Source organism: Isachenkonia alkalipeptolytica (assembly GCF_009910325.1).
Lineage (GTDB): Bacteria > Bacillota > Clostridia > Peptostreptococcales > T1SED10-28 > Isachenkonia > Isachenkonia alkalipeptolytica.
Genome location: NZ_SUMG01000011.1, coordinates 1 through 57,671, shown reverse-complemented (window position 1 = coordinate 57,671; position 57,671 = coordinate 1). Strand labels below are relative to the sequence as shown.

Sequence of the window (57,671 nt, the reverse complement as noted above, 5' to 3'; positions counted from 1 at the left end):
TCCAAAAGTAATCTACAGGGAATCGATAAAACGATCGAAGCCATTAAAGAAAATACGCAAGGAATCATTTTTACAAATCTTGTGGATTTTGATTCGAAATTTGGTCATCGGAGAGATACCAAGGGTTATAAAGAAGCTCTTGAAGAGGTAAACAAACACTTGCCGGATTTGTTAAACACTTTAAAAGAAACGGACGTACTTATAATTACGGCTGATCATGGGAATGATCCAACTTATCAAGGAACCGATCATACAAGAGAATACGTTCCACTACTGATTTACGGGCAGACTATAAAACAAGGAACAGATCTAGGGACTAGAAAATCATTTTCCGATATTGCGGCGACTATTTCTGACTTGCTTAAAATAGAAAAACCCAAGAATGGTAAAAGCTTTGCAGATAATATACTGAAGTAGATTGTATAAGAGGTGATAATGAAATGGAAATGATCGATATACTTTACAAAAAGAGAAACGGTGAAGAGTTAAGCAAGGAAGAAATTAAATACTTTGTAGAGGGTTATAACAACGAACGGATCCCCGACTATCAAATGAGTGCTCTATTAATGGCTATCTATTTTAAAGGAATGAACAAAGCGGAAACCGTAAACTTAACCAATGCAATCATTAACTCCGGAGAGACCATTGATCTGTCTATGATCAAAGGGCTTAAAGTGGATAAGCATAGCACCGGCGGGGTAGGGGATAAAACCACGATTGCTCTAGGGGCCTTAGTTGCCGCAAACAATGTTCCTGTGGCCAAACTTTCAGGCCGAGGGCTAGGACATACCGGGGGGACAATTGATAAACTTGAAGCGATACAAGGGTTTTCGGCGGATTTAACAATAAAAAAATTTGCTGACCAAGTAAATAGTATTAAGTTCTCCTTAGGAGGGCAGACGAAAGATTTGGCCCCGGCAGACAAAAAACTTTACGCCCTTCGAGATGTAACTGCCACCATTGATAACATCTCGCTGATCGCCAGCAGCGTAATGAGTAAAAAACTGGCTTCTGGAGCTGATCGCATCGTATTAGATGTAAAAACCGGAAGTGGCGCTTTCATGAAAGATATTGACCAGGCCTTTGAACTTGGTAGAGCTATGGTGGACATTGGTAATGGTGTAGGTAAAAACACGGTGGCTGTTGTAACGGACATGGAACAACCCTTAGGCAATACCATTGGTAACGGTATCGAAGTCCGTGAAGCCATTGAGTTGCTTCAGGGAGAAGGTTCAAAGGATCTATTAGAGCTTTGTCACTATCTAGGAAGTTATATGTTATTGCTTGCAGAAAAAGTTGGAAGTTTAGATGAGGGAATGGAAAAAATACAAGAAGTTATCGATAATGGGAAAGCCTTAGATGTTTTTAAGTCCTTTGTACAAAGTCAAGGAGGCGACATAAAGTTCATAGAACAACCGGAATTACTCCATCAAACTCAAGATATATACGAGTATAAAGCTTTGTCAGAAGGTTATATCCACCGATTGGATGCAGAGTTATTAGGAAAATCCGCCTTAACCCTTGGAGCCGGTCGTTTAGATAAATCTACAAAAATCGACCACAAAGTTGGATTACAACTTGAAAAGAAAATTGGGGACTATGTAAACAAAGGTGAAACAGTAATAACTGTTTTTTACAATGATAAAGATAAACTTGATGGAGCCCTTGAACTATTACAAGAATCCGTGTATATATCCGATGCAGAAAAAAAACCTCGAAAAATCATACACGGTGTTGTAACAGAAAATGAGGAAAAGAGGCTATAATAGCCTCTTTTTTTAATAGTTTTTCACAGGCAATTGTTGTGGAAAATAGGAAATGTGTTATAATTTTTAGTAGATAGAATTGAAGGATGTGGTGACAATTAAGCTAATAACCAGTCATGAGAATTTAGATTTTGACGGCCTTTCCAGTATGATTGCCAGTAAAATTCTGCATCCGGAAGGTTTCTTGGTGTATTCCGGGAAACTAGATAAAGAAATTAAGAGCTTTATAAACCTTTACAAATATTCCCTGCAAATTTATAGCTACAGCGAAATCAACCTTGAAGCCGTTGATTCATTAATTATCGTCGATACAAACTCTAAAAATCGGGTAGGACCGTTTAAAAAACTATTAAATAAAGATTTAGATATCACGATATATGACCACCATAAGCCGACGCAAGAGAGTATCGCTGCATCGAAAATGGTCATCAAATACTATGGCTCATGTACCACGATTTTATTAAAAAAGATTATTAAGCAAAATATTGAAATCACTCCTTTTCAGGCAACGCTTTTTTTATTGGGTATCTACGCAGACACTAATTGTTTGACTTTTAAAAACACAACTCACCATGATGCAGAAGTGGTTGCTTACCTATTTCGAAAGCAGGCAGATTTAGATATTGTTAACGAGTACTTATATGAGTTTACCAATGAAACCCAGGATAAACTGCTCATGACCCTCTTGACAAACTTAGAACGGGTGGAAGTGAAAAAATATCACGTGTATTTTGCTTTTTCAGAACACGATGAATATATAAATGGCTTAAGTAATATCGCCAGCAAGATCACTCATATTAAAAATACCGATGCACTGTTTATCATATCAAAAATGGAAGAGAAAACCTATGTTATTGGACGAAGTCTAGAGGATGATATTAATGTAGCTGAGATTTTAGAAGCCTTTGATGGCGGTGGTCATCGTAGGGCAGGTTCTGCTTCGGTGAAAAATATGCCTGCTAGGGAAATAAGGGAAAAAATCCTCAAATTATTAAGGGAAAAAATCACTCCTCAAGTCAAAGCAAAAGATATTATGAGTTATCCGGTAAAAACTTTACTCGAAGATATGACAGTGGAAAAAGCTAATCGCATAATGCTTAGATATGGTCATACAGGTATGCCGGTTGTAAAGAATGATCGACTGATTGGAATTATCTCCAGGACTGATTTAGATAAAGCGATGATCCATGACCTTTCCCATGCACCGATTAAAGGTTTTATGAAACAAAAAGTGGTGACCATTACTCCTAGTACCAGCATCAACGAGATTAATGAGCTTCTCTCTAAACATAACATCGGTCGTCTACCGGTAATGGAAGGAGAAAAAATCGTAGGCATTGTCACAAGGACCAATCTTTTGCAACAAATCCACGGAGATTCCATCCCCCGATGGTATAAGTCCAATTATGACCAATCCTATGATTTCTTAGATGTTCGAGAAAAAATCCATCACCTGCCCCAAGATATGGTCTCCCTTATAGAAGTGGTTAAAAAGGTTGCAAAAGAAGAAAACACAAAGGTATTTATCGTCGGTGGATTTGTAAGGGATCTTTTATTAAATCGGAAAAATTTTGATTTGGATTTTGTTGTAGAAGGGGATGCGATTAAACTTGCTGAAAAAGTCAACAAACGTCTGCAAGGGCGTCTGGTCACGCATAAGAAGTTTCAAACCGCTGTTGTAAAGCTGCCACAACAACCCCATATTGATTTTGTTTCTGCAAGAAGGGAATACTATGAATACCCTGCAGCCCTACCGAAAGTTGAAAAATCAACTATATGGAATGATTTATTCCGAAGAGACTTTACCATCAACTGTATGGCTATAGAACTTAATGGGGAAAAGGAGTACCAGTTAATCGATTATTTTAGTGGCTTAGATGACCTCTCTGATGGTTTGATACGCGCTCTTTATAACTTAAGCTTTATTGAAGATCCCACAAGAATTTTCAGAGCGATCCGATTTGCTTCAAGACTAGGCTTTTCCATTGAAGAGGAGACGAAAAAATTCATTTTACAAGCTGTAAATGATCATATGATCAACAAGCTTAGCCAGGATCGAATTAGAGAGGAGATTCATGGGATTTTCAAGGATGAAAATCTCATCAACAGCCTAGCGTTGATGAAGGAACTAAATATTTTTAAAAGTTTGAATCAGGGACAGGACATTTCCATGAAGGAAATTCAAAAGATCGAAAATATTCCTAATACCTTAGAAGTCTTTAATACAATTAAACGGGAGGATATCCGTTATGCTGATATTATTGTACAGCAACTGCTAAGCGGTATTCCTATGGAGTTGATACCCAAAATTATTAATAACTATGTCAGCTATCGCCAGTCTTACCATGGAATTATCGAGGGTTTACGTAAAAAAAACAGAGTATACTCCATCTTGTGGTCTGAGAATGTGGACCTTTATGAGGTGTATGCTTTGTTAGAGTTTGCCACAGATGAAATGCTTATTTTTTATTATAATGATTGTGAAAACAATGATATAAGACACTATTTGCTATACTATAAATTAAAACTGCAATCCATTAACACTATAATCACCGGTCAGGATCTTTTAACCCTGGGTATAACACCCGGACCTTTATTCAAACGAATTTTAAAAGAAGTATTAAAAGCAAAGGTTCAAGGCTATATTTACACAAAAGAAGATGAAATGGCTTATGCAAAAAAACTGTACAAAAATTATTTGGAAATGAGTTGAGGCAAATGGAAAGCAATAAAACAATGACCTCCTATGAAGTCAACTTAGAAACTTTTCAGGGTCCTATGGATGTTTTAATGCATTTAATTGAAAATCAGAAGGTGGAAATCTACGACATTCCTATTGTGAAAATCACTGATCAATACCTCTTGTATTTGTCACAAATGAAAGAATGCGATTTAGATGTCACCGGAGACTTTTTGGTGATGGCGGCTACACTGATTGATATTAAATCAAAGATGCTACTTCCAACAACTCATACATCAGAAGAAGAGGAGGAAGACCCAAGAACCGATCTTGTGGAACGTTTGATTGAGTATAAAAAATTCAAAGGAGCTGCTAAAACTTTAAAAGAACGTGAAAATACATTAGAAATCCGTTTTTTTAAAACCCGTGATGATTTAAGTTTTCTCGAAGTTCCTGTCGAGAAGGACGAAGACTTTAGTCATATTACGGCTACGGACTTAATGAATGCTTGGGAAAAATTGATGGTCAAAAAGAATACAGAAAAAAGCAAGACCAACCCCTTTGACTCGGTTCAAAAAGATCCTGTGACCGTGGAGGAAAAAGTACAAGAATTAGTAAAGCGTTTAGAAAAGGAATCTCAAATTCTCTTTGAAAAAGCATTTGAATACTCTATGGATAAAATTCACCTGATCACTACTTTTCTAGCAATACTGGAATTAGCAAAAAACCGTATCATCTTTATAAATCAAAACCAAAAGACCTGTAGTATTGTTTTACGCCTTCGAGAAAAAGCGATAACTCTATAAAGAGGTGAAAATGTGAAAATGCAGAATTATTGTGCCATCATCGAAGCGATTCTCTTCGCATGGGGTGATACCTTAGAAATAAAAGAGCTCGGAAAGATTTTAGAGTTAAATGAGAAAGATACGAAAGAGATTATCAATGAATTACAAGAGGAATATAAAATGGGAAACCGGGGCATTGAGCTTATTAAAATCGGGACTACACTTCAATTAACAACTAAAGAATCGGCTTATCCCTATATCAAAAAATTACTTCCCGGGGACCAAAGACGCTCTTTATCCAGAGCCACCATCGAGACATTAGCCATAATCGTCTATAAACAGCCCATCACGAAAAGTCAGATAGAGAAAATACGGGGCGTAAAATGTGATAAACCCCTTTCAAATCTAATTCAAGAAAATTTGATCTATGAAAAAGAAAGGTTAAACACTATTGGACGACCCATTATTTATGCTACTACGGAGTTTTTCTTAAAAAAATTCGGGTTTGAAAACCTTCAAGATTTACCGGATCTTTCAAGTTTTGAAGAAGGTTTATATTCTAGTAAAGAAATGAAGTAATCCTGGATAAGTTTAGGAATGTTAGGAGGAAGCTTGTGAGGTTACAAAAGTATTTAGCCCATTGCGGTGTTGCATCAAGAAGAAAGAGTGAAAAATTAATCGAAGAAGGCTTAGTGACTGTGAACGGAAAAGTTATTAAGGAAATGGGTTACATAGTTACCGTTGGTGTTGATCAAGTTGCCTGTAATGGGGAAGCTGTGACTCTAGAAGAACAATCTATATATATTATGCTTAATAAGCCGGAAGGGGTGATCACCTCCTCCGATGATCAGTTTAACCGGAAGACGGTTTTGGATTTTGTGTCTACAGATTATCGTGTTTACCCCGTAGGAAGATTGGATTATGATACATCGGGGTTGATTTTACTGACTAATGATGGGGAATTCGCCAATCTTATGACTCACCCAAAGTATAAAGTATCTAAAACCTATCACGCTTTAGTAAAGGGAGTTCCCAAGGAAGAAGGTATTAAAGCTTTTGAAAAGGGAATACTTATTGATGGATCCTACACACAGCCAGCTTCATTGAAAATTCTTAATTGCAATGACAATAGTTTGCTGGAAATTACCATCACCGAGGGAAGAAATCGTCAAGTTCGTAAAATGTGTGATGCCATCAGCCATCCGATAGTTAAACTAAAGCGAGTGGCCATTGGTAATATTGTATTAGGAACTTTACAAGAAGGAGACTGGCGTTACCTTAAAGAAGAAGAAAGTGAAGCACTGAAAAGTAAACCAACTTGCAAGTAATGGTTACAGAGTCTATTATTCTTCATTGTTCGCTAGACAGAAAGGAATAGGGGGGTTATAATGTTAATGATTAGAAAGATCGACAAGGAAGATCAGGTCACTTTTCTGGATTTTTGTAAAAAAGCAAATGTAATAGAGTCCCTTGATTCACCAGAGATTTTTTGGGGGATTTTTAATAGCCATCAACTTCAGGGTTACGTGAAAATTGACTTGCAATCTTTGTCTGTCCCTTTGATTCAAGACCTCCAAACAATGGATCATCTTGAATCCTCAATTATTGAAGGCCTCTTAAGAGGAGCGTTTCACTATTGCTATTCTAAGCAAAATGATATAATTGCCATTAATGATTTAAGTTGGCTAAAAGCCCACTTGACAGAAGCACTGGAGATTTTAGAAAAAGAGTCTAACAATAATTCCGGTTCATATTTGTTGGATTTGAATAAGTTTTTTAACAAACCATGTAAAGGAAGTTCCCCATGCCAATAAATTCCATTCTTCGCAGCACAGAAATTACGAAAATTTTATTAGATCAAAAACTTGAGAACGGCGGCACAGCCGTAGATGCTACCATGGGAAATGGTAAGGACACCCTGTACTTGTGCCAACGGGTTCTACCAAACGGAAAGGTTTTTGCCTTTGATATACAAGAAAACGCTTTGAATAATACATTGAAACTATTGAAAAAGGAAGCTTTGGGTACTTACATTGGTTCGCAAATACATTGCATTTGTGATTCCCACGAGTATTTCGATCACTATATTTCCGAGTCGGTAGATGTATTCATGTACAACCTTGGATACTTACCAGGCAGTGATAACTCTATTATAACGAATCCCACCACCACGATTAAGTCTTTAGACTTGGCATTAACCATGTTGAAAGTGGGAGGAATCATTTCCATTATTGTTTACTATGGCCATTCCGGAGGGATGGAAGAAAAAAAAGCCTTAGAAGAGTATTTAGGAGATATTTCAAGTGAAGAGTATAAAATTTTCCAAGGCACAATGCCCTATAACGACCATTGTCCACCAATAATTTATATGATAGAAAAATCAAGACAGAAGAAACAATAATCAATTTAAAGGAGGATTATGCATGTCAAAAAAAGTTAAGTTTACGGAAACTGTTTTACGGGATGCCCATCAATCTCTATTAGCTACAAGAATGAGAACCGAGGATATGATTCCAATTTTAGAGTCCTTGGATAAGGTAGGATATCATTCTCTAGAAATGTGGGGAGGAGCTACCTTTGATTCCAGTTTAAGATACCTTGATGAAGACCCCTGGGATCGTTTGAGAAAAATCAGGAAAAACGTGAAAAATACCAAGCTTCAGATGTTGCTCCGGGGGCAAAATATTTTAGGGTATAAACATTATTCCGATGATGTTGTGGAGGAATTTGTTAAAAGAGCGATTTACAACGGTATTGATATAATAAGAAATTTCGACGCTTTAAATGATACCAGAAACCTAATAACTGCCCTGGAAACCACAAAAAAAGAAGGGGGACATGCACAGAGCTGTATTTCCTATACCCTTAGTCCCGTCCATAATATCGAGTATTATGTGAAAAAAGCCAAGCAACTAGAAGATATGGGGTCCGACTCCATTTGCATAAAAGACATGTCGGGAATCTTAACTCCCTACGTAGCCTATGACTTAGTCAAAGCTATGAAGGAAACGATCAAGATCCCGGTTCAGATGCATACGCATTACAGTAGTGGGATTGCTTCTATGACTTATTTAAAGGCAATTGAAGCCGGCGCCGATGTTGTAGACACCGCGATCTCTCCCTTAGCCCTGGGTACTTCCCAGCCTCCTACAGAACCTATGGTTGCAGCTCTACAAGGGACAGATTATGATTCCGGGTTAAACTTAAAACAACTTAGCGATGTGGCGGATTATTTCAAACCCTTAAGAGATCGATATTTAAAAGAAGGGCTCATTGACCCCAAGGTTCTGGGAGTAGATGCAAATACCTTGATATATCAAATTCCCGGAGGAATGTTATCCAACTTAATTTCCCAATTGAAAGCCCAGAAAAAAGAGGATCAACTGGATGCTGTATTAAAAGAAGTTCCAAAAGTACGAGAGGACCTCGGCTATCCTCCATTGGTTACTCCCATGAGTCAAATCGTAGGCACCCAATCGGTATTTAACGTAATTACCGGTGAACGATACAAGATGGTACCGAAGGAAGTTCGGGATTATGTGAGTGGGCTCTATGGGCAACCACCTAAACCTATGAATCCTGAAGTTATTCAAAAGATCATTGGAGACAAAGAAGTGATCACTTGTCGCCCGGCAGATAATCTCAAACCACAACTCGAAATTATTCGAGAGGAAATGAAAGAATACATGGAACAGGATGAAGATGTTTTATCCTATGCCTTATTTCCCCAGGTAGCCCTTCCTTTTTTTAAAAAACGATGGACAGAGAAGTATAAAATTGAAGGAAGTCTTTATAACGAAGAAGATAAAACCCATCCAATTTAATATCTTTGAATAACAAAGAAGCAAGAATCCAAAAACATTTGGATTCTTGCTTCTTTTAAAATTGCAAGTTTAAATATAATCGTTGCATCGGATTGATAAATAAAATGCAAAGACCGGATAAAGTAAAAACAAGACAATGTTAATTGCAAATATTGAAACCATACTTGCATAAATTCAGATTTTTCACTTGCTTTTGAAATACTTCTTGCATGTGCGCGGAAACTTTGCTATTCTAGTACTTGAGAGTAAGGATTAAACTTCAGAAGGGAGCTGAGTTTCTTGTCGAATAAGAAAAATGTTATACTGAAAACAAATCAAGCCTGGTGTAAAGGTTGTGGAATTTGCGTCGCTTTTTGCCCGGTAAAAATACTTGAGCTAAAAAAAGAGAAGATCCACGTAACAGACAAAGAAAAATGTATAAAATGCGGACTCTGTGAGTTGCGCTGTCCTGATTTTGCAATCTATTTAGAGGAGGGAAAACATGGTGAATAAAAATTTAAAGTTAATGCAAGGAAATGAAGCCTGTGTTGAGGGTGCACTTGCTGCTGGAATGAAGTTTTTTGCAGGTTATCCCATTACCCCTTCAACAGAAATTGCAGAAATATCTGCTCAACGATTGCCTCGAGTGGGGGGGAAATTCATACAGATGGAGGACGAAATTGCAGGAATGGCTGCTACTATAGGCGGTTCATTAGCTGGTTTGAAGTCTATGACTGCCACTAGTGGACCAGGATTTTCCTTAAAACAAGAAAACATTGGTTACGCTATGTTGACGGAGATCCCTTGTGTTGTTGTGGATGTGCAAAGAGGCGGTCCAAGCACGGGACTTCCCACAGCCCCTTCACAAAGCGATGTCATGCAAGCGAAATGGGGAACCCATGGGGACCACCCCGTCATAGCTCTAAGTCCAAGTTCAATCAGAGAAACTTATGACCTGACGATTCAAGCCTTCAATCTAGCAGAAAAGTATCGAACACCGGTATTTTTGATGTTGGATGAAGTTATTGGACATATGCGTGAAAAAATTGAAATTCCAGACCCTTCAGATATAGAAATTTTTAATCGGATAACCCCGGATGAGAGTGAGAAAAGCGATTATAAAGCCTATGATAATAGTTTAGAAGTTCCGAAAATGGCCGCCTTCGGTGAGGGATTTAAGTTCCATGTAACAGGACTTATGCATGATGAATTTGGTTTCCCTAAAAATGATCCTACGGTAACGGAAATTCTTATGAGTCGAATTATGGGCAAAATTGAGAACAACCTTGAAGATATACTTCTTTATGATGAGTACTATACAGAGGATATGGACTTATTAATTCTATCCTATGGGGGAACCTTTAGAAGCGTTATGAGCGCAGTACGAGAAGCTCAAAGAAGCGGTAAAAAGGTAGGGGTATTCAAAGCAAAAACCCTGTGGCCATTCCCAGAAAAAAGAGTCAAAGAGTTAAGTAAAAAAGTTGACAACATCATCGTTGCGGAAATGAATTTAGGTCAGTATTATTATGAAGTCGATCGTATTGCAAGAAATAACTGTGAAGTTTCTTTACTTGGCAAAGCAAATGGTGAGCCGATCACTCCTACAGAAGTTTTAAAAAAAATTAAGGAGGTTCTGTAAATGGCAGTAGCAAGCAAATTACTTGAGAATAATTTTCGAATGAATCGATTACCCCATATTTGGTGTCCCGGATGTGGTCATGGAATTATTATGCGTGGCATTGCAGAGGCGATCGAAAACCTAGGTTATGATAAGCAAAAAGTATGTATTATTTCAGGAATTGGATGTTCTTCCAGAGCCCCCGGCTACATGGATTTTAACACATTACACACCACCCACGGTCGAGCATTAGCTTTTGCTACCGGTGTTAAATTAGCCAATCCGGATTTAAAAGTCATCGTAGTCAGCGGAGACGGAGATGCCACAGCTATTGGTGGAAATCACTTAATTCATGCGGCGAGACGAAACATAGATATTACTACCATCGTTTTTAATAACAATATTTATGGGATGACCGGAGGACAATATTCACCAACTACGCCTCACAATGATTTGGGGACCACAGCTCCCTATGGGAACGTAGATAATGTATTTGATATATGTCGCTTAGCAGAAGGTGCTGGGGCAACTTATGTGGCTCGTGGGACCGTGTATCATGCAAAGCAACTAGAAAAAAACATTGAGAGCGCACTTGAAAATAAGGGATTTTCTTTGGTTGAGGGCGTCAGTATCTGTCCTACTTATTACGGCCGAAAAAACCGCAAAGGAGACGCCGCGGAAATGATGATCAACCTTAAAGAAACAACGTTAGATAAAAAAGTTGCTGCTAAGTTGCCCGCAGAAAAAAAGGAAGGCAAGTTGATTATCGGTGAATTTGTAAATAAGGCACAACCAGAATTTTGTGAAGAATATCATAAAATAGTAGATAAATTTACTAAGGGGGATTAAAATGACGAAACGTACAGAAATCCGATTGACAGGATCCGGAGGTCAAGGATTGATCCTTGGTGGAATTATTTTAGCAGAAGCTGCTTTATTAGATGATTTAAATGCAATTCAGTCTCAGTCCTATGGTCCTGAAGCAAGGGGCGGCGCCAGTAAAGCTGAAGTCATCATCAGTGATGAAGAAATATATTATCCCAAAATTCAAAATGCCGATGTGTTATTGTGTTTGACCAGAGAGTCCTATTGTAAATATATCCCGGACCTTAAAGATGACGGCATCCTAATCATCGACTCCGATGTGAATTTTGATAATATTGAAACCAGCTATAAAATCATTCAAATCCCTGTTATTGAAACAGCTACCCATGAAGTAGGTAAAATCATGGTCGCCAATATCGTAGCCCTAGGGGTTATTCAAGAAGCAACCCAAGTGGTAAGCAAGAAAAGCCTTGAAGAGGCGGTGCTAAAGAGAGTACCACCGGGCACACAGGATTTAAACCGTCTAGCTTTGCAAGAAGGATATAAGTTAGTTTCCAGCCAATCTAAGTAATTTTATGATATAATTATTATGAAATAAAAATCTATAAATGGCGGGATGGAAAATAATATGGTAGATAAAAAAAAAGATTTGATCAATCAAATTAAAAGAGAATTTTCTCAACTAAGCAAAGGACAAAAATTGATCGCGGAATACATTATTAGCAATTATGACAAAGCAGCTTTTATGACAGCTTCTAAAATTGGCCAAACCGTAGGGGTTAGTGAATCAACTGTAGTGCGTTTTGCTAATACTTTAGGTTTTGAAGGCTACCCTCAACTACAAAGAGCCTTACAGGAGATCATAAAAACTAAACTCACAACGGTGCAAAGAGTTGAGATGGGTACGCAGTATACCAATGAAGGCGATATTATTCGAAAAGTTTTGCGTTCAGATATGGATAATATCAACTATACTTTAGAAAATATCGATTATGATGTCTTTCAAAAAGTGATTAATGAAATATTTTTGGCGGATAAAATTTATATTGTAGGTCTTCGAAGTTCCACTGCCCTAGCCGAGTACTTTGGATTTTACTTAAATATGATTTTAGACAACGTTCGAATTGTCGGCTACGGGGTCAGCGATATTTTTGAGCAGACCCTAAGGGTGACAGAAAATGACTTAGTCATTGGAATAAGCTTTCCTCGGTACTCGAATCGAACCATCGAAGCCTTAAGATACATCAAAGAACAAAATGTAAAAATTATTGGAATTACTGATACTGTCCAATCACCGTTAAATGAGATTTGTAATTACACTTTGACCGCAAAGAGTAATATGGCTTCATTTGTAGACTCCCTTGTAGCACCATTAAGTTTAATCAATGCTATTATTGTTGCTGTCGGTATGCGAGAAAAAGATGAGATCACAGAGTACTTTAATAAACTGGAAAACATCTGGGAAAGATACAACATTTATAACAACAAGCGGGGAGAATAAATTGATTTTACAAAGAACTTGGAAATGAGTAAATTTCTAGGTTCTTTTTTTTATAAAAATACTGAATAACTTGTTAGTATCAACAATTTAATGTATAATTTATATTGGATAGAAAAAATATTGATATAGCATCAGGATCAAGGAGGCATCTATGAACAGTATATCCGTAGCAATCGATGGTCCGGCAGGTGCGGGCAAAAGTACGGTAGCTAAAGAAGTAGCAAAAAGAATGGATCTGCTATACATTGATACAGGGGCAATGTATCGTGCGGTAACTTTTCTAGTCATGAACGAAGGGATAGATCCCAACCAGGAACAGGAGATTATTCGTATTGCTAATAACACATCTTTTAATTTTTCTAAAGATGGCAGTCAAATTTTTGTAAATGGAGAAAACCGAACAAAGGAAATACGTAGTCCAAAAGTCAGCGAGAACGTATCCTTAGTTTCAAAAATAGGAGCCCTAAGGGAAGTTCTTGTGAAAGCTCAACGGAAATTAGCTGAAAATCACAATGTAATAATGGATGGAAGAGATATCGGAACCCATGTCTTGCCAGAGGCAGATTTAAAAGTGTTCTTAACCGCTTCTGTAGACGAGCGTGCAAGAAGAAGGTTCGAAGAACTTTTGGAAACGGATGAAGAAACTTCAATCTCTTTCGAGGAAGTCAAAGAGAACATCCTTTTAAGAGACAACATCGACTCTACTCGAGAACAGGCACCCTTGATTAAAGCACAGGATGCCCATGAAATTGACACAACCAAATTATCTACAACAGAAGTTATTGAAGAAGTTATAAGTTTAATCAGAAAAGTCCAAGCCTAGGTTGGATGCTGATTGATGTATATAGGAGGTAGATATGCTGATTAAAGTTGCGAGGAACTCTGGTTTTTGCTTTGGTGTTGAAAAAGCCGTAAACAAGGCCTTCGATGCTACACAAAAGAATCAGGAAAATATATATTCCCTTGGTCCGATTATTCACAATAAGCAGGTCATCGGAAAACTTTCGGAAACTGGACTGGATGTTGTTAATACCATTGAAGAAATTCAAAGAGGTACTATAATCATACGATCTCATGGAGTGGGTAAGAATATTTACGAGCAGGCGAAAACAAAAGCTCTAGAGATCATTGATACCACCTGTCCCTTTGTTCGAAGGATACAGAATATCGTTAAGGATTACTATCATAAGGGGTATAAAATTGCGGTCATCGGAGATCCTAAACATCCTGAAGTCATTGGTATAAACGGATGGTGCGATAATCAAGCTTTAATTGTTCAAAATGAATCGGATCTTCCGAAGGACATGGATCACTTTCAAAAGCTATGCATTGTTGTCCAAACCACAATGCCAATTTCCCGCTTTGAAACCTTAAGTGAACAACTCAGCCAGCGGGCAGAACATGTGGAGAAATTTGACACTACTTGTTTTGCAACCAAGGAAAGGCAAGAATCTGCTAAAGAATTGGCTCTTGAGGTGGATGCGATGGTAGTAATCGGGGGGTATAATAGCTCGAATACACAAAAGCTTGTAGAAATTTGTAAAGGAATTCGTCCCAATAGCACTTTTCATATTGAAACCGCCGCAGCCCTAAGTCCTGAAGATTTTCATGGATTTAAATCTGTGGGCATCACCGCGGGAGCTTCGACACCGGAATGGATTATTCAAGATGTTATCAAATACTTAAACAATTTAAATAAATTTAATAATTAGGAGGTTTTTTACATTGAACAACTCAAATGAAAACAATGGAACTAATGAAAACATGGAAAACTTTATGGAAGAGATTGAAAAGTCAATGAACAAATTTTACCCCGGGGATATTGTTACCGGAACTGTTATGGATATTAATGAAACGGAAGTTGTATTAAACTTAGGTTATAAATCCGATGGCATTATTCCCAAGGAAGAGTTATCCAATGATGCATCCGTAAGTCCAAAAGACTTTCTGGAAATAGGTGAGACCGTTGAAGTTTACATTATTAAACTGGATGACGGCGAAGGTAACGTTTTAGTATCCAAAAAGCGAGTAGACGCTGAAAAAGGTTGGGAAGTCTTAGAAGAAGCTTACCAAAATGAAAAGACTGTAGAAGTAGAGGTTCAAAGTGAAGTTAAAGGTGGACTTATCGGTTATAGTAGCGGGATCCGTTGCTTCATACCTGCAAGTCATATTTCCGATCGATACACGAAGGACCTTTCTCAATTTGTAGGAAACACTTATGATGCTCAGATTATTGATTTTGATAAAAGAAGAAATAAAGCGGTGCTTTCAAGGAAAAACTTACTATTAGCCGAAAGAAACAAACAAAAAGAAGCCTTAATGGAGGAATTGGAAGTAGGTAAGACCTTCAAAGGAAAAGTCACCCAAATTAAAGATTTCGGAGTCTTTGTAGACTTAGGAGGAATGGACGGCTTGCTCCATATTTCAGAAATGTCTTGGGGAAAAATCGACAATCCTTCAGAGCTGTATTCTGTAGGGGATGAGGTAGAGGTCCAGGTTATAGCTGTTGACAAAGAAAGGGAACGAATCTCTTTAAGTAAAAAACATTTGACGGAGAATCCTTGGGCTGATATTGATACGAAATACAGCAAAGGGGATGTCGTAGAAGGAAAAGTTGTAAAACTGTTAGACTTTGGTGTTTTTGTTGAGCTTGAACCCGGAGTTGACGGTCTGGTTCATGTTTCGGAAATCAGTAATCAACATGTGAAAAAGCCTTCTGATGTACTTAGTGTTGGAGATAATATCACTGTGGAGGTTTTAAGTGTAGACAAGGAAAATAAACGGATCAGCCTAAGCATGAAAGCATTAATCGAAGATGAAAAAGAAACAGAAAAAGAAACAGAAGAAGAAAGCAAAAAAGAAAAATCTCAAGACCAAGAACCGAAAGAGTACAGTGTGAATGATGAACAGGTTACCTTAGGTGACATTTTCAAACACAGTAGTGAAAACAGTGAAGAAAACGAAGAGTCGTAACGACTCTTTGTTTTTTAACCGAACAAAATTCAGAAGTGGAGAGAGCGAATTGAGTACTTATGATAACTTTAAATCTAAAATATATCAGCTAACCGGTATAAATTTATCCAGCTATAAAGAACGCCAAATGAAGCGACGAATAGAATCTTTAATGAAAAGAAATGAGTTTACTTCTTTTGATGAGTATTATCGTGGTCTGGAAAGGAACAAAGAACGCTATGAAGAGTTTATAAATTATTTAACTATTAACGTTTCCGAGTTCTACCGAAATCCTTCTCAATGGGAGGTTTTAGAAAAAGAGGTTATTCCTTCCCTGCTAAAAAAAAGTACAAACTTAAAAATTTGGAGTGCAGCTTGTTCCACTGGGGAAGAGCCTTATTCCCTTGTAATGTTGTTGAGTAAATTTATGCCTTTAAATAAAATCAATATTATAGCTACCGACATCGACAAAATGGCTATTGAAAGAGCAAAAACCGGATTGTACTCAAAGAAAAGTTTGACCAACTTACCTCCAAAATTTGTACAGGATTTTTTCACACCTCGGGGAGAGGATTATCAAATTAAAGATGCCGTGAAATCGAGGGTATCCTTTAAATCAATGAACCTTTTGGAAGATACTTATCCCTCTGGTTGTGACCTTATTATATGCAGAAATGTGATGATCTATTTTACCGAGGAGACGAAAAGTGCAATGTACCATAAGTTTCATAATGCCTTAAAACCCCACGGCGTTTTATTTGTAGGAGGTACTGAACAGATTATTTTGCCGAATCGCTACAATTTAGCCCCAGTAAAAACATTTTTCTATAAGAAAGTTTCTATTTAGATGCTTGTTATTAAAACAAATCAACTAATATATAATAAAGGTGGTTGCTTATGGATGGAAAACAATTTCTTCAATATTTAAGTCAAACTTCCGGTGTCTCGGGACATGAGGAAGAACTAACGGCATTGGTGGACCGTTTTTTTAAACCTTATGCTGATTCGATTACAACCGATACCCTAGGAAATATTATTGTGTTGAAAAAAGGACGGAAGTCAACAGGGAAAATAATGTTTGCAGCCCACTTAGATGAGATTGGTTTGATGGTTAAAAAAATCGATGAGAAAGGGTATCTACATATGACCAGCATCGGCGGTTTTGATCAAAGAGTTCTTCCTTGCCAGGAAGTAACCGTACACGGAAAGGAAGAACTCTTCGGAGTCATCGGAATGCTCCCCCCCCATATCACCGGCGGCAAACAAGAGGACTCTGTTAAGATGGAAGACCTTTTAATCGATGTGGGTTATTCTAAACAAGAGCTTAAGGATTTAGTCTCCATTGGTGACATTGTTACCGTTAATCGATCTATTCAAAACCTAAAAAATAATCAAATCGCCGGAAAGGCTTTGGACGACCGTGCCGGAGTCGTGGCTTTGTATGAAGGGATCAAGCTTTTGCAGGATCAAATTCACGATATGGATGTATACTTTGTCCTGACGGTACAGGAAGAGGTTGGTACAAGAGGGGCTGTAACCTCTACCTATGGCATCAACCCCGATGTTGGACTTGCCGTAGATGTAGGTTTTGGACGAACCCCGGAATTGAATGCCCATGATACCCTGGAACTTTCAAAGGGACCTGGAATACTCATCGGTGCAAATGCTCATCCAAATGTTTTTAAAAGCCTGAAGGACACAGCGAAAAAAAATCATATTGACTATCAAATTGAAGTGGCTCCAGGACCTACCGGCACTGACGCCTGGCCCATGCAAATCAGTGGCTCCGGTGTGGCGACCGGTGTGCTTTCCATTCCTCTTAGGTATATGCATACTTCCGTAGAGACCATAAACTGGCAAGACGTCGAAACCACTGGACAGTTATTGTCTCATTTCGTAATGTACTTTAATTCTAAGGAAATGGAGGACTTCTTATGCTACTAAAGGATCTTTGTGAATTAAAAGGTGTCGCTGGCAACGAAAAAGTAGTTCGGGATTATATCAAAAAAAATATGGAAGATGCAGGTAAAAAGCCTACTATTGACCGTATGGGCAATCTGATAGTGAAAAACGGAGTCAAGTCCGATATTCATCTTGGAGTTACCGCCCACATGGATGAAGTAGGTTTAATGGTAAAAGGTATCGATGACAGCGGTTTAATCCGCTTCACCAATGTCGGTGGACTGGATCCTAGGATATTGGTCTCCAAGGTTGTTGAAATCGGGGATGAAAATATTCCCGGCGTGATTGGTGCAAAACCAATACATATGCAAAAACCAGCAGAGCGCAAGAAAGCTTTTTCTGTAGACCAGTTATATATTGATATCGGAGCAAACTCAAAAAAAGAAACGGAACAATCCGTATCCCTAGGGGATTATATTAACTTTACCAGCCCATACCAACCTTTTGGAAATCATAAAGTGAAGGCTAAGGCTCTGGATAACCGGGTAGGATGTTTTATGGTTATGGAACTGATAAAAATGGATTTACCCATAGAAATCACCGGTATCTTTACCGTACAAGAAGAACTAGGCCTTAGAGGATCACAAGTTGCCGCAAATAACCTGGACGCGGATTTAGTTTTAGTATTAGAAGGGACCACTTGCGGAGATTTAACGGATGTGGAAGAACATCTCCAAACCACGGAGCTTGGTAAAGGGCCGGCCATTTCTTTAATGGATCGCACTTCTATCTATCAGCGCAAACTGGTTGACAAGCTAACCGCCATAGCCGATGAAAATCAGATTCTATGGCAATATCGCAGAAATTCCTTCGGCGGAAATGATGCCGGGAGGTTCCAACATAGTAAAGAGGGGACCCCTTGTTTGTCAGTAGCTACTCCCTGTCGCTATATTCATTCTCCCGTTTCTGTAATGGATGAAAGGGATTTTGAGGGGATGAAAAAATTATTAACATTATTTATCAAAGAACTTTCTAAAGGAGGCTTATTATAATGGAAAAGTTAAATGTAACAACCCTTGACACCTTACTCTCCACTTACGGCCCATCCGGTAATGAAGAAGCGGTACGGGAGTTGATTAAATCAGAGATCAAAGATTATGTTGATGAACTACATGTAGATGCATTAGGAAATTTAATTGCTCGAAAAAAAGGACAAGGAAAAAAGATCATGTTGGCTGGACACATGGATCAAATAGGGCTGATGGTCACATATATTGACAAAGAAGGTTTCATGCGCTTTACAAATGTAGGGGGTATTTCTCCGACGATCTCCCTATCCCAAAGGGTCGTTTTTGAAAATGGTACCATTGGCGTTATTGGTAGTGAGCATCTGGAAAGCTTGAAGGATTTAAAGCTTGATAAAATGTATATTGATATCGGTGCGAACTCCAAGCAAGAAGCAGAAGAACTCGTGAACATCGGAGATGTTTGTGGATACTTTGAACCACCGGTTATCGATGACCAAAAGGTGATATCCCCCAGTCTGGATGATCGTATTGGATGCTACATCATGATGGAGACAATTAAAAACTTAAAGGACTCCGTAAATGATCTGTTCTTTGTATTTACAGTTCAGGAAGAACTTGGCTTGCGGGGAGCAAAGACCGCCGCTTATCGAGTAGAGCCAGACATCGGTATTGCTTATGATGTCACCATGACCGGAGATACTCCTAAAGCTCGGACCATGGCACTGAAGATGGGAGAGGGCTTTGCTATAAAAGCAAAGGACAACTCTATGATCAGTCATCCCGGCTTAAAAAACTATTTAATTGAGGAAGCCAAAAAGCAAGAAGTGGATTATCAAATAGAAGTCTTGGAATTTGGTGGGACGGATTCCGGTGCTATTCATTTATCTAAAGAAGGTGTGCCTTCCAGTGTGCTTTCTATTCCAACAAGATACATTCACAGTACCTGTGAAATGGTTTCTGTTAAGGATGTTCTTGGAGCCATTAACTACAGTACGAAACTCTTATCTACAGATTTTAATTTTTAATCCAGAGACCCTATGAAACTAAAGACAGAGAATAGAGGAAAAAACTAATAATTAAACAAATAATTATATGAAATATAAAAATAACGCTTTCACCCTATTCATACTGGGTAAAAGCGTTATTTTAAATTTATTTTCGTAATTGAAAAATATCCAAACTTGTATTAAACGGTTTTACCAGGGTAATGCTCTAATCCAGCTTTAAGAACTTCCATTGCTCTTTTTAAATCGTCTTCCTTAAGTACATAAGCAATTCTTGCCTCATCTTTACCAAGACCTGGAGTGGAGTAAAATCCTTCTGCCGGTGCCAACATTACCGTATCTCCATCTAGTTCAAACTCTTGTAGTAACCAAGTTACAAATTTTTCTGCATCATCCACAGGGAGCTTTGCATTAACATAAAAAGCACCGGTAGGGCTTTTGCAGAAAACCCCTGGCATATTATTTAGAGCCTCCATCATTATATTTCTTCTACGGTCATACTCTTTGTTAACATTTTTAAAATAAGATTGATCAGTTTTATATAGAGCTGTAGCTCCGACTTGTTCTAAAGTAGCCACGCAAAGTCGTCCTTGGGCAAGTTTTAAAATTTGTGCAATCAGTTCTTTGTTTTTTGATGCCACAGAACCGATCCGTGCACCACAAGCACTATATCGTTTAGAAACACTATCCACAATAATTACTCGATCTTGAATATCTTTCATGTTTCCAAAGCTGGTAAATTCTAGACCATCATAGACGAACTCTCTATATACCTCATCGGCAATAATGAACAGGTTATACTCTTTAGCTAAGCTCGATAACATTTCAACCTCTTCCTTAGTATAAACGACGCCAGTGGGATTTCCAGGATTGGAAAGCATAATAGCCTTGGTCTTTGGCTTAATAAGTTCTTCAATAGTTTCACGGTTCGGTAGATGAAAACCATCTTCCGCACTGGTTGTAATCGGTGAAACCTTTACATCTACCGCAGAGGTGAAACCGTTATAATTTGTATAAAAAGGTTCAGGTACCAATACCTCATCACCGTGGTCCATTGTAGCTATTACTGAAAATAAAAGAGCTTCAGAACCACCATTGGTAATGATAATCTCATCTTTTTCATAATGCATGTCATATTTTTTATAGTAATCAATCATTGCTTCAATCAGTTCAGGTAATCCTTCCGAAAAACTATAAGCAATTACCTTTTGATCAAAATTTCGTATGGATTCCATAAAGGATTTTGGTGTTTCAATGTCCGGTTGTCCGATGTTTAAGTGGAAAACTTTTTTCCCTTCCGCCTTTGCTTTTGTGGCATATGGTACCAACTTACGAATCGGTGACTCTTGCATAGATGTAATTCTTGATGATAATTGCATGTTCATCCCTCCCAGTAATTTGTTAATTCATAAACCTCACAACTCTATCATAACATGATTATAATAAAAATCCTAGTATAATTAAGGTGGGATTTTATACAAGAGAAGGGATAATCGGTGGATGTCTTTCTTTAGCAAAAGGAGTATATTAACACTCCATTCAGGGTCATTTTACTCTTGTACGTAATAAAACCATTTATGATTTTCCAAGGGATTTATGTTATAATTGTTAGATGAAATTAACAATAGTACTAGATTCTAAGGAGGATTTTAATTGAAAAGAAACACAACAAAAGAACCATCCATTTCAAATATAAATGAAATTATCAACAGCCTGAAGGAAAACAACCGATTTCATGAGATTGAAACCGGTGAGGAAAGAAATTATTTAATTGAAACCTACGGTTGTCAAATGAATGAGCACGACTCGGAGAAGTTAGAAGGCTTTTTAACTCAAATGGGTTATGAGAAAACGAATTCCCGAGAAAGTGCAGATTTAATCATTTTTAACACTTGCTGCGTTAGAGAAAATGCAGAACTGAAGGTATATGGTAAGCTCGGAGCTTTAAAGCACTTAAAAAAAAGACACAAGGACTTAATCATTGCAGTATGCGGTTGTATGATGCAGCAGGAACATGTGGTAAAATACATCCAAAAAACCTATCCCCATGTGGATCTGATTTTCGGAACCCATAATCTTCATAACTTTCCCTCCTTGCTGGAAAAAACACTGAATAATAAAGAGGCGATCGTAGACGTTTGGGATCAAGAGGGAGAAGTCATTGAAGGCCTCCCGGTTAATCGGCGATATGGAATCAAGTCCTACGTTAATATTATGTATGGCTGCAACAATTTTTGTTCCTATTGTATCGTCCCCTATACCCGGGGAAGAGAGAGGAGTCGAAAAGTAAGTGATATTCTTGTGGAAATCAAAGACCTGATTTCTAAAGGAAGTAAGGAAGTAATGCTCCTTGGACAAAATGTCAATTCCTATGGTAAAACCTTAGAGAGGGAAGTGGACTTTTCGGATTTACTGGAAGAAGTTGTGAAAATCCAAGGGATTGAACGCATACGATTTATGACCTCTCATCCTAAGGATTTATCAGATAAGTTGATTGATACCATGGCAAAGCATTCTAAAATATGTAATCACATACATCTACCCCTTCAGGCCGGTAGTAATAAAGTATTAAAAGAGATGAATCGTAAGTATACCCAGGAAGACTATTTAACTATTGTTCAAAAAGTTCGGAAGAAGATCCCTGGAATTGCCATAACCACTGATATTATCATCGGTTTTCCCAATGAATCCCCCGAAGACTTTCAAGAGACCTTAAAGGTTGCAAAATTTGCTGAGTTTGATTCCGCGTTTACTTTTCTCTACTCCATTCGTGAAGGTACCCCGGCGGCATCCAAGGAGTGGCAAGTACCGGAGGAAATAAAAAAAGAACGCTTCCAGGCCTTGAAAAATCTTATTGACAGCACGGCTTATCAAAATAACCAAAGATATTTAAACCGGAAAGTTTCGGTTCTTGTTGAGGGAACTAGTAAAAAGAACGATAAGGTTTTAACCGGACGTACAGAAACAAGTAAAACAGTAAATTTCCCAGGAGATCAAACCCTAATCGGAGAGATTTTAACCGTGAAAATCACCGCGGCGAAAACCTATTCTTTCGATGGAGTTATTATCTAATGACGATTTCAACAAAAATTTTCAACTGTACCGGTAAGGAGGTCTTTCTATTTTGAAAAAACTTACACCCATGATGAAACAATACCTCGACTTAAAAGAACAATACCCCGATTCTCTTCTGTTTTTTAGACTGGGGGATTTTTACGAATTGTTTTTTGAAGATGCAATAACCGCTGCAAGGGAATTAGAAATCACACTAACCGCAAGGGATTGTGGTCAAGAGGAAAAAGCCGCTATGTGCGGTGTTCCTTATCATTCTGTAAGTAACTACCTGGACCGCCTAGTGGAAAAAGGATACAAGATCGCCATTTGCGAACAAATGGAAGATCCTTCCGAGGCGAAAGGGATTGTGAAACGGGATGTTGTCAGAGTAATTACCCCGGGCACTTTAATCGATACGAACCTGCTGGAAGAAAAGGAAAACAATTATTTATTAGCTTTATATAGTAATCAGGAAGGTTTTGGGCTTTCCTATACAGATATCTCCACCGGAGAATTTTATACCACCCATTATCCCGGAAAGGATAATATTACTCTACAGTCCATTAAAGATGAACTCGGAAAAATTGCTCCTAAAGAGATTATCTACTCCTTTTATGGAAAAGAAAGCTATGGGAAAAATCTTCTAGAATATATGAGGACTTTAAACATCCACGCCGAAACCATTGATGAATGGAACCTTGATCTCAATGGCGTTGAAAAGAGATTAAAGACCCACTTTCAAGTTGAAAACATCGAAAGTCTGGGGCTGATTGACAATCCCCTCGAAACCATGGCTTCGGGAATTTTAATCGATTATCTGCAACGTACACAAAAGAGAAGCCTAAAGCATATCAACCATATTGACTTTTATGGACACCGGGATACCATGCTCTTAGATGCCAATACCAGAAGAAATCTAGAACTGACTCATTCGATGCAGCATAAAGGAAAGAAGGGTAGCCTTCTCTGGGTTCTAGATAAAACCGTTACGGCTATGGGCGGTCGAATGCTTCGTAAATGGATAGAAGAACCTCTGATAGATCACAAAACTATCACTAAGCGGCTAAATACCGTGGATTATTTTAAGGAAGCCTTACTTTCCCGAGAAGAACTGGTAGAAGCCTTAAAACATATTTATGATTTAGAACGTTTAACCTCTAAAATCGGATATGACAGCGCAAATCCCCGGGATTTAATTTCACTGAAAAACTCCATCACTTATCTTCCTGTAATTAAAGAAATTTTAATCCAAAGTCAAGACCAGCTTTTATTAGAACTTTTGGAAGATCTGGACCTATTGGAAAATATCAAAGAGTTGATAGAAAGCAGCATTTTGGAAGAGCCATCCGTCGGTCTTAAAGATGGAAAGATTATTAAAGCAAGTTATGATCCCCAGGTTAAAGAGCTTCGAGAACTGGCTAGTGATGGACATCACTGGATGACTCGGCTGGAAGAACAGGAGAAACAGCGAACAGGTATCAAATCCTTAAAAGTTAAATATAATAAAATATTTGGCTATTTTATAGATGTAACCCGCTCAAACTTGGATTTAGTGCCAGAGGATTACATCAGAAAACAAACCCTAGCCAACAGCGAACGCTACATTACTCCGGAGCTAAAGGAAATGGAGTCCAAAATTCTAGGAGCTGAGGAAAAGATTATTGCCCTGGAACATCAGTTGTTTTTACAAGTTCGAGAACAAATCAAGAAACATACCCATAGAATACAAAAAACAGCAAAAGTAGTTGCGGGTATCGACGTTCTAAACGCTTTCGCTCAGGTGGCCTACGAAAATGACTACCACAAACCTGAAATCTCAGTGGGGGATAAGATTCATATCGCAGAAGGACGCCATCCCGTTGTGGAAAAAATGCTGGTGGAGGAGAATTTCATCCCTAACGATACCTTTCTTAACAATAAGGATGAGGCGATCTCCATCATCACCGGGCCGAATATGGCAGGAAAATCCACTTACATGCGACAAGTTGCATTGATTTCTTTAATGACTCAAATCGGCAGTTTCGTTCCTGCAAAAAATGCATCCATCAGTATTGTCGATCGGATTTTCACCCGGGTGGGGGCAAGTGACGACCTTTCCCAGGGGAAAAGTACTTTTATGGTGGAAATGACGGAGATGGCCCACATTTTAAATAATGCCACAGAAAAGAGTCTGTTAATTCTTGATGAAATTGGCCGTGGCACCAGTACCTTCGATGGACTCAGTATCGCTTGGGCAATTGTAGAGGAAATCAGCAAAAATCTTAAAGCGAAAACCTTGTTTTCCACTCATTACCATGAGCTTACAGCCTTAGGAAGCAACTTAACTAATGTCCAAAACTATCAATTCACCGTAAAGGAAGAAGGCGATGATATTATCTTTCTTCGAAAGGTGCTAAAAGGGAATGCAGATAAAAGCTACGGTATACAAGTGGCAAAACTTGCCGGACTCCCGGTAAAGGTAATCAATAATGCCAACGGTATTTTGCATTCCTTAGAGAATAATAAAAAGAAACCTAAAGTCCTAGAAGACCAGGTTCAAATTTCAAAGGAAAAAGTACAGGATGGACTGAGCATAAGGGAACAAAGGGAAGAGACCCACCAGGTTGCTAAAGGTCGCAATCCGGAACAGAAACAACTGGATTTTCATGCCTATTATGAACGACAGTTAATTGATGAGGTAAAATCCGTAAATTTAGTGGAGACCACGCCCTTAGATGCTCTAAATTACTTATACAACTTGCAAAGTCAATTAAAAAATATGACTGAGGAGAATCAACATGGCAAGAAAAGTAAAAATGCTCGATGAAATAACCATCAACCAAATAGCGGCAGGAGAGGTTATTCAGGGGCCTTATTCGGTAATTAAGGAACTGGTAGAAAACGCCATAGATGCCCATGCAACAAAAATTTTTGTGGAAATTAAAAATGGCGGCAAATCCTATATTCGTATTACTGACAACGGTATGGGAATTGATCCGGAGGATATTGAAATGGTCTTTGAACGACACAGCACTTCGAAGATTAATGAAATTGAGGACCTTGATTCATTAAACACCCTGGGATTTCGAGGGGAAGCTTTAGCCAGTATTGCCTCAGTATCTCAAATCGAGGTGACTTCCAAAACAAAAGGGAAGGATACTGGTATCTCCCTAGAATTATCCGGCGGTGAAATCCTTTCGAAAAAAGAAGTCAGTGCTACCCAAGGAACAACAATCATTATCAGGAATTTGTTTTTCAACACTCCAGCCCGACGAAAATTCATGAAAAGTGTGAAGGCGGAAACCACAAAAATTAACGAAGTCATAACGCGGTTGGCCATCAGCAAATCTGATATTTCCTTTCGTTATGTTAACAATAACAATCTTATGTTTACCACTCCCGGGGATAATAATCTTTCCAAAGTATTATTATCCATTTTTCCAAAGGATTTATATCAAAATATGATTTATTTACCTCCTACTGAAGAAATACCCTATAAAATTTCAGGCTTTATCAGTCAACCCATGTATGGCCGAGGAAACCGTAACCTTGAAATCTTTTTTGTAAACAATCGCCTGGTAAAAAGCCAAAGTCTTTCTAAAGCATTGGAGAAAGCTTATGAAAATAAGCTTATGATTCATCGGTTCCCCATATGTGTTTTAAATATTGAAGTTCCTCCTGGAGAAATCGATGTCAACATTCACCCCTCAAAAACAGAGGTCAAATTCTATGAGGAAAAAAAGGTTGAAAATTTTTTAATGGACCGGATAACCGAAGTCCTTACCAAAGGAACTAAAATTGTGCATCCCAATATACAACAAGCACATAGCGATAATGAGCGTAGACCAATAGTTTCTCCTCAAAGGGAAAATGTTGACATTTCTAATAAGCACCAACCCAACATGGGTCTTTCTTCAAAAGTGGATTTACCCAACGACCAAGGAGGGACTGTTTATACAAGAGAACCTACCGGAAAAGATTTAAAACCGAGAACACCAATTACCTATAAAAACTCCTCTACATCCAGCAGCAGTTTAGAAGGGAGACTTAATAATAAACTGCAACAGGATCAAAAGCAAAACGAAGAAGAAGTTCAAGAGTCTATACTAGCTGTAAAGGAAGATCATTTACCCTTTAGCATTGATCCGACTCAGGGTTTTCATATTCTCGGACAGGTTTTTCAGTCCTATATTTTATTTGAGTCTCAAAAAACCCTTTTCTTAGTGGACCAGCATGCTGCCCATGAAAGAATTCTGTTTGACCAACTATATGAAGATGCAAAAGAAAAGCGTATTATTCGACAGCGTTTATTAAAGCCGGAATCTATCCGTCTTAGTCCCGAGGATTATTCACTTTTTGAGGATCATCATAAAACATTTGAAGAAGCCGGATTTACTATAGAAAGCTTTGGTAAAGATACTTTAATTATCCGTGAAGTTCCCTTAGCTCTAGGGCGACCCAAAGACAGTTCTTTTATTATAGATATTATCGATGCTATTCGTGAAAGAAAATCGACAGAGGATGAAAAAACTTTAGTCATTCAAAAAGCCTGTAAAAATGCAATCAAAGCAAATAGAAAGTTTTCTCAAGTTGAGATTCAAGAACTTTTGTATAAATTACAAAAAACAACGCCACCTTTACATTGTCCCCATGGCAGACCGATCTTACTGAAGCTTGAGGAGAGAGAGTTAGCAAAATTTTTCAAACGAATAACTTAGTCAGGAGTGAAATTCCTTGAAGAAACATGTGATATTCATTGTAGGCCCAACTGCTGTTGGAAAAACAAGCTTAACCATTGAATTAGCTAAAGCCTTGGATGGAGAAGTAATATATGCAGATTCCATGCAAATCTATAAAGAAATGAATATTGGAACTGCAAAACCGAGTAAACAGGAACAAGAGGGGATCCCCCATTATATGATAGATGAAATCTTTCCCGATGAGGATTTTTCTGTTGCAGACTTTGAGGTCCGAGCAAAACAACATATTCAAGAGATTTTAAGCCGCGGGAAAACTCCCATTGTCAGTGGTGGTACTGGGCTTTATGTTAATGCCCTGCTTTACGATATGGATTTTGGTAAGTCCGTTTCTAATCCATCTTTTCGAAATACCCTGAAAGAAGAAAGTGAGCTCTACGGTAAAGACTATATTTATCAAAAATTGCAAAAAGTTGATCCTAAAGCGGCAGAAAAGATTCATCCCAATAACTTAGTGAAAGTCATCAGGGCTCTGGAAATCAACTACGAAACCGGAGAAAATCTCGGAGATTTTAAAGAAGATTTACAATTAACGTCAGAGTTTCAGCCGATTCTAATTGGTCTTAACCGAAAACGGAAAAACTTATATGAGCGGATTAACCTTCGGGTGGATATAATGATAGAAGAAGGCTTGGTAAAAGAAGTGAAGAGGCTCTTGGAAAAAGGATATTCAAAAGAGCTAAAAGCTTTTAAAGGTTTGGGCTATAAAGAAATTATACGTTACCTGAACGGAGAAAATACATTACACGACGCTATTCGGATTTTAAAAAAGAATACAAGGCGCTATGCTAAGCGTCAAATCACATGGTTTAAAAGATATGACTTCATCAAGTGGTTTTTAGTTGACCGTTATGAAAAGGAAGAGGTCCTTCTTAATGAGGTTCTTGGTTATATTGAAAAGAAAAATAAGGAGGGTATTTATGACTAGGATCGAAGGGTTGTTATTATCAGAGTATAAGATTTCTCAAGAAACCTTCCATCTTGGAGAAGCCGTAGAGAAAAATCTTAAACAAAGCTTTGATCAAATTGAAAAAATTAAGGAGTACAACTTCTATAAAGTATTGTTAGCTATGAAAAAAGTAGGACTCAGTGATCAACATTTTAACTGGACTACGGGCTATGGATACAGTGATTTAGGAAGAGAAAAAATTGATGCCTTGTATGCCGAAGTATTTAAGACAGAGGATGCCATTGTTCGCTCTAGTTTTGCAAATGGTACCCATGTGTTGGGTCTATGTCTAAAGAGTCTGTTAAAGCAAGGAGATGGCCTTGTATCCGTTACAGGTAAACCCTATGATACCCTGGATGAAATAATCGGTTTAAAGGGGGATTATCAAAAGAGTTTAATGAATCAAGGCATCGATTATCAGGAAATCTCATTTCTACAAGATGGGTCCCTGGATTTTAAAGAAATTGAAAAAACCCTTGAAGAGAATCCTAATATCAAAATGATCTATGTGCAACGATCTACAGGATATCATTTCCGACAAGCACTAACGATTGAGAATATAAAAAAAGTGGTTACGCTCGTGAAGTCTATTAATCCTTCAGTTATCTGTATGGTGGATAATTGTTACGGTGAGTTTTTAGAGCGAAGGGAGCCTACGGAAGTAGGGGTGGATCTGTTAGCCGGTTCCCTCATCAAAAATCCTGGAGGCGGCATTGCCTTATCCGGTGGCTATATTGCAGGAAAAGAGACCTTAATCAAACTGATAGCCCAGGAACACACAATGCCTGGAATTGAACGGGAATGCGGCTTAACCTTTGGACAATCCCGTTCCCTGTTTCAAGGACTGTTTCTAGCCCCTAATACTGTATCACAAGCAATTAAATCCGCAGTTTTTTGTGGGGCCTTATTTCAAAAAGCCGGTTACGAGGTTAAGCCCGATCCATTACAGGAACGCAGTGATATCATTCAATCGATCCGTTTAGGATCTAGAGAAAAAGTACTAGCCTTTTGTGAAGCTATTCAAGAGGTTGCTCCTGTGGATGCCTTTGTAAAGCCTGAACCATGGGATATGCCGGGCTACAGTCACAAAATCATCATGGCGGCGGGAACCTTTATTCAAGGTTCTTCGATTGAGCTTAGTGCCGATGCACCAATTAAAGAACCGTACATCGTCTACTTCCAAGGAGGCTTAGACTATGCTCACGGGAAAATCGGAGCTTTAAAAGCTTTAGAAAACCTTAAAAAATAAAAACTTCCCCTTATAATTCCTTAGTAAATGTCAAAGAATTATAAGGGGAAGTTTTACCATCAGTTCATGTTTTTACTGTAGTATCTTTTGTTCATTGGCTAAACAGTTTTTCGATAAACTCCAACAACAAGGCCTAAAATAGTGGCTTCTGAGGTATAAATCGGATCCATGTTTTTATTCTCCGGTTGTAGGCGAATTTGGTCTTGCTCTTTGTAAAATCGTTTAACCGTGGCTTCTTCTTCAATCAATGCCACAACAATATCACCATTATTTGCTGTGCTTTGCTGGCTGACCACAATAAAATCACCATCAAAAATCCCTGCATCTACCATGCTGTCCCCTTTGATTTTTAAAATGAAAATTTCATGGTTCTTAGAGTCTACAAAATCCACTGGCAAAGGGAAGGTATCTTCAATGTTCTCAACCGCTAAAATAGGTTCTCCCGCAGTAACCTTGCCGATCACCGGAACATTGATGATTTCTTTTTGAAGCTTAAAATCTAAATTTGAATCTGAATGAAGAATTTCAATGGCTCTGGGTTTTGTAGGATCTTTGCGTATGTATCCTTTTTTTTCAAGTTTGGCCAAATGAGCATGGACGGTAGAGGTGGATTTCAACTCCACCGCATGACAAATTTCTCGAACTGAAGGGGGATACCCTTTATTTTGAAGTTGGTATTTAAGGTAGTTTAAAATTTTGATTTGGCTTGAATTCAAATCTTCATACATAGTATTTGCTCCTTTTATTGTATTTTACACTATTATATCATAAATCAAAACACCATTCAAACATTAGTTCTGCTAATATTTCACTAAGTTTATCATAACTTTCATTAGAAACTTATACCTATAATCTAATCCTAATAATCTAACCCTAACATTAAATCTGTTCGAACTTTAATCACTTTCATCGGACTCCTCTGTCCATTCAAAATTTGAAATAATTTCTTTTTTAACATTTTTCCGATGGGCAGCATATAACTGGGTCGTCGTAATATTATCATGATCCAACAAGTTTTGAACATCATATACAGAAAACCCTCTGGCGATTAACGTTGTTGCCGCTGTGGCACGGAGCTTATGGGGGCTATAGCCTTTTTTTACATCGGTTTTTAAGACTAAAGCGGTATATTTTTTGATTAGATTACGGATACTTCTTACAGTCATCCGTTTTTTTTGAAGGGAAAGAAAAAGTGCATCGCTATGTTCTGGCTCTAACTCCATACTTTTGGGACGTTCCAACTGGATATACTCATCAATTACGGTTTTTGTCGTATGATTTAGGGGCATTTCAACTTCCTTACCCCGTTTACGGTAGATTTTAAATTCCATTCGTCTAAAGTTAAAGGAAGACAGGTTTAACTGTTGCAGTTCACTGATTCGCAGTCCATAAGTAATAAAAAGCATGATAATGGCTTTATCACGAAACTTTGTTTTCTCCCAAAAGGATTTTTCTTTTTTTGTGAATAAATGTCCTGTGTCCACTAACTGTAATAGTTCTTCAATTTCTTCAATTTCAAGACGTTTGATGGCATCCGGTTGTGGTTTCGGAAGTTTAATAGGGTTAAAACCATCGGTAATATTTTTTTCCATTAAACCTTCTCGGAATAAAAACTTGAATAAAACCGAAAGAGATGATTTTTTCCTTGATAGGGAACGATTTTGATTTTCCACGATTTTTTGAGATGATTCTTCATCAACAACATAGTGCGTACAGTAATCTCCAAGATACCGGTTAATGTCTTTGGCAGTAATGGCTTGAAGATCCGACAGAGGTATTTCCGAAACAAGGGAAGCATGGACAAGTTTTGTATGCTCTACAAGATAACGAAAGAAAAACAGTACATCCTCAAGATAAGCTTGCCGTGTGGTTAATGCTACAGAGCTTTTTAAGTATAGAAAAAAATCTTCCAGATATTCCGGTAATTGATTCTCTATGGATTTACAATGCTGAATAAATTTATGTTCTTGAAGTAAAAGATTTTGAGGTTTATTGGATTTGCCGTAAGTAAAGTTTTGATTGTTATTAGTAGAACTCATAAATGTACTCTCCTTTTTAATCCTATTTATCTATTCCCAAAATATACATTTAAGGAATAGTTATAATCAATATTATATACTACCTTTTGTCATCTGTCTACCCCTTTGGCTCATTATTTTACCCTGGTATTAATGGTTAGTCGAGTTTTAGCAATGTGTTAAAGCTATAGTTCTTGTCACTCCCCTAATATATGCGTCAGAATTTATGTTTTTCATGAAAAATTCAAAGGCGTTTAAAAAATCATAAGCGGATTTTAATATGATAATTATAAAAGCAAATTTATTTCATGTTAATATAATGAATTAATTCCGCTATTTATGATTTAGCATATAACTTATAACTTTCAACGGATATCATGAATCATTGCAAAAAAAATTATTAAGACCTTAAGATCAAGTTTATTCTTGACCTTAAAGCCTTAATTTGTAAAGGCTTAATATGTTGTGTCCAACTTACTATGAAAAAATGCAAAACCTAGAATACTTCAGTTTTTTTGGTCAATAAAATGGACTGAGCCGAAACATTCAGAAGTATTCAATAAGCTTTGAAAAAGTTTAGAGTCTACTATACCACCGAAGCCTCCCACATCAGCTCCCCTTTTTCAAATCGAGTAATATGAAGCTTATCTATAGGCAACGTGGTCTTTTCTCCAAGGATGAATTCTGCCATTAATAATCCGGTAGCGGGTCCGAACATAAAACCATGACCACTGAATCCGACGGCTAAAAAGAATCCCTTCATTCCTGGAACATCACCATAAATCGGTTGTTTGTCAGGACTGATATTGTACATCCCGGACCACTGTCTCAGTACCCTGGTTTTTTTTAAGTTCGGCAAAATACTTAAAGCGGTTTCAGTCATTTTTTCTAAAAAATCCCAACTACAAGTGTTTCTAAGGTCTCTAGGTTCATTTTCTCCTCCCCGACCCATAATAAATGCACCGTGGGGAACCTGTTGGCAATAAATATCTTTAGAAAAAGAAATGATCATAGGATCGAGTATCGGAGCTACCGGTTCTGTCACAAGAATTTGATGTCTTTCAGAGTACACAGGAAGCTCAATCCCTACCATATCTCCGATTACTTGTGCGTGACCTCCTGCGGCATTGACCACTTGATTGGTTTGGATATATCCTCTATTGGTTTCTACGCCGAAGATTTCTCCATTTTTATGATCAATCCCCTTAACCTCCGTATGAGTATAAATCTTTACTCCTAATCTTTCCGATGCCTTTGCAAAAGCTAAGGTGGTATGCCACGGATTAAGGTGCCCATCATCCTTGCAGAAAGTCGCACTGATGAAATCTTTAGTGTTAAGGATTGGAACAAGTTCTCTTGCATCCTCTAAAGAAATGTATCTCGAATCAATTCCAAGAGAGTTTTGCAGAGCAACGTTTTTTTTCGATTGAACATCCTCTTCCTCCGTTGCTGCTAAAATTAAATAACCCTTTTGTTTAAATTCAATATCATGATCGTATCCTAATTTTTCTTCGGCAGTTTCAAAAAACTCTCGAGATAGTTTTGCCACTTGACAGTTCATCTCCGTAGCCCACTGTTGACGGATGCCGGCTCCACAACGTCCGGTTGCTCCGCTGGAAATATACTCTTTTTCCAGCAACACGATGTTTTTCATTCCTTTTTTCGCTAAATTATAGGCAATGGCACAGCCGGATATTCCACCACCGATAATTACAATTTCTGCTTTAGAAACCATCCTCTCCCCCTCCTTCTATTTTGTTTTTCACAAACAAATTAAAACTTACGGATTTGGTCGGAGGTCGATAAGTGTCCGGTAAAAGATTTTCAATTGGTTGATTGGTAACAACGGATAATTCCCTAAGAATGAGCATCAAACAAGTTCTCCCTTGACAAGGCCCCATGCCCACCCTAGTAATTCTTTTGATCTCTTCGAAGGTATAGTATCCTTTAGCTATGGCATCGTGAATATCCTGCACGGTAATGTCCTCACAACGACATAGAATCACATCCTGATTTGTCATTATAAATCACCTACCCTGATGTTTCGTATCTCTTTAAATTGGCCTTTAGGAACCGCAATGGAAATCATAGGGGTTTTATCCAGGTGTTTAGTATTTTTAACCGATAAAACCTGGACTCTTTTAACTTCTTTTCCGTTCCGATTAAGCCCCATCACCCAATCTTCGGGTTTCGGCAGGGGTGAAAATTCAAAAGGAATCGTCATTTTTACATAATCTTTATGGTACCGATAATCAATTACCATAATAGCCAGACCGGGACAGCTGCTGATACATAAAGTACATCCGTTACATTCTTCATAATCAACCGTGGGAAGATCTATTATATTTTTAAAAGCTCTTATCCCTCCAGAGTGACAAGCGGTATAACAAGGGTTGCATGGAATGGTCTCGAAGCACTCCACCACCACTACCGGTCCTTTTTCTAATCGTTCTTTCGATGGGAAAACAGCATCTAATTCCTGTTCGGTGGGAACGCCTGTGGTTCTTAGCAACTTACATCACCTCCTGCAAATTATAAACCTGCTTTTTCATAACCTTTACGAACATGGCCACCTTTTTCTCCCCCTCTGAGTGCTTGCAGTTCTTGTAACAGTTCCTCCATTTCTTGATCATAGGCCTCATAAACCAAACCTAAATCATGACTTGCAGCAAGACCTGCGATCGACCCTTCTACCATTGCACTGCTGGCCTCTTCAATCCCCGCTGAATCCCCAGCAACATAAATATTTTCAACAGTTGTTTGTAAATACTTATTCCGTTTTGGAACATAACCGCCTAACTCCCGTACGTATTCCATGTCGCAGCCTCCCTGCCAAAAAAATGCGGAAGAAGGGGTAAGACCTACAGAGATACATATCACATCCACATCCATTTCTTTCTCTGTGCCGGGGATCGGCTTCCAATTTTGATCAACTTTTGCGATTGTAGCTTTTTCAAGATGGTTTTCTCCTTCTGCCTTTACAATAGTATATCCTGTAAGAATGGGTACCCCCGATCGACGAATTTTTGAAGCATGGACTAGATAGCCTCCAATATTTGAAGAAGCATCAATGATCCCTGCCACTTCAACTCCGGCCTGTAATAGCTGATAACTTATAATCAATCCAATATTTCCGGCTCCAACCATCAGCACGCGGTTTCCCGGTTTAACCAAGTATTCATTCATTAACGTCTGTACCGCTCCGGCACCGTATATTCCCGGTAAATCATTATTCGGAAAAGGCAGTGACTTTTCTAATGCACCGGTGCCCACAATTATTGATTTTGGTCGAACCTTTATATAAATCTCTTCTTGGTTTTTTCTCTGTTCCAACGTCACAACACCATCTTCATAAATCCCTAGTGCTGTGGTATCGGTAAGGATTTTAATATTCTCGTGGGATGTCACCTCTTCCGCTAAGGTTTTTCCAATATCAATACCCCGTTTTGAGGCATATTGCTTTTCAGATCCAAAAAACATGTGGGTTTGTTTTACTAATTGTCCCCCTAGGTATTTACTTCGCTCTACAAGCAAAACCGTTGCACCACTTTTTGCCGCAGCGATGGCAGCACATAATCCAGACGGACCTCCTCCAATCACTAAAATATCCCTTCGAATCATTTTATAGACCCCCTCCCACCTTGACTTTCTACTACCATATTCTCTTGCAGGGGTTCTACACAGGTTTTAACATTAGGCTTACCATTGACTCGCATAAAGCAAGAAGAACAGTTCCCTATTGCGCAGTAAAATCCTCTAGGTCGTTGGTGTTTAATACTTTTACTTAGTTCAGTAATACCTGCAGCATGCAGAGCCGATGCAACGGTATCTCCCTCAACTCCAAAATGGATTTTTCCATTATAGAAGAATTTAACCTTCCGATTCAAAGGTACATCAATGATTGGATGACTTTCAATCCGTTGATTCATTACTTAACACCTCCTATTAAGTATGTTGCAAAACCCATGCCAAATCCGAGAATTTTCTGAAAACGGGCGGTGTGCTTAATCTTAGTATGGTATCCCTTTGGCTTTAACAACAATTCCCTTTGTCGTTGTACAATCAACTGACACTTACTTGTTATTTATTTATTATTCCCTGTTTTCCATTATTTTAGAGGTCCGAAAAACCGACACTGTATCGAGCATACCGACGCTTTTCTGCACAAGTCGCTGTGCCGGGAATGAAAAGGTACACCCTTCGCATTATTCCAATTCATGTTTTTCTAATTTGTAATAAAGTGTACTTCTAGGTATTTCCAAATATTTCGCCGTCTTACTTTTATTATAATTATTGATTTCTAAAGCCCTTTCAATTAAAACCTTTTCAAAATGATCCATTTGGTATTCCAAATTCTTATACACAGGATCTGTATCCACTACCTCCTGAGGTTTTTGTTCTTTTATATAGTCAGGCAAAGCCTCTGGTTTAATAATGCCATTTTTGGATAACACGACAAGATACTCTACCGTGTTTCGAAGTTCCCTTATATTACCCTCCCAAGAAGCTGTTTTGAGGTAAGAATAAATTTCAGGGTCAATGCTTTTGATCTCGATATTATTTTCTTTACTATAGGCTTCCAAGAATTGATGGAATAGAATAACAATATCCTCTATTCTTTTCCGTAAAGGAGGCAAGTCGATCTCTACAACATTAAGACGATAATATAAATCATGACGAAATTGTTCGTTTTCAACCAACTGTTTCATATTACGATTTGTAGCTGCAATAATACGAACATCAACAGGAATCATTTGCTCAGAACCTAAGGGGCTGACCTTTTGCTCGTCCAGTACACGCAAGAGCTTAGCCTGAAGCTCTAATGGGAGTTCTCCTACTTCATCTAGAAATAGAGTTCCTTTGTCCGAAAGTTTAAAGTATCCTGCCTTCCCTCCCTTTATGGCTCCCGTAAACGCCCCATCTTCATAACCGAAAAATTCACTTTCAAATAACCCATGGGGAATAGCACTACAGTTCACACTTACAAAAGCTCCTTCCCTACCGCTTTGACCATGGATTCCCTTTGCAAACAGCTCTTTTCCCGTTCCACTTTCCCCGGTAATAAGTACATTGGTATTTGTTTTGCTTACATATTTAGCCAATTCAATTTTCTCCAGTAGAATAGGATCATGACCTTTTATATCATCAAAAAAAGAATTTGAATAACCGTGAATCTCTGCCACTTTTTGTTGTAAGGAGGTTATTTTAGAGTTTGCGTTTTCTAACTTAGTAGTAAGATTTTTTTGTTGGGTAAGATCCTTCTCCGTAGATACCACACCGATAAACTTTTTATTAATATAAACGGGAAGAGAACTAATGGAAACATAATAGTCCTCTTTCGGAGAATAATATACATTTTTGATAGCTTTTCGGGTCTCAAGAATTTTAAGTCCCAAGGCATTTGGAAAGAAAACTGACATTTTTTCATTTACGATTTTCTCCCGGGGAATTTGATACAGTTCTTCTGCTTGCTTATTCCAAAGTCTAACATAACCATTTTGATCGATTACCGATACCGCTTCATGCATATGATTGATGATATCTTTATACTTATGATTCATATCATAGAGTTGGGGAAAATATCGATTGAAAAAATCCTTCTTTCGAACTACTCCCACAAGTTGCCCATTACTTTCAACGGGAAGGCTCTCACTTTGTAATTCTTCAAAAGCTTTTAGCGCCGCTTTAACAGTGGTGGTGTCCGACAATGCTTCTATGGGGGTGCTTAGTTTGTCCTCGATTTTTTGATCAAAATCAAACAAATCATCCTTGCTAATGGAGAGATCTCTTAAGGTTATGATGCCATATTCTTTCCTTTTTTTTCCTGATTTAAGTAAAACCAAACCCTCTTGAAAATTCTCTTGAAGCATTTTGTATAATACATTGATTACAGCTTCATCATTTTGAAGAATTAAGGTTTTTGAGTCGATCAAGCCTTCGATGGTGGTACTAAAAAGATAATCGCCGAACATGTAAAACACCTCCATTTAAAATTATATACTAAAAATTCAGTCAGCCTTATTTAGAAAAAAAGCACCACCGGTAGGCAGTGCTTACAAACAAAGAAAAAGGATCCTATTTAAGGATAAACTCGATTTAAGGTTCTTGCAAAGGGAATGGATTGTCGAATATGATCAATTCCGCAAATCCAACTTACTGTACGTTCAAGGCCTAATCCAAATCCGGAATGAGGTACGGAACCATACTTTCGAAGATCAACATACCATTGATATACTTCCGTGGGCAGACCTTCCTGCTTCATTTTTTCCAATAGCAGCTCTTTATCGTGAATTCGCTCGGAGCCACCAATAATCTCTCCATATCCTTCCGGTGCAATAAGATCGGAGCCAAGAATTACTTTCGGATCCTTAGGATCCGGTTGCATATAGAAAGCTTTCATTTCCGCTGGAAAATGGGTAATAAACACAGGCTTATCATACTGCTCCGCAATATATGTCTCATGAGGAGCCCCAAAATCATCTCCCCAGTTAATTTCATAACCGGCCTTTTGTAACATTTCTATGGCATCGGTATAGGTGATTCTTGGAAAAGGTGCTTTTACCCGCTCTAAGGCCCCTGTATCCCGTTCTAAGACCTGAAGTTCTCGCTTCATGGTTTTAATAACTTTTTGGATCACATACTCCACAAAGTTTTCTTGAACCTTCATATTGTCTTCAAAGTCTGCAAAGGCCATCTCCGGCTCCACCATCCAAAATTCATTCATATGTTTACGTGTTTTAGATTTTTCCGCTCGAAAAGTAGGTCCAAAGGTATAAACTTTATTAAAGGCCATGGCTGTAGCTTCTGCATAGAGTTGTCCCGTTTGGGATAGGTACACCTTTTCTCCAAAATAATCGATTTCAAATAAATCCGTTGTACCCTCACAAGAGGCCGGTGTTATAATCGGTGGTTCGGTTAAAATAAAACCTTCTTTTCTAAAGAACTCCCGAATTGTGAAATTGACTTCATCTCGAATTCGAAGAATCGCATTTTGTTTCGGGGTTCGCATCCAAAGATGTCTATTTTCCATTAGAAAGTCGGTGCCGTGTTCTTTTAGAGAAATAGGATAATCATCGTCTGCAAGGTGAATGACTTTTACCTCATCTACAAAAATTTCAAACCCCAGAGTGGAACGATCATCTTTTTGCAAGGTTCCCAGTACTTCAATGGAAGACTCTTGAGAAATGGTTTTGCACAGCTCAAAGACTTCTTCGGAAACGTGTTTTTTCATCATCACTCCTTGAATAAAACCAGAGCCGTCACGAACTTGCAAAAACTGAATTTTACCACTGGATCGTTTGTTATAAAGCCAGCCTTTAATTCGTATTTTATCTCCTTCAAAATCCTGTACCTTAGCAATCGTTATATCTTTATACATAATTTGTACCTCCAAATTTCTATCATTAGTTTAAACCTTAAGGTGCACCTCAGCACCTAACATCTCCTGATGTTTTTGTAAAATCGGGACCAAGTTGTCGTTAATAAAATCCTCCACCTGCTCCCCGGATCGACCGGTATACTTATAAGGATCCACAATTTGGAGCAACTCCTCTTTCGTAAGACCAAAATAGGAATCCTCTGCAATCAACTGCAGTAAATTATTTTCCATGCCCAGCTTCTTAACATTATGTCCTGCCGTCAAGGAATGTTGTCGAATTCTCTCATGAAGCTCCTGTCGGTCCTTTCCTTTTTTCACCGCTTCCATCATAATGTTTTCCGTTGCCATAAAGGGCAGTTCTTTTTTTAGATTTTCCTCTATGACCTTATCATTCACCACCAAACCTGAAGCGATATTGATGCCGATATCTAAAATAGCATCTGTTGCCATAAAAGTTTCCGGTATGGTGATTCTACGGTTCGCAGAGTCATCAAGGGTTCGTTCGAACCATTGGGTGGCGCTTACAAAGGATAAGTTTTGTAATGCACTCATCACAAATTTTGATAAAGAAGAAATCCGTTCACTGCGCATAGGGTTCCTTTTATAGGCCATGGCAGAGGAACCGATCTGATTCTTTTCAAAGGGCTCTTCAATCTCTTTCAGATGTTGAAGGAGTCGAATATCGTTCGTCATTTTATGCATACTTTGAGCTATGGAACTTAGCACATATAGCAAATCAAAATCCTGTTTTCTTGAGTAAGTTTGACCTGTCAGGGGAAAGTTCTCTTCAAAACCCAATCGTTTTGATAACTTACGATCCAGGGTTTTGACTTTTTCGCTGTCGTTATCAAAAAGAGCTAAAAAACTGGCTTGGGTTCCTGTCGTTCCTTTTACTCCCCGAAACTTCATTTGATTCAGGATAAAGGTAAGCTTTTCATAGTCCATGTAAAGTTCATACAGCCATAGACTTGCTCTTTTTCCAACCGTAGTTATTTGAGCCGGTTGGTAATGAGTATAACCTAAAGTCGGAAGATCTTTGTATGCCTTTGCAAAAGCCCCAAGCTTATCCATTAAGTTGATCAGTTTCTTTTGAATTAATTGAAGGGCTTCACGGTAAACAATGATATCTGTGTTATCACCCACAAAGGCACTGGTGGCCCCTAAATGGATGATCGGTTTAGCCTTAGGACATTGTATCCCATAGGCATAGACATGACTCATTACATCGTGTCGTGTCTCCTGTTCCCTTTTTTTAGCAACCTCATAATTAATATCCTTCTGATGGGCTTTCAGTTCATTAATTTGTTCATCGGAAATCTTTAATCCCAGCTCTTTTTCTGTTTCTGCCAAGGCAACCCACAGTTTTCGCCAATTCTTAAATTTGTTATCCGGTGAGAAAGTATAAAGCATTTCTTCACTGGTATATCGTTCTATCAGTGGATTTTGATAAATATTATATTCCAATATTACACATCCTTCATGATAAATTTCTCTACTGCCCTATTTGATGATCCGGTTCACCTAATTGATTGTACCCTTATTTTAATTCCTTGGACAAAAATTCATCCACTCGATCCAGTCCTGTTTTAATGTTTTCCAAGGAATTTGCATAGGAAACGCGAAGATAATCATCGGATCCAAAGGCTATTCCGGGCACAAGAGCTACCTGGGCTTTTTCCAAAATGATTTCTGCTATTTCAATGGACTCATTTACCATTTTACCCGCTAAGGTTCGCCCCTTCAATTCTTTAATATTCATCATCACATAAAATGCCCCTTTAGGTTCAATACAGGACACTCCATTAATCTCATTGATCCGTTTTACCATAAACTTTCTTCGTTTGTTAAATTCAACTTTCATATTCTCAAGAGAACTTTGATCACCCTCTAAGGCTTCTACACTGGCGTATTGAGCCATAGTATTGGGATTGGAAGTGGCATGACTTTGAATGTTTCCCATAATTTTTGCGATTTGTTTATTTGATGCCGTATAACCGATCCTCCAACCTGTCATGGCATAACCTTTGGAAAGGCCGTTCACCACAATGGTTAAATCCTTGATCTTTTCGTTAAAGCTGGCAACGCTTACATGGGGTTCATTTCCGTAAATTAACTTCTCATAAATTTCGTCGGAAATCACAATAATATTATGTTCAGCCATAAGTTCTGCAATGGCACGCAATTCCTCTTTTGTATATACGGTTCCCGTAGGATTTCCTGGACTGTTAAGTAAAATCGCCTTCGTTTTTGATGTGATTTTTTTCTTAATGCTCTCAGGAGTCATTTTAAACTCATCTTCTTCTTTTCCTTCAATAAATACAGGTTCAGCGTCAGCCATTTTCACCAGTTCCGGATAACTCACCCAGTAAGGAATTCCGACTAGAACTTCATCCCCAGGATTGCAAATAGCTTGCAAGGCATTGTAAATCGAATGTTTGGCTCCATTAGATACAATGATTTGATCCGCACTATACTCTAAACCATTATCTTTTTGAAGTTTATCACAAATGGCTTTTTTTAATTCCGGAATTCCGGAAGCTGCAGTATAACCGGTCAACCCTTTATTCATTGCTTCTACCGCTTTATCGATGATATGCTGCGGGGTATTAAAGTCCGGCTCCCCAACGCCAAAGCCGATCACGTCTTTGCCCTCGGCTTTCAGTTCTTTAGCCTTTGCAGCAATGGATAACGTCATTGAAGGTGACAAATTAAGATGTTTTTTCGATAGTTCTATACTCATTATAACCCCTCCTATAAGTTGTTTTCTCCTGAATTTACCTCACAGTATTCATTTTAACAAATTTCTATTTTATTATCCATATAAATCTTTAAATACCAAAAGAGATTAGAGGCTGTTTATCTCAGTCATAAGCAATACTATCTATGGGTATGGTATGGGAGCCGATGTCATTACCCTTTGTCATAGAAAAATCATGAAAATCCGATCCTCCGGTAATAATCAGATTTCTCGCTGTGGCTAAGTCAAATAGATCCTTAACGGCATATTGACTATGCTTCGGATGATAGACTTCGATCCCTTCTATTCCTTTTTCCAACACAGATAATATATCCTTTTCGTTAAGAAGACCCGGATGGGCCAGTACGGAAAAGCCCCCAAGTTTTTTTATCAAATCAATCGCCTCTTTTGTTTCCAGCTTGTATCGCTCTACATAGGCGAGTCGACCCTTAGCTAAATAGCGATCAAAAGCCTCGGAAACGTCACGGACAAATCCTCTGCGGATCAAGGCTTTGGCAACATGGGGACGTCCAATAGAGTCAGGTGGCTCTATACCTTGAACCTCCTGAAAATCTAAAGAAATATTGAATCTTTCCAATTTCTGTAGAATTTTATGCACCCGATCACCGCGAAAGTTTTGGATCCTCTTTAATAGATTCTGCAAACTTTCATCTTCCAGGTCAAGGTTATATCCCAGTATATGAATTTCTTTGTTGTTTAGCATCGTACTGAATTCAATTCCCTTAATAACGGTAAAATGATCAGGGATATTGAGCTGATTTACAGAAAGGGCTCCCATAACCGTATCATGATCGGTAATGGCCATTCCAGATAGTCCATTCTCAATGGCTCTTTGAATCGCTTCTTCCGGGGATAATGCGCCGTCAGAAGCATTGGTGTGAACGTGCATATCGATTAATTTCATAACTTATTCCTCTCCCCGGGAAGATTTACGAATATGGGATAAATATTCGTGAATTTTAGCTTCGTACCCATTGCGGGTAGGATGATAATAAGATTTTTTTCTTAGTTCCTTCGGTAAATATTCTTGAGCTACATAATTATTTTCATAACTATGGGGGTACTTATACTCTACACCGTGACCAAGGGAAACAGCAGATTCATAATGACTGTCCCGGAGATGTTTGGGTACTTCTGAATGAATCTTCTTTACATCTTCAAAGGCTTGGTTTACAGCCGTGTAAGAGGCATTACTCTTTGGTGCGGTTGCAAGGTAGGTAACGCATTGGGAAAGAATCAGCTTCGCTTCTGGCATACCTGTGATTGTCACAGCTTTATAAGTATCCACTGCCATTCCCAGAGCTTTGGGATCCGCATTTCCGATATCTTCAGAAGCTGAAATAATCAGTCGTCTACCAATAAATTCAATAGCCTCTCCGGCGGTGAGCATCTTAGCCAAATAGTGGAGTGCCGCATCGGGATCACTTCCCCGAATACTTTTAATAAAAGCAGAGATCACGTCATAGTGTTGATCCCCACCTTTATCGTATTGAATCACATTTTGCTGGGTAGATTCTTCCACAATGGGCAATGTTATTTCAATAGTCCCATCGCTACCGGGCTTCGTACTAAGTACAGCGATCTCCAATGCATTTAATGCTCTTCGCCCATCCCCCATAGAGGACCCGATTAAGTGCTCCATCCCCTCATTTGTAAGCTTTATCTTGTACCTTCCAAGGCCATTTCTTTTATCCTTTAAGGTTCTTTCCAATAGTAGTTTAATGTCATCATGGGTCAAGGACTCCAATTTTAATACCGAACTTCTAGATAAAAGGGCTTTATTCACTTCAAAGTAAGGGTTTTCCGTAGTGGCACCAATTAAAGTTAAAACCCCTTCTTCAACGTAGGGAAGTAAGGCGTCCTGCTGATTCTTTGAAAAACGGTGAATCTCATCAATGAATAGCAAATTTGGTTTGTTTTCATAGGTCATGGCTTTCTTAGCCGCATCCACCACTTCTCGAATATCCTTTACACCGGAGGTGACTGCATTCAGTTGATAAAAATTCATTTCGACTTCATTGGCAATTACTTTCGCCAAGGTGGTTTTTCCTGTGCCCGAAGGACCATAAAAGATCATTGAGGGAATCCTCTTCGCTGTAATACACCGATAAAGAAATTTTCCCGGTTTCAACAAATGATCCTGTCCCACAACTTCTTCTAGGTCCCGAGGGCGAATCCGATCCGCTAAGGGAGCCAGGGATTTCAGGTTTTTTTCTTGGGCCATATCAAATAAATCCATAATATCATTCCTTTAATTCGTTTTTTTCTTTTTTATCTTCATAATAATTCCACGAACAGAATGAACTCAAGTTGCTCTGAAAGGAGAATGAAGATAATCAGATAACATATTAGTAGAGAATCAGCTTTTGATCTAAAAAAGGAACTATCAGATTGTCCAATTTGATATTAGGATATCCTAAGGGCCTATTTAAAAATTCTCCATGGCAATCTGATCCTGAAGTAATTAGTAAATCATGTTCTTTACAATAATCTATAAATATATCCGCATCGGATTGTTGGCTAAGATAAGGGGAATAACACTCGATCCCATGAATACCCCAATCAAACCAGCGATCCAACACTCCATTTTCAACACTTTCTATGGGAAGATAATTTGTAGGGTGCGCTAATATGGGGGTTCCCCCTGCCTTTTTTATTACTTCGATTACTTCCCCGGGGTCTTTAAACTCAGGTTTTAAATCCAAATTTTCTATAAGAGAAAAAAATTCTGCTTTATGATTTATTACGCCCTTGTCTATTAAATAATTCAGGGAGTCCCAGCCGCCCCTTGATGGATTATAACTGTAAGCGTTATAGTCTGTAACATCTTTTATTATACTCTTGTTTTTTAGATGTTCAATAATTTTTCGATCATATTCCTTTCTTGCTTTTTGATTAAATATCAGAAGGTCATTGAATTCTTTATGATCATAATCAAAGTCATATGCCAGAATATGATATTCTTCTTGATTGATCATTGATGAAACTTCTACACCTATAACAAAGTTCAGACCGATTAAATCCTCGTTCAACATTTTTTTACTGTTTATAAATGTATCGTGGTCCGTAATTGAAAAATGTATGATATTATTTTCCCTTAGTTTTTTAATTAGTGTTGCAGTATCCCAGGTTCCATCGGATGCATTGGTGTGAATGTGTAAATCCGTTAAACCTTCTCCCCTTCTTTCACTTAGGGCTATTGTATGATTTCGCTCTTTCTTTTTTCTGTGCTTCAACATATCATCGCCTCCGTAAGCTTTAAGAAAATTATTCTAAAGATTCCATAACCGTCAAAGCATAATGTATATCCTCTTGGGTTACATCTTTATGGGTTACCAGGCGGATCAAGTCCTTCCCTCTTGGATTGGCCAGGATTCCTTTTTTCTTCATTTTTTCTACGAAGCAATCCGAAGAAATATTCTTATCCTTAATGGATGCATTGATAATATTGGTATGGACTTTTTCGAGATTCACGGAAAAACCGGAGAGCTTATTGAGTCCCTTTGAAAGTATTTGAGCATTTTCATGATCAACCTTTAGTTGCTCAGGCATTTCCTGGATTGACAGAATTCCGCAAGAAGCCATGACTCCGACTTGGCGCATTCCTCCTCCAAGCATTTTCCGTAGTTTTCGAGCATGATATATAAAATCATGTCCTCCCACCAGCATACTTCCCATGGGAGAACCCAGTCCCTTGGATAGACAGAACATAATCGAATCAAAATATGCAGCGATTTCTTTTGCCTCGCAGTTTAAGGCCACTGCTGCATTAAACACTCTAGCTCCATCTAAATGCATCGGAAGATGATGGCGACTTGCAACGGATTTTAATTGTTGAAGATTTTCCATGGGTTGCACCATGCCTCCAGCCATGTTATGGGTGTTTTCCACACAGATCAGTCCTGTGGTGGGGAAGTGAATGTTTTCGTCCCGAATACTGTCTTCTACTTCTTTAGGGTCCATGATTCCATCATTTCCTTCAATGGTCATCGATTGCACCCCTGCCAGTCTGGAAGCACCCGCGGCCTCATAGAGGAAAATGTGACTGTTTCTTTCTAAAATAATTTCCTCTCCGGGTTGAGTATGAGCCATGATGGCTATTAAGTTCCCCATGGTACCCGTTGGTACAAATATGGCATCCTCTTTATCTAAGGTTTTAGCAGCTAGAGCTTCTAATTTATTAACCGTTGGGTCATCTCCGTAAACATCGTCTCCTATGGGAGCACCTTGCATTCCTTTGTACATGTCTTCCGTTGGAGTGGTTACCGTATCACTTCTCAAATCGATTACTTTCATTGCTCTCATCCTTTCACGTTTCATGCTGTACAATTATAATACCAAACTGAAATTACACTATTCCTCAACTTTCATTATAAGTTAAAGCCTTAAATTAATCAAAGTTTATCCAATTAAAGATCTAAATCCAATAAGAAAAACGCTCCTCTTTGTAGCAAACAGCTTTATTATTCTGCTGTCTGCTAAAAAAGGAGCATTTAGAATGCAAATTGTTATTTAATATATTATTTTCTTCGTGATGTATTCACTGGTCATTAAGGATAGCAATGCTCCGTACCGGAGATTGAATCGGATTTCATCACCGACTGCAACGTCCCCTTTAGCATCGGTTACATCCAAAATTAAATGATCGCTACTGGCTCCGAGTATTTTCATACCCTCTTTCACAGGAAAAATGTCATAACTTCCAAAGTCTTGGCGGCCAACGGCCAGAATCGCTCTTTTACGAATTCCTTCATCCTCAAAAGATGGGGTGTTGCCAAAAGCATCCATACCAATTTCTCCTATGGGCATCGAAGGTTTTTCTTTAAGCTCAATAACTTCCCCTACTAATTGAAAAATATCCTGATGGGTGTTCTCGATATTTTTCCCATAGGCACTTTCCGTTCCAAGAACGATTGCTTCTCCTAAGCGAAGATGATTGATCCGCTCCGGTATGCTTTTTTCATCCAGAAGATAAATACTGCTGGAATTTCCTCCACTGTATATTTCCAAGCTTCTCCCGATTTCTTTCTCAATAGCATTTCCCAAATATTCTAATTTCGATAAATTCTTTACACTAGGGATTACTCCGCCATAGCAGGTTAAATTCACTCCGATGCCATGAAGTATGATATTGGAAAGTGCCTCTACTTCTTTTGCTACGAGAATTAATTCCTCTTCTTCAAAAACGCCTTCTCTAAGATCTCCTAAGTCCGCCATTAGGATAACCCTGTGATTGACCCCTAGGATTTTTGCTTCACGATTTAAGGCCCGTATGGTTTCAATCTCAGAGTTTAAACTTATATCGGCAAAGGCGACGGTTTCATGAACTTCCGTAAGCATGGGCAGTCGAAGTAGGATTTTGGGATTCGGCAGTTCTTGGAGTTTCTTTATATTTGAAATACGGGAATCCGCCAGGTATTTCACCCCACCGTCCACATAACCCTGAGCGATTTCAGGAATTCCACAAAAGCACTTGGTAACTGCGGCTAGCTCAATTCCATGTTCTTTTGCTTTCTCCTGTAAAACCTCGGTGTTATGCACCAATTTTCGGTAGTTGATTTCAATTCTTGGATTCATTGGAAACCTCCTTAAGTCCTAAACTCTCTTGTAGCAGTTTTAAAGCAGCCTTCGGATGACTTTTCGATAACACCCCAAGGGATGCCATAATATAGTAGTTATCAATTAGAATCTGTACTTCTTTCGTGGGTCCTAAAAGATTGGCCTCTTGCTCCTCCAAAGCTTTTTTAATGATACCGATACGATTTGGGAGTCGCGTAAGGGCTCCTCCGGTTCCAATAACGTATTGAATATTCGACAGGTCTTTTCCTTCCGCTACGGTGGTTTTTCCGCTGGCACCATATAAATTCCGAAGCTTACCGGCGTGACGATTAAGAGAAACCTTTACCGCTTCTAAGGCTAATCTCTCTACAAAATCTTTTTCATTTTCTGACTCCGGAATCGCTTTGTGTTGCTCCATAATTGATGCAAGATCATAAGAAATTTCTTTTTTTAGGGTTTCGGATCCAATAAGTCGAACGATGTTTTCCATGTTTACAAATACGCCAAGGTCACCCTCTACTGTTCGTTTAGCTACAGGCTCCGGACTGATTAAAATCCGATTAATTTCTTCACTTCCTTCCGTCACAGAATGAAGATCAGTGGTTGCACCCCCCACATCAAAGGTAACCAGGTCTCCCAATACTTCTTTTAAGAGCTTTGAAGCCTGCATTACTGCTCCGGGGGTAGGAATTATGGGGCCGTTGATCATTTCTTTTACCCGTTGCATCCCCGGTGCATGAATGATATGCTCTTCAAACACATCTTGAATAACTGCCCTTGTAGGTTCTACATTAAGTTCATCAATTTTTGGATAAACATTTTCCACGCAAAAAATATTGAATTGATTTTTTTCATTAAAGATTTCTTGGATCTCGTCTGTGTTTTCCACATTACCAGCATAGATAATCGGAACATTTAGTTCTAGATTCGCAATTTTTTCTGCGTTTTCAATAGCAGTGGCTCGCTCCCCATAGTCCACACCACCGGCAATTAAAATGATGTTGGGTTTAATGTCTTTAATCTTTTTTAAGTCTCCCCGCATCAGTTTACCAGCAGTAATTATATGAATATTTGCACCGGCACCTAAGGCTGCTTCTTTAGCTGCACGTACAGTCATATCATAAACCAATCCATGAACGGTCATTTTAAGTCCTCCTGCAGCGCTGGAGGTGGCCAACATTTCATCGTATTCGATACTTTCGACCTTAAGCTTATTTTTCAAGGAGTCGATGGCTCCCTCTAAACCAATGGTAACGTCGCCTTCGTTAACGGTGGTGGGGTGTTGCCCCTGCCCTAAAAAGGCAGGACAGGGACTGTCTACGTCTTGAAACGCATTAACCACCGTTGTAGTGCTTCCGATTTCAGCAACTAAAACATTAATTTTCATTTTCTCTTTCCAATCGTTCTTCACGATGCTTTACTAGGAAAGTGGCTACTTGGGTACCGGTGGTACCTCGACCAAATCCTGCATCCACCCCTTGTTTTACTGCAATCTCCGGTGTAACTTGAGTTCCTCCAGCAACAATCGTAAGTTGGTCTCGTATTCCTTTTTCTACAGCCAGATCATGTATTTTTTTCATGTTTTTGTAATGAGTCTCATCATGGCTGATAATCGTCGAAGCCAAAATTGCATCGGCATTCATCTCCACCGCAGCATCCACTAGTTTCTCAATAGGCACCGAAGTACCAAGATAGTTCACCTCAATACCATATTTCTCAATACCGCCATGTTTAATGTCAATAATTTCTCTAAGGCCTACCGAGTGCTCATCTTCCCCAACGGTTCCTGCTACGACTTTCATCGGTTTATTATCAATGATCTCTCGCAGTTCATCATAAGACATCACTTCCGGCTCAGGGGGGATTTCCAATGTGCTAGTATCAATATCAAAGTCTACTTTTCCTTTCAGCTCCACCCGGGTTCCTTCCGCCGGTTGCATTACTTCCCGGTGAATCACTTCCACGTCTCGCAGTCCCATTTTCTTTCCAATTTCTATTGCAGCAAACTCCGCTACCCGTTTTTCCGTTGGTAAGAAGAGGTTTACCATGACCGTACCGTCACCTGACCACTCTACTTCCGGTCTCACATTTGTGGTTTCCCGGTAGGATTTATTGTCTTCCATTCGATTGTGCACATTATCGTTTGGATCTAACTCATCAATATAAATAATTTTTTCTGGTTTTTCAAAAGTACAACCATCAATAAGCTCTGCCGGTTTTTCTTTAGCGGAAGGGTCGTATTGTTCTACATTGTTGTTTCCAAAATGTGCTGTTACCGGGGCAAAATAATCTTCATCCCGTTCGTAAATCGTCCCTGCGCCTACACCTTTTTCAACATCCCGGGCAATTCCGTCACCGTTTCGCTCAGGGTATTCTCCGGAGTCCACAAAGAAACCTTTATGCACGGCTTCGAAGTAACCGCCCTCCTCTAAAACTTCTTCCATAAAGAGTACGGCCCGTTCCTTTAATTCCCTTGATTTTTCAACAAGATAACCATCTTCTTTTAAATCAATCATCTCCATTAACCCGTCCATACCCACAAGGGCTTGTTTTGCAGTATCCACCGCTTCAATATTGTATTTATGCCATGGTACATTTCGGCCTTCATCCGGAGTGATGGTTGATTGAATTTCTGCTCTGGTTAACTTGGAAATCAATAAATTCAATACATGGGTTACGGTTGCTTCTCGGGTAGAGGACTCAATGTATTTCGTGTTCATCTGAGCACGCATCTTATATTCCGAGAAAAATTCCCTAAGGGCTAAAGCATAGGGTAAATCCAACTTCATGGAAGGCGCCGGTGGCGCAGTAGGCGGTACAGTAGACAGTGCAATATCTTCCTTTTTCATTCCCACTTTTACTGAAAAAATGGAATTAATGGCATGTTGCACCATCAGCTCGGGCATTACCTTCCAAGCCTCCCTTGCGGTAGCATTGGCATTGTGAGCACCGTCAATTTGTACAATACCTCCATGAATCATGGATTTCTTTGCTTCCGCTGCATCCACAAAGGAACGTATCATGTTGACATTTCTATATAGCACATTGTACTGAGGGTCCTGATGAGCACCATTAACCCCTTCCTCTGTAAACATTACTGCAATTTCCGGTCCTGCAACACCACTGATATAAGAGTGATAATTCAATGGTCTTCCTACTTCTTCTTCAATAATATCTAGAGCTTTCCGTTGAGCACGCACCTGCTTTCGAGTAATAGGAATGCCGCCGATTCCCTGAGGAGTTCCTTCAATCAAACCATCAAAATGACTTTGCCCTGCGGTTCGAATGACCATAATATGATCCGCTCCATGCCACGCCGCCATACGCATTCTTCGAATATCATCTTCAAATCGCCCGGAAGCAACTTCCGTAGTAATAACATTATCCGGTTGAGGATCAATGTTTCCAAAATACTTTGCAGAAGGAAGAGGCACGCTTTGTTTCATCGGAGCAGAGCAGTCATTGAAAACAAAAGGTCCTACCTGCTGGTTTTCGATTCGTTTTCTCCATTCCCAACCCTTTCGTTTAGGCCGATAGTTTTCAAGATTTTTTAGAATATTTTCCACATTTAGTTTTTCATTCGGCTTTAATTCCATTATTGCTTCCCTCCTTGAAACATTTTTACTGCATCATCCCACAGTTCGCCGTCCATAAGCTTTAAACCCGCATTCCGAATCGTCATGTTTTTTTCTTTCGCTAGCTTGTAAACCACATGGCCAGCACCTTTACCTATTAATCCTCGATCGATGACGCCTTCTACGATTGCTTTCGCTTCAATACTGGAAAAGCCCATACGAAGAAGTACTGAACGTTCAATAGAAGGTGTGGTATTCTTTTTCGCCAAGTCGATCATCGGATCCACAATTTGTTCCGCCAGTTCCCAAAATTTAGTTTTCAACTCTTCATCACTGAGATTTTTCAAATGCTCTCTTCGGTCTTGAAAGTTATCTTCTCTTTTCAATTATAGCACCTCCAAAAATTTTTCATTACGCCTCTACTCCAAGTCCCTTTAGGATTTCTTCGAGCTTGGATGCTTCGAGTCTTACTTCTTCCTGTATAAAAGCTTTTTCATCTGTTGATAATTTCTTCACATCATTCTTTTTTACTGTATTTTTTACATAGGAAGCTTTCATTTTTTTCAAATCCACCGGTCGAACTTTTATTAACTCCGGGTGAGAAGGCAGAATGATGTTTTTGCCGGGGATCTCTTCTTGAGGGTTCCCTCGGAAAATTTCAATGCCGTTCTCACGGGCGAAAGATAATTGGGGTTGAAGGTGTTTTCCGGCACCGGTATATTCGGTTTCCTGAACTACGATGGTTTGATCTTGATCCATTTCCTGAGCAAGACTAAAAGCAACCGCCAAGGAAGTATTGCCCGCAGGGCCTCTTTCCAGTCCTTCAATCTGGGCAAGGGCTTCCGTCATATAAAATACTTCTCCCTGACTAACAAGGTAGTATTCATCCATGTATCTAAGAGGCCTTGCAGCAGACCTGGGTACATCTGTACGATCCGGCCAAGTGGCATAGGGCATACCAAATCCTGTATGACCCGTAGTAAAGGATTTACGATTAAATTCTTTATCACTGGCCATATGCAGGCCGGATAGGTCTACGCTGGCGCCAATAATCCGGGTATCTTCCGCTCCGGCTTTCATTAATCCACGAGCCGTACCGGTTAGGTTTCCACCCCCGGCATTTGTACAGATAACAGCATCAGGATCTTTCCCTTCCCGTTCTCGAAAATCCATAGCAATTTCATACCCGAGGGTTTCAACACCAGCAATACCAAACGGAGTATACAGAGAAGCGTTGAAATATCCGGTTTCTTCCAAGGTAGTCAAAAATGTATAAAAGAGTTCCGGACCCACGGTAAGTTGTACCACTTCTGCCCCATAGGCTTCGCATTTCCGAGCTTTTTCCACAATTTCCGGTTGACCTATGCCTCTTGAATCATAGCATTCCTGAATTACAATTGTTTCCAAACCGTGGATTGCGGCTTGTGAAGCTACAGCTGCCCCATAATTTCCACTAGTGGCAGCAATAACTCCTTTATAACCCTTTTTCTTTGCATGGTACACCGAGGTGGAGGCTCGACGGGCTTTATAACTTCCTGAAGGATTGGCGGCTTCATCTTTAATAAAAATTCGTGCCCCTTTCCCTTTCGGTGCAAACTTTCGAGCCAAAGCCGTTAAGTTTTTTAATTCCAGTAAAGGGGTGTTCCCCACTCCTGTGGAGTGCTGAATTTTTTGCACCTCTTCCAAGGAATATCCGGTCTTTCGCATCATCTGTTCATAATCAAAAGCCACGCCCCATAGCTCAAAATTAGTGTAGTCAATGCCTACGGACTTTTTCATAATTTCTCCTCGGCGATTCATTACCGCTTCGTAGCTTGTATCTTTATGCATCCTCTGCACCCCCTCGAAGAATTTCTTTTAATTGTCGGCCGATGGGGAGAATCTCCGGTACAAACTTCCCAAAACTATGGGTATAGGTAGGATTTTCTTCAAGAAGTTTCCCTTCCACAATTCGATCCGTTAAGGTTTGAATCTTTACCTGTTCTCCGACGATACCGTCCTCCAGTAGAAAACCTTTATTCCACATTTCCAAAGGAACATTTTTTGTATCCTCCGGCAGATTCGGGGATCGTTCTGAGGACTTCAGTACTACATCATAAATCCGAACCCAGTTACCTTTTTTTATGGTTTCCAACCTCAACACCTCCTAATTAATCCAGCATATCTCTCATATCACCCATTATCGCTCTTGGAACCGGAAGGTCTATCATTGTTTTCAGTCCTGCTCCTGCATTTAACACATGGGGGATCATATTGATGCACATGGCAATGGTTCCGATTCCGCCAGGAATTTCCGGTTTGATGGACATGTTAATGTTCGGAGTTCCTTTTATGTTGATATAATCTCCTGTATCAATTCCTTCGGTTTCCGGTAAAATTTGTTGGGGATGTTCCATGTCAATTTTAAGGTTACCGTCAATGTAACCGTAACCACATTGTTTGCAACCGGCCACGTTTCCGGCCTTTACTTCGGTATATTTGGTTTTTCGATCGGTGTTACTCATGATGGGCTCCCGGGTTTCATCTATTTTTTCCACATTCCAGCCAATCCCATCGGCAACCATATGAATGGATTCCGGAAAGCCTACATGACCGGCGACTTTACCGTTTTTGACTCCCTCTTCAAAATCCTCTTTGCTAAGCCCAACCCCTTGTTCTTCCATAACCGCATGACCAAAGGGTGATAAATCGTTAACTCTAGAGGCACTGATATGATCTACCGTCTCACAGGTCCCCGTCAAGGCTAATACTAAGTAGTCCAATACAAAGCCGGGATTAATTCCTGTACCGAGAACCGTTACACTGTTTTCTTTCGCAATTTTATCCAATTCTTTCGCAAGCTCCGGCTCTTGAGCTTGAGGGTAAGCCATTTCTTCAGCTGTAGAAATTACATTCATTTTGTTTTCTAACATAAGTTTTATTTTGTCAAAGGCGCCTTTCGTGAAAGAATCCGTTGCAAGTAAAGCAACGTCCGCAAAGTTTTCCTTTGCAAGATCATTAATATCGCTGGTAATGATTACAGGTTCACGATCCCCTCGATCCATTTCTAAAACTTCGTACATATCTTTTCCAATACGTGCTTCATTTCGATCACAAACTCCGACAATCTCCACACCTTGCTTTTTCAAAAGCATGTCTGCCATTCCACTGCCCATGGCGCCAAATCCCCAAATGATAACTTTAATGTTTTCCGTCATAACAAAACCTCCTTAGAATTTTTTAACTTTCTATTACATTTATAATAAACAACTCACCCTTATACTCGCAATAATTATGCCAAAACTGAATAATGTTTAAATTCAGGAAATTAGATATTGATATTAGAGCAATAGTTTTATTCGAATTACAATACTATTCAATAGTTATTTTGTTCTTAATGACTTTACTTCTATATTTACCCTGTATAAGTATAATCACCTTGCAACTTTATTCACAAATAATTCGATGAATTCCGCTATCAAGGTTGCTACAGAGATAGGTGCAATTTATTTTGCATATGCGCCAGTAATTTTGCACCTATCCATCCAGTGTATATTTTTTTATTTTATACTGTAAGGTTTGTCTTTTAATATTCAACATCTTTGCAGCTCGGCTAATATTTTGCCCATTAGTCCTCAAGGCTTTTGCAATTAATTGTTTTTCAAAGCTTTCCATGGCTCTGTTTAAATCCATTTCCTGAGCCTGAGCCTCATAATCGGTACTTTGGCCCTCCTCACTCATCACTTCCGCCGCTTTTTGCTGAGTACTATTATAATAGTCAATGAGGTAGCTGGAAAGATGTTCTTCTTTAATTACATGTTCTTGATGAATGAGATTCATAGCACCTTCTATTATATTCTCTAATTCTCGGACGTTTCCAGGCCAATGATAATTCTTAAAGATATCCTTCACTCCATCGGAAAGCATCCATACTTCGTTATTGAATTTTTGATTATATTTATCGATAAAATACTCACTCAGCAAATCAAGATCATACTCACGCTTTCGCAGAGGGGGAATAACAATGTTCAATACACTCAATCGATAATAAAGATCCTTTCGAATAAGGTTGTTTTCCAACAGAAAATTAGGTTCTTGATTCGTTGTTGCAATAATCCGGACATCGATAGAAATATCCTTTGTGCCACCTATTCGCCGTATATAATTTTCTTGGAGGACTCTTAGCAATTTAGCTTGTAGATTTTGATCCATAGAGTCTATTTCATCTAATAAAATGGTTCCTCCGTTGGCTTGCTCAAAAATCCCGGGTCGGTCTACAGCTCCGGTAAAACTTCCTTTTTTGGTACCAAAGAGGATGCCTTCTAATAGATTTTCCGGTAATGCTGCACAGTTTTGCCCTATAAAGGGTTTGTTTTTTCTTACACTTTCATTATGAATACTTTGAGCAAATATTTCTTTACCAGTTCCGGTTTCTCCATAGATTAAAACACTTGAAGAAGTTTTAGTGGCTTTTCTGGCAATACTAATAGCTCTGAAAAATCCTCCGCTTTTCCCGATTAGATGATCAAAATTATATTTATTTCTTTTTTTTTCTTTATTGTTCATGGGTTCAATCAATTGATCCTGTAATTGTTGAATCTGATCCGAAAGTTTTTTTATTTTTGTAATGTTTTTAGCAACTTCCAAAGCCCCTATCTTTTCATTATTATAGTAAAGGGGAAAAGTGGAATTGATGGTGGTTATTTGCTTTCCTTCATGATTTAAATACGTCTGACTTTTATTAATTATAGGCTTTTCAGTTTTCAGGACTCTCAGGAGTGTACTGCTCTCTTCATTCAAGCTGGGGAATAGGGTTAAAAGATTACTGCCAATCACATCTTTACTATTCATTTCTTCTAACGTTCCCATTTCATCATTATATAATAAGGTTTTCCCATGATTGTCGATGACATGGACCCCTTCTTCTATGGAATAAAGGATTTTTTCTAAAATCACATTCAGTTCGCTTTTGGAAACCATTATATTCTCCCCTTTAGGATAAAAAAGGTAGAGCTTTTCAGTCTCTACCTTTTTGGATTACCTTGGTTTAGTTATGAATTTTCAATATTTACTTACTTTCTTTACTGCCCTTAACTATTGTATAAATCATATTTATTGCAAAGTTCATCAACCATTTTTATTGCTTCTTCTTTTTCGTCGGGATTCATTATAATAAGATCCATGATTTCCGCAATAACTGCCATATCTTCTTCCTTCATCCCCCTAGTGGTTACCGCCGGTGTTCCAATTCTTATTCCGCTGGTTACAAAAGGACTCTCGGGATCAAAGGGAACGGTGTTTTTATTGACAGTGATTTTCACTTCATCTAACAAGTGTTCCGCTTTTTTTCCTGTAATATTTTTATTTCTTAAATCCACTAGCAGAAGATGAGTATCCGTACCGTCAGAGATCAATGTGAAATTTCGTTTTTTCAATTCTTCTCCTAGGGCCTTGGCATTTTTAATAACCTGCTGTTGGTATTGATTGAACTCGTCACTTAAAGCTTCTTTAAAAGCTACGGCTTTTGCAGCAATTACATGCATCAATGGACCACCTTGCAGTCCGGGAAAAATAGCTTTGTCAATTAACTTTTTATGCTCTGCTTTGCAAAGAATAGCTCCCCCCCGAGGACCTCTTAATGTCTTGTGGGTAGTTGTGGTAACAAAATCTGCATATTCACAGGGGTTCATATGAAGCCCGGCGGCTATGAGCCCGGCGATATGAGCCATATCTACCATTAGATAAGCTCCTACCTCATCTGCAATTTCTCTAAACTTTTTAAAGTCAATCTTTCTAGGATACGCACTGGCGCCTGCAACAATTAGCTTTGGCTTAGCATCCAATGCTTTTTGACGAACATCTTCATAATCAATTTCGTGATTTACTGAATCAACACCATAATCCACAAAGTTGTAATAGGAACCGGAAAAATTCACCGGACTTCCATGGGTTAAGTGTCCTCCATGGGATAGATTCATGCCTAAAACCGTATCTCCGGGTTTTAATACTGCAAAATAGACACCAATATTGGCATTGGCTCCAGAATGAGGTTGTACATTGGCATGATCTGCGTTAAAAAGTTTTTTTAAACGATCAATGGCAAGATTTTCCGCCACATCCACTTCTTCACAACCTCCGTAATACCGTTTTCCAGGATACCCCTCCGCATACTTGTTTGTAAGGTAGCTTCCCATGGTTTCCATTACAGCGTCTGTTACAAAATTTTCCGAAGCAATTAGTTCAATATTTCCTTCTTGTCGTTTTTTTTCTTTTTCAATAACCCCATAGATTTCAGGGTCTTGCGTTTTGAGATTTTTAAAGTTCATAAAAAAACTCCTCTCTGTAATTTAACTTACTAATCTATTATAAGTTTTCTATAGATTTTTGACAAGGGTCTTATGAATAAATCACTAAAAAAAGCCTTATAGTTTAATTGTAAAAGTAAATTAGACCCCTATTTATAAAACTGTCTAATTTAGTCTTACAAATCCAGAGGTCTAATTTAACCTTACATACTTTTGAGTATTATTAGCAGCTGTTTTGTGAAATTTC

Annotated in this window: 51 protein-coding genes (1 of these 51 running past the window's edge); 26 read left to right on the top strand and 25 right to left on the bottom strand. The window is 38.7% G+C overall.

All coding sequences use genetic code 11. The features are described from left to right. From ISALK_RS09745 to ISALK_RS09645, 21 genes are all read left to right on the top strand, one after another. On the top strand, positions 1-417 hold the 3' end of the coding sequence (locus tag ISALK_RS09745) for a phosphopentomutase (protein WP_160721728.1). The gene continues 756 nt to the left of window position 1, outside the view; only the last 417 of its 1,173 coding nucleotides appear in the window; its start codon lies beyond the left edge, outside the window; it ends in the stop codon at positions 415-417. 23 nt (positions 418-440) lie between these two features. Beyond that, a complete protein-coding gene (locus tag ISALK_RS09740; RefSeq protein ID WP_160721726.1) occupies positions 441-1,766 on the top strand; it encodes a pyrimidine-nucleoside phosphorylase in 1,326 nt (441 codons plus the stop codon). Between the two features lie 91 nt (positions 1,767-1,857). Beyond that, the gene (locus ISALK_RS09735) at positions 1,858-4,479 is read left to right on the top strand and encodes a CBS domain-containing protein (protein WP_160721724.1); all 2,622 of its coding nucleotides are present in this window, start codon (positions 1,858-1,860) and stop codon (positions 4,477-4,479) included. Positions 4,480-4,484: 5 nt separating this feature from the next. Beyond that, entirely contained in the window at positions 4,485-5,252 is a 768-nt protein-coding gene (locus ISALK_RS09730) for a segregation and condensation protein A (RefSeq protein ID WP_160721722.1), read from the top strand. Positions 5,253-5,270: 18 nt separating this feature from the next. Beyond that, complete coding sequence (gene scpB, locus ISALK_RS09725) at positions 5,271-5,810, top strand: SMC-Scp complex subunit ScpB (protein ID WP_160721789.1); 540 nt, start codon at positions 5,271-5,273, stop codon at positions 5,808-5,810. Between the two features lie 35 nt (positions 5,811-5,845). Continuing rightward, a complete protein-coding gene (locus ISALK_RS09720; protein WP_160721720.1) occupies positions 5,846-6,559 on the top strand; it encodes a pseudouridine synthase in 714 nt (237 codons plus the stop codon). A 60-nt stretch (positions 6,560-6,619) separates the two neighbouring features. After that, positions 6,620-7,045, top strand: coding sequence for a hypothetical protein (locus ISALK_RS09715; RefSeq protein WP_160721718.1), 426 nt, complete (start codon positions 6,620-6,622; stop codon positions 7,043-7,045). Then, positions 7,036-7,632 (top strand): tRNA 5-(aminomethyl)-2-thiouridylate-methyltransferase MnmM, encoded by a 597-nt coding sequence (gene mnmM, locus ISALK_RS09710; protein WP_160721716.1) that lies wholly within the window; start codon positions 7,036-7,038, stop codon positions 7,630-7,632. The genes ISALK_RS09715 and mnmM overlap by 10 nt, the downstream gene beginning before the upstream one ends. Before the next feature lie 22 nt (positions 7,633-7,654). Further along, positions 7,655-9,055 (top strand): oxaloacetate decarboxylase subunit alpha, encoded by a 1,401-nt coding sequence (locus ISALK_RS09705; RefSeq protein WP_160721714.1) that lies wholly within the window; start codon positions 7,655-7,657, stop codon positions 9,053-9,055. A 279-nt stretch (positions 9,056-9,334) separates the two neighbouring features. Then, positions 9,335-9,547: a 4Fe-4S binding protein gene (locus ISALK_RS09700; protein WP_160721712.1), complete on the top strand. Its 213-nt coding sequence runs from the start codon at positions 9,335-9,337 to the stop codon at positions 9,545-9,547. Next, positions 9,537-10,673, top strand: a complete 1,137-nt coding sequence (locus tag ISALK_RS09695) for a 2-oxoacid:acceptor oxidoreductase subunit alpha (RefSeq protein WP_160721710.1) — start codon at positions 9,537-9,539, stop codon at positions 10,671-10,673. Before ISALK_RS09700 ends, ISALK_RS09695 begins: the two co-directional genes overlap by 11 nt. Next, positions 10,674-11,501, top strand: coding sequence for a 2-oxoacid:ferredoxin oxidoreductase subunit beta (locus ISALK_RS09690; protein ID WP_160721708.1), 828 nt, complete (start codon positions 10,674-10,676; stop codon positions 11,499-11,501). 1 nt (position 11,502) lies between these two features. Continuing rightward, entirely contained in the window at positions 11,503-12,048 is a 546-nt protein-coding gene (locus ISALK_RS09685; protein ID WP_160721706.1) for a 2-oxoacid:acceptor oxidoreductase family protein, read from the top strand. Between the two features lie 57 nt (positions 12,049-12,105). Further along, positions 12,106-12,978 carry a MurR/RpiR family transcriptional regulator gene (locus tag ISALK_RS09680; RefSeq protein ID WP_160721704.1) on the top strand — a complete coding sequence of 291 codons (873 nt, stop codon included), beginning with the start codon at positions 12,106-12,108 and terminating at the stop codon, positions 12,976-12,978. Between the two features lie 151 nt (positions 12,979-13,129). Beyond that, the gene (gene cmk / locus ISALK_RS09675) at positions 13,130-13,801 is read left to right on the top strand and encodes a (d)CMP kinase (RefSeq protein WP_160721702.1); all 672 of its coding nucleotides are present in this window, start codon (positions 13,130-13,132) and stop codon (positions 13,799-13,801) included. 34 nt (positions 13,802-13,835) lie between these two features. Beyond that, entirely contained in the window at positions 13,836-14,690 is an 855-nt protein-coding gene (locus ISALK_RS09670) for a 4-hydroxy-3-methylbut-2-enyl diphosphate reductase (RefSeq protein WP_160721700.1), read from the top strand. A gap of 13 nt (positions 14,691-14,703) precedes the next feature. After that, on the top strand, positions 14,704-15,951 hold the full coding sequence (gene rpsA / locus ISALK_RS09665) for a 30S ribosomal protein S1 (RefSeq protein ID WP_236660343.1): 1,248 nt from the start codon (positions 14,704-14,706) through the stop codon (positions 15,949-15,951). Positions 15,952-16,000: 49 nt separating this feature from the next. Continuing rightward, positions 16,001-16,777: a CheR family methyltransferase gene (locus ISALK_RS09660; RefSeq protein ID WP_160721698.1), complete on the top strand. Its 777-nt coding sequence runs from the start codon at positions 16,001-16,003 to the stop codon at positions 16,775-16,777. Positions 16,778-16,827: 50 nt separating this feature from the next. Then, entirely contained in the window at positions 16,828-17,874 is a 1,047-nt protein-coding gene (locus ISALK_RS09655; RefSeq protein ID WP_160721696.1) for a M42 family metallopeptidase, read from the top strand. Further along, positions 17,865-18,884, top strand: a complete 1,020-nt coding sequence (locus ISALK_RS09650; protein ID WP_160721694.1) for a M42 family metallopeptidase — start codon at positions 17,865-17,867, stop codon at positions 18,882-18,884. Before ISALK_RS09655 ends, ISALK_RS09650 begins: the two co-directional genes overlap by 10 nt. Next, on the top strand, positions 18,884-19,885 hold the full coding sequence (locus tag ISALK_RS09645; RefSeq protein ID WP_160721692.1) for a M42 family metallopeptidase: 1,002 nt from the start codon (positions 18,884-18,886) through the stop codon (positions 19,883-19,885). Before ISALK_RS09650 ends, ISALK_RS09645 begins: the two co-directional genes overlap by 1 nt. 161 nt (positions 19,886-20,046) lie before the next feature. Here the strand turns inward: ISALK_RS09645 and ISALK_RS09640 are convergent, their stop codons facing one another. Continuing rightward, complete coding sequence (locus tag ISALK_RS09640) at positions 20,047-21,243, bottom strand: pyridoxal phosphate-dependent aminotransferase (RefSeq protein WP_160721690.1); 1,197 nt, start codon at positions 21,241-21,243, stop codon at positions 20,047-20,049. Between the two features lie 313 nt (positions 21,244-21,556). Here ISALK_RS09640 and miaB point away from each other — a divergent pair, with 313 nt between their 5' ends. Genes miaB through ISALK_RS09615 form a run of 5 tightly spaced genes read left to right on the top strand, consistent with a single transcriptional unit; the run spans position 21,557 to position 29,852 of the window. Then, positions 21,557-22,936, top strand: a complete 1,380-nt coding sequence (miaB, locus tag ISALK_RS09635; protein WP_503466088.1) for a tRNA (N6-isopentenyl adenosine(37)-C2)-methylthiotransferase MiaB — start codon at positions 21,557-21,559, stop codon at positions 22,934-22,936. A gap of 52 nt (positions 22,937-22,988) precedes the next feature. Beyond that, a complete protein-coding gene (mutS, locus tag ISALK_RS09630; RefSeq protein WP_160721686.1) occupies positions 22,989-25,724 on the top strand; it encodes a DNA mismatch repair protein MutS in 2,736 nt (911 codons plus the stop codon). Further along, positions 25,696-27,615, top strand: coding sequence for a DNA mismatch repair endonuclease MutL (gene mutL, locus ISALK_RS09625; protein ID WP_160721684.1), 1,920 nt, complete (start codon positions 25,696-25,698; stop codon positions 27,613-27,615). Before mutS ends, mutL begins: the two co-directional genes overlap by 29 nt. A gap of 16 nt (positions 27,616-27,631) precedes the next feature. Next, positions 27,632-28,582: a tRNA (adenosine(37)-N6)-dimethylallyltransferase MiaA gene (miaA, locus tag ISALK_RS09620; RefSeq protein ID WP_160721682.1), complete on the top strand. Its 951-nt coding sequence runs from the start codon at positions 27,632-27,634 to the stop codon at positions 28,580-28,582. Beyond that, positions 28,575-29,852, top strand: a complete 1,278-nt coding sequence (locus ISALK_RS09615) for a methionine gamma-lyase family protein (RefSeq protein ID WP_160721680.1) — start codon at positions 28,575-28,577, stop codon at positions 29,850-29,852. The genes miaA and ISALK_RS09615 overlap by 8 nt, the downstream gene beginning before the upstream one ends. Positions 29,853-29,950: 98 nt before the next feature. On the opposite strand, the gene lexA is transcribed toward ISALK_RS09615, so the two are convergent. From lexA to glyA, 24 genes are all read right to left on the bottom strand, one after another. After that, positions 29,951-30,580, bottom strand: a complete 630-nt coding sequence (gene lexA, locus ISALK_RS09610; protein WP_160721678.1) for a transcriptional repressor LexA — start codon at positions 30,578-30,580, stop codon at positions 29,951-29,953. A 168-nt stretch (positions 30,581-30,748) separates the two neighbouring features. Further along, positions 30,749-31,891 carry a tyrosine-type recombinase/integrase gene (locus ISALK_RS09605; RefSeq protein ID WP_160721676.1) on the bottom strand — a complete coding sequence of 381 codons (1,143 nt, stop codon included), beginning with the start codon at positions 31,889-31,891 and terminating at the stop codon, positions 30,749-30,751. Positions 31,892-32,456: 565 nt separating this feature from the next. Continuing rightward, positions 32,457-33,605: an NAD(P)/FAD-dependent oxidoreductase gene (locus ISALK_RS09600; protein WP_160721674.1), complete on the bottom strand. Its 1,149-nt coding sequence runs from the start codon at positions 33,603-33,605 to the stop codon at positions 32,457-32,459. Continuing rightward, positions 33,595-33,891, bottom strand: coding sequence for a (2Fe-2S)-binding protein (locus tag ISALK_RS09595; RefSeq protein WP_160721672.1), 297 nt, complete (start codon positions 33,889-33,891; stop codon positions 33,595-33,597). The genes ISALK_RS09600 and ISALK_RS09595 overlap by 11 nt, the downstream gene beginning before the upstream one ends. Continuing rightward, on the bottom strand, positions 33,891-34,382 hold the full coding sequence (locus ISALK_RS09590) for a 4Fe-4S binding protein (RefSeq protein ID WP_160721670.1): 492 nt from the start codon (positions 34,380-34,382) through the stop codon (positions 33,891-33,893). The genes ISALK_RS09595 and ISALK_RS09590 overlap by 1 nt, the downstream gene beginning before the upstream one ends. Positions 34,383-34,402: 20 nt before the next feature. Further along, entirely contained in the window at positions 34,403-35,491 is a 1,089-nt protein-coding gene (locus ISALK_RS09585) for an NAD(P)/FAD-dependent oxidoreductase (RefSeq protein WP_160721668.1), read from the bottom strand. After that, positions 35,488-35,799, bottom strand: a complete 312-nt coding sequence (locus ISALK_RS09580) for a (2Fe-2S)-binding protein (protein ID WP_160721666.1) — start codon at positions 35,797-35,799, stop codon at positions 35,488-35,490. Before ISALK_RS09580 ends, ISALK_RS09585 begins: the two co-directional genes overlap by 4 nt. 276 nt (positions 35,800-36,075) lie before the next feature. Next, complete coding sequence (locus ISALK_RS09575; RefSeq protein WP_160721664.1) at positions 36,076-37,713, bottom strand: sigma-54-dependent Fis family transcriptional regulator; 1,638 nt, start codon at positions 37,711-37,713, stop codon at positions 36,076-36,078. Positions 37,714-37,949: 236 nt separating this feature from the next. Beyond that, positions 37,950-39,248 carry an asparagine--tRNA ligase gene (asnS, locus tag ISALK_RS09570; protein ID WP_160721662.1) on the bottom strand — a complete coding sequence of 433 codons (1,299 nt, stop codon included), beginning with the start codon at positions 39,246-39,248 and terminating at the stop codon, positions 37,950-37,952. 30 nt (positions 39,249-39,278) lie between these two features. Then, entirely contained in the window at positions 39,279-40,715 is a 1,437-nt protein-coding gene (purB, locus tag ISALK_RS09565; RefSeq protein WP_160721782.1) for an adenylosuccinate lyase, read from the bottom strand. 70 nt (positions 40,716-40,785) lie between these two features. After that, the gene (locus ISALK_RS09560) at positions 40,786-41,982 is read right to left on the bottom strand and encodes a pyridoxal phosphate-dependent aminotransferase (protein WP_160721778.1); all 1,197 of its coding nucleotides are present in this window, start codon (positions 41,980-41,982) and stop codon (positions 40,786-40,788) included. Between the two features lie 127 nt (positions 41,983-42,109). Next, positions 42,110-42,910: a PHP domain-containing protein gene (locus ISALK_RS09555; RefSeq protein WP_160721660.1), complete on the bottom strand. Its 801-nt coding sequence runs from the start codon at positions 42,908-42,910 to the stop codon at positions 42,110-42,112. A 3-nt stretch (positions 42,911-42,913) separates the two neighbouring features. Further along, the gene (locus ISALK_RS09550) at positions 42,914-44,245 is read right to left on the bottom strand and encodes a replication-associated recombination protein A (RefSeq protein WP_160721658.1); all 1,332 of its coding nucleotides are present in this window, start codon (positions 44,243-44,245) and stop codon (positions 42,914-42,916) included. A 109-nt stretch (positions 44,246-44,354) separates the two neighbouring features. Then, positions 44,355-45,245 (bottom strand): PHP domain-containing protein, encoded by an 891-nt coding sequence (locus tag ISALK_RS09545; RefSeq protein WP_160721656.1) that lies wholly within the window; start codon positions 45,243-45,245, stop codon positions 44,355-44,357. A gap of 28 nt (positions 45,246-45,273) precedes the next feature. Continuing rightward, entirely contained in the window at positions 45,274-46,302 is a 1,029-nt protein-coding gene (gene ltaE / locus ISALK_RS09540; RefSeq protein ID WP_160721654.1) for a low-specificity L-threonine aldolase, read from the bottom strand. 216 nt (positions 46,303-46,518) lie between these two features. Next, the gene (gene orr / locus ISALK_RS09535; protein WP_160721652.1) at positions 46,519-47,583 is read right to left on the bottom strand and encodes an ornithine racemase Orr; all 1,065 of its coding nucleotides are present in this window, start codon (positions 47,581-47,583) and stop codon (positions 46,519-46,521) included. Further along, the gene (locus ISALK_RS09530; protein ID WP_160721650.1) at positions 47,567-48,952 is read right to left on the bottom strand and encodes a GlmL-related ornithine degradation protein; all 1,386 of its coding nucleotides are present in this window, start codon (positions 48,950-48,952) and stop codon (positions 47,567-47,569) included. Before ISALK_RS09530 ends, orr begins: the two co-directional genes overlap by 17 nt. Next, entirely contained in the window at positions 48,942-51,161 is a 2,220-nt protein-coding gene (gene oraE / locus ISALK_RS09525; RefSeq protein WP_160721648.1) for a D-ornithine 4,5-aminomutase subunit OraE, read from the bottom strand. Before oraE ends, ISALK_RS09530 begins: the two co-directional genes overlap by 11 nt. Then, positions 51,161-51,526 carry an ornithine aminomutase subunit alpha gene (locus ISALK_RS09520; RefSeq protein ID WP_160721646.1) on the bottom strand — a complete coding sequence of 122 codons (366 nt, stop codon included), beginning with the start codon at positions 51,524-51,526 and terminating at the stop codon, positions 51,161-51,163. Before ISALK_RS09520 ends, oraE begins: the two co-directional genes overlap by 1 nt. Positions 51,527-51,551: 25 nt before the next feature. Continuing rightward, positions 51,552-52,970 (bottom strand): 2-amino-4-oxopentanoate thiolase subunit OrtB, encoded by a 1,419-nt coding sequence (gene ortB, locus ISALK_RS09515; protein WP_160721644.1) that lies wholly within the window; start codon positions 52,968-52,970, stop codon positions 51,552-51,554. Next, positions 52,963-53,274, bottom strand: coding sequence for a 2-amino-4-oxopentanoate thiolase subunit OrtA (gene ortA, locus ISALK_RS09510; RefSeq protein WP_201756888.1), 312 nt, complete (start codon positions 53,272-53,274; stop codon positions 52,963-52,965). Before ortA ends, ortB begins: the two co-directional genes overlap by 8 nt. 16 nt (positions 53,275-53,290) lie before the next feature. Further along, positions 53,291-54,337, bottom strand: coding sequence for a 2,4-diaminopentanoate dehydrogenase (ord, locus tag ISALK_RS09505; RefSeq protein ID WP_160721642.1), 1,047 nt, complete (start codon positions 54,335-54,337; stop codon positions 53,291-53,293). Between the two features lie 319 nt (positions 54,338-54,656). Then, a complete protein-coding gene (locus tag ISALK_RS09500) occupies positions 54,657-56,099 on the bottom strand; it encodes a sigma-54 interaction domain-containing protein (protein ID WP_160721640.1) in 1,443 nt (480 codons plus the stop codon). A gap of 110 nt (positions 56,100-56,209) precedes the next feature. After that, positions 56,210-57,445: a serine hydroxymethyltransferase gene (gene glyA, locus ISALK_RS09495; protein WP_160721638.1), complete on the bottom strand. Its 1,236-nt coding sequence runs from the start codon at positions 57,443-57,445 to the stop codon at positions 56,210-56,212. Between the last annotated feature and the right edge of the window lie 226 nt (positions 57,446-57,671).

What these genes read in the sequence shown, in the direction of transcription:
- ISALK_RS09740 (WP_160721726.1), top strand. Translation starts at nt 441, where the DNA reads ATGGAAATGATCGATATACTTTACAAAAAGAGAAACGGTGAAGAGTTA.
- ISALK_RS09730 (WP_160721722.1), top strand. Translation starts at nt 4,485, where the DNA reads ATGGAAAGCAATAAAACAATGACCTCCTATGAAGTCAACTTAGAAACT.
- scpB (WP_160721789.1), top strand. Translation starts at nt 5,271, where the DNA reads ATGCAGAATTATTGTGCCATCATCGAAGCGATTCTCTTCGCATGGGGT.
- ISALK_RS09715 (WP_160721718.1), top strand. Translation starts at nt 6,620, where the DNA reads ATGTTAATGATTAGAAAGATCGACAAGGAAGATCAGGTCACTTTTCTG.
- mnmM (WP_160721716.1), top strand. Translation starts at nt 7,036, where the DNA reads ATGCCAATAAATTCCATTCTTCGCAGCACAGAAATTACGAAAATTTTA.
- ISALK_RS09705 (WP_160721714.1), top strand. Translation starts at nt 7,655, where the DNA reads ATGTCAAAAAAAGTTAAGTTTACGGAAACTGTTTTACGGGATGCCCAT.
- ISALK_RS09695 (WP_160721710.1), top strand. Translation starts at nt 9,537, where the DNA reads ATGGTGAATAAAAATTTAAAGTTAATGCAAGGAAATGAAGCCTGTGTT.
- ISALK_RS09690 (WP_160721708.1), top strand. Translation starts at nt 10,674, where the DNA reads ATGGCAGTAGCAAGCAAATTACTTGAGAATAATTTTCGAATGAATCGA.
- ISALK_RS09685 (WP_160721706.1), top strand. Translation starts at nt 11,503, where the DNA reads ATGACGAAACGTACAGAAATCCGATTGACAGGATCCGGAGGTCAAGGA.
- ISALK_RS09680 (WP_160721704.1), top strand. Translation starts at nt 12,106, where the DNA reads ATGGTAGATAAAAAAAAAGATTTGATCAATCAAATTAAAAGAGAATTT.
- cmk (WP_160721702.1), top strand. Translation starts at nt 13,130, where the DNA reads ATGAACAGTATATCCGTAGCAATCGATGGTCCGGCAGGTGCGGGCAAA.
- ISALK_RS09670 (WP_160721700.1), top strand. Translation starts at nt 13,836, where the DNA reads ATGCTGATTAAAGTTGCGAGGAACTCTGGTTTTTGCTTTGGTGTTGAA.
- ISALK_RS09655 (WP_160721696.1), top strand. Translation starts at nt 16,828, where the DNA reads ATGGATGGAAAACAATTTCTTCAATATTTAAGTCAAACTTCCGGTGTC.
- ISALK_RS09650 (WP_160721694.1), top strand. Translation starts at nt 17,865, where the DNA reads ATGCTACTAAAGGATCTTTGTGAATTAAAAGGTGTCGCTGGCAACGAA.
- ISALK_RS09645 (WP_160721692.1), top strand. Translation starts at nt 18,884, where the DNA reads ATGGAAAAGTTAAATGTAACAACCCTTGACACCTTACTCTCCACTTAC.
- ISALK_RS09640 (WP_160721690.1), bottom strand. Translation starts at nt 21,243, where the DNA reads ATGCAATTATCATCAAGAATTACATCTATGCAAGAGTCACCGATTCGT.
- mutL (WP_160721684.1), top strand. Translation starts at nt 25,696, where the DNA reads ATGGCAAGAAAAGTAAAAATGCTCGATGAAATAACCATCAACCAAATA.
- ISALK_RS09615 (WP_160721680.1), top strand. Translation starts at nt 28,575, where the DNA reads ATGACTAGGATCGAAGGGTTGTTATTATCAGAGTATAAGATTTCTCAA.
- lexA (WP_160721678.1), bottom strand. Translation starts at nt 30,580, where the DNA reads ATGTATGAAGATTTGAATTCAAGCCAAATCAAAATTTTAAACTACCTT.
- ISALK_RS09605 (WP_160721676.1), bottom strand. Translation starts at nt 31,891, where the DNA reads ATGAGTTCTACTAATAACAATCAAAACTTTACTTACGGCAAATCCAAT.
- ISALK_RS09600 (WP_160721674.1), bottom strand. Translation starts at nt 33,605, where the DNA reads ATGGTTTCTAAAGCAGAAATTGTAATTATCGGTGGTGGAATATCCGGC.
- ISALK_RS09595 (WP_160721672.1), bottom strand. Translation starts at nt 33,891, where the DNA reads ATGACAAATCAGGATGTGATTCTATGTCGTTGTGAGGACATTACCGTG.
- ISALK_RS09585 (WP_160721668.1), bottom strand. Translation starts at nt 35,491, where the DNA reads ATGATTCGAAGGGATATTTTAGTGATTGGAGGAGGTCCGTCTGGATTA.
- ISALK_RS09580 (WP_160721666.1), bottom strand. Translation starts at nt 35,799, where the DNA reads ATGAATCAACGGATTGAAAGTCATCCAATCATTGATGTACCTTTGAAT.
- asnS (WP_160721662.1), bottom strand. Translation starts at nt 39,248, where the DNA reads ATGTATAAAGATATAACGATTGCTAAGGTACAGGATTTTGAAGGAGAT.
- ISALK_RS09555 (WP_160721660.1), bottom strand. Translation starts at nt 42,910, where the DNA reads ATGAAATTAATCGATATGCACGTTCACACCAATGCTTCTGACGGCGCA.
- ISALK_RS09550 (WP_160721658.1), bottom strand. Translation starts at nt 44,245, where the DNA reads ATGGATTTATTTGATATGGCCCAAGAAAAAAACCTGAAATCCCTGGCT.
- ISALK_RS09545 (WP_160721656.1), bottom strand. Translation starts at nt 45,245, where the DNA reads ATGTTGAAGCACAGAAAAAAGAAAGAGCGAAATCATACAATAGCCCTA.
- ltaE (WP_160721654.1), bottom strand. Translation starts at nt 46,302, where the DNA reads ATGAAAGTAATCGATTTGAGAAGTGATACGGTAACCACTCCAACGGAA.
- orr (WP_160721652.1), bottom strand. Translation starts at nt 47,583, where the DNA reads ATGAATCCAAGAATTGAAATCAACTACCGAAAATTGGTGCATAACACC.
- ISALK_RS09530 (WP_160721650.1), bottom strand. Translation starts at nt 48,952, where the DNA reads ATGAAAATTAATGTTTTAGTTGCTGAAATCGGAAGCACTACAACGGTG.
- oraE (WP_160721648.1), bottom strand. Translation starts at nt 51,161, where the DNA reads ATGGAATTAAAGCCGAATGAAAAACTAAATGTGGAAAATATTCTAAAA.
- ortB (WP_160721644.1), bottom strand. Translation starts at nt 52,970, where the DNA reads ATGCATAAAGATACAAGCTACGAAGCGGTAATGAATCGCCGAGGAGAA.
- ord (WP_160721642.1), bottom strand. Translation starts at nt 54,337, where the DNA reads ATGACGGAAAACATTAAAGTTATCATTTGGGGATTTGGCGCCATGGGC.
- ISALK_RS09500 (WP_160721640.1), bottom strand. Translation starts at nt 56,099, where the DNA reads ATGGTTTCCAAAAGCGAACTGAATGTGATTTTAGAAAAAATCCTTTAT.
- glyA (WP_160721638.1), bottom strand. Translation starts at nt 57,445, where the DNA reads ATGAACTTTAAAAATCTCAAAACGCAAGACCCTGAAATCTATGGGGTT.